The organism is Paenibacillus sp. FSL H8-0048 (assembly GCF_038002825.1).
Taxonomy (GTDB): Bacteria; Bacillota; Bacilli; order Paenibacillales; family Paenibacillaceae; genus Paenibacillus_AQ.
In genome coordinates this window covers 1,441,450-1,497,732 of the sequence record NZ_JBBODF010000001.1, presented here as the reverse complement: position 1 = coordinate 1,497,732, position 56,283 = coordinate 1,441,450, and the positions used below count along the sequence as shown (strand labels likewise).

Annotated in this window: 66 protein-coding genes and 1 tRNA gene (2 of these 67 cut by a window edge); 56 read left to right on the top strand and 11 right to left on the bottom strand. The window is 47.6% G+C overall.

Translation table 11 applies throughout. The features are described 5' to 3' along the window. On the top strand, nt 1–194 hold the final stretch of the coding sequence (locus tag NSU18_RS06675; RefSeq protein WP_341148587.1) for a helix-turn-helix domain-containing protein. 388 nt of this gene lie to the left of the window's left edge; only the last 194 of its 582 coding nucleotides appear in the window; the start codon falls outside the window, past its left edge; it ends in the stop codon at nt 192–194. Nucleotides 195–328: 134 nt separating this feature from the next. Further along, a complete protein-coding gene (locus NSU18_RS06670; RefSeq protein WP_341148586.1) occupies nt 329–1,234 on the top strand; it encodes a hypothetical protein in 906 nt (301 codons plus the stop codon). Between the two features lie 251 nt (nt 1,235–1,485). Here the strand turns inward: NSU18_RS06670 and NSU18_RS06665 are convergent, their stop codons facing one another. Continuing rightward, nucleotides 1,486–1,695 (bottom strand): helix-turn-helix domain-containing protein, encoded by a 210-nt coding sequence (locus tag NSU18_RS06665; RefSeq protein ID WP_341148585.1) that lies wholly within the window; start codon nt 1,693–1,695, stop codon nt 1,486–1,488. 157 nt (nt 1,696–1,852) lie between these two features. Between NSU18_RS06665 and NSU18_RS06660 the strand changes: the two genes are divergently transcribed. The 20 genes from NSU18_RS06660 to NSU18_RS06565 all read left to right on the top strand — a co-directional run bounded on the left by NSU18_RS06660 (nt 1,853) and on the right by NSU18_RS06565 (nt 18,145). Then, on the top strand, nt 1,853–2,650 hold the full coding sequence (locus tag NSU18_RS06660) for a recombinase family protein (RefSeq protein ID WP_341148584.1): 798 nt from the start codon (nt 1,853–1,855) through the stop codon (nt 2,648–2,650). Beyond that, complete coding sequence (locus tag NSU18_RS06655) at nt 2,647–2,904, top strand: hypothetical protein (protein WP_341148583.1); 258 nt, start codon at nt 2,647–2,649, stop codon at nt 2,902–2,904. The genes NSU18_RS06660 and NSU18_RS06655 overlap by 4 nt, the downstream gene beginning before the upstream one ends. A gap of 218 nt (nt 2,905–3,122) precedes the next feature. Then, complete coding sequence (locus tag NSU18_RS06650) at nt 3,123–4,358, top strand: IS110 family transposase (protein WP_341148582.1); 1,236 nt, start codon at nt 3,123–3,125, stop codon at nt 4,356–4,358. Between the two features lie 115 nt (nt 4,359–4,473). Then, nucleotides 4,474–5,187 carry a hypothetical protein gene (locus NSU18_RS06645; protein ID WP_341148581.1) on the top strand — a complete coding sequence of 238 codons (714 nt, stop codon included), beginning with the start codon at nt 4,474–4,476 and terminating at the stop codon, nt 5,185–5,187. Then, nucleotides 5,184–5,486, top strand: a complete 303-nt coding sequence (locus NSU18_RS06640; protein WP_341148580.1) for a hypothetical protein — start codon at nt 5,184–5,186, stop codon at nt 5,484–5,486. The genes NSU18_RS06645 and NSU18_RS06640 overlap by 4 nt, the downstream gene beginning before the upstream one ends. Nucleotides 5,487–5,938: 452 nt before the next feature. Continuing rightward, nucleotides 5,939–7,549 (top strand): hypothetical protein, encoded by a 1,611-nt coding sequence (locus NSU18_RS06635; protein ID WP_341148579.1) that lies wholly within the window; start codon nt 5,939–5,941, stop codon nt 7,547–7,549. Between the two features lie 101 nt (nt 7,550–7,650). Continuing rightward, on the top strand, nt 7,651–7,956 hold the full coding sequence (locus tag NSU18_RS06630; protein WP_341148578.1) for a hypothetical protein: 306 nt from the start codon (nt 7,651–7,653) through the stop codon (nt 7,954–7,956). 569 nt (nt 7,957–8,525) lie between these two features. After that, nucleotides 8,526–8,738, top strand: a complete 213-nt coding sequence (locus NSU18_RS06625; protein ID WP_341148577.1) for a hypothetical protein — start codon at nt 8,526–8,528, stop codon at nt 8,736–8,738. A 166-nt stretch (nt 8,739–8,904) separates the two neighbouring features. Continuing rightward, nucleotides 8,905–9,261, top strand: a complete 357-nt coding sequence (locus tag NSU18_RS06620) for a hypothetical protein (protein ID WP_341148576.1) — start codon at nt 8,905–8,907, stop codon at nt 9,259–9,261. Continuing rightward, nucleotides 9,255–9,452, top strand: coding sequence for an Imm7 family immunity protein (locus NSU18_RS06615; RefSeq protein WP_341148575.1), 198 nt, complete (start codon nt 9,255–9,257; stop codon nt 9,450–9,452). Before NSU18_RS06620 ends, NSU18_RS06615 begins: the two co-directional genes overlap by 7 nt. Before the next feature lie 163 nt (nt 9,453–9,615). Further along, nucleotides 9,616–9,921: a hypothetical protein gene (locus tag NSU18_RS06610; protein ID WP_341148574.1), complete on the top strand. Its 306-nt coding sequence runs from the start codon at nt 9,616–9,618 to the stop codon at nt 9,919–9,921. Nucleotides 9,922–10,079: 158 nt separating this feature from the next. Next, complete coding sequence (locus NSU18_RS06605) at nt 10,080–10,313, top strand: hypothetical protein (protein WP_341148573.1); 234 nt, start codon at nt 10,080–10,082, stop codon at nt 10,311–10,313. A gap of 36 nt (nt 10,314–10,349) precedes the next feature. After that, nucleotides 10,350–10,559, top strand: coding sequence for a hypothetical protein (locus NSU18_RS06600; protein ID WP_341148572.1), 210 nt, complete (start codon nt 10,350–10,352; stop codon nt 10,557–10,559). Nucleotides 10,560–10,679: 120 nt separating this feature from the next. Beyond that, a complete protein-coding gene (locus tag NSU18_RS06595; RefSeq protein WP_341148571.1) occupies nt 10,680–10,946 on the top strand; it encodes a hypothetical protein in 267 nt (88 codons plus the stop codon). 356 nt (nt 10,947–11,302) lie between these two features. Further along, nucleotides 11,303–11,650 (top strand): hypothetical protein, encoded by a 348-nt coding sequence (locus NSU18_RS06590; RefSeq protein ID WP_341148570.1) that lies wholly within the window; start codon nt 11,303–11,305, stop codon nt 11,648–11,650. 547 nt (nt 11,651–12,197) lie between these two features. Next, on the top strand, nt 12,198–12,341 hold the full coding sequence (locus NSU18_RS06585) for a hypothetical protein (RefSeq protein ID WP_341148569.1): 144 nt from the start codon (nt 12,198–12,200) through the stop codon (nt 12,339–12,341). Next, nucleotides 12,338–12,880 carry a hypothetical protein gene (locus NSU18_RS06580; RefSeq protein WP_341148568.1) on the top strand — a complete coding sequence of 181 codons (543 nt, stop codon included), beginning with the start codon at nt 12,338–12,340 and terminating at the stop codon, nt 12,878–12,880. The genes NSU18_RS06585 and NSU18_RS06580 overlap by 4 nt, the downstream gene beginning before the upstream one ends. 15 nt (nt 12,881–12,895) lie before the next feature. Beyond that, complete coding sequence (locus NSU18_RS06575; RefSeq protein WP_341148567.1) at nt 12,896–13,123, top strand: hypothetical protein; 228 nt, start codon at nt 12,896–12,898, stop codon at nt 13,121–13,123. A gap of 365 nt (nt 13,124–13,488) precedes the next feature. Next, on the top strand, nt 13,489–16,866 hold the full coding sequence (locus NSU18_RS06570) for a X2-like carbohydrate binding domain-containing protein (protein ID WP_341148566.1): 3,378 nt from the start codon (nt 13,489–13,491) through the stop codon (nt 16,864–16,866). A gap of 589 nt (nt 16,867–17,455) precedes the next feature. After that, nucleotides 17,456–18,145 (top strand): hypothetical protein, encoded by a 690-nt coding sequence (locus tag NSU18_RS06565; RefSeq protein WP_341021035.1) that lies wholly within the window; start codon nt 17,456–17,458, stop codon nt 18,143–18,145. Between the two features lie 73 nt (nt 18,146–18,218). Here NSU18_RS06565 and NSU18_RS06560 read toward each other — a convergent pair whose 3' ends face one another. Beyond that, entirely contained in the window at nt 18,219–18,836 is a 618-nt protein-coding gene (locus tag NSU18_RS06560) for a nitroreductase family protein (protein WP_341148565.1), read from the bottom strand. A gap of 323 nt (nt 18,837–19,159) precedes the next feature. On the opposite strand from NSU18_RS06560, the gene NSU18_RS06555 reads away from it, so the two are divergent. From NSU18_RS06555 to NSU18_RS06510, 10 genes are all read left to right on the top strand, one after another. Next, on the top strand, nt 19,160–19,597 hold the full coding sequence (locus NSU18_RS06555) for a DUF1641 domain-containing protein (RefSeq protein WP_341148564.1): 438 nt from the start codon (nt 19,160–19,162) through the stop codon (nt 19,595–19,597). Nucleotides 19,598–19,628: 31 nt separating this feature from the next. Further along, entirely contained in the window at nt 19,629–20,807 is a 1,179-nt protein-coding gene (locus NSU18_RS06550) for an NAD(P)/FAD-dependent oxidoreductase (protein ID WP_341148563.1), read from the top strand. Between the two features lie 164 nt (nt 20,808–20,971). Continuing rightward, on the top strand, nt 20,972–21,601 hold the full coding sequence (locus NSU18_RS06545) for an SGNH/GDSL hydrolase family protein (protein WP_341021042.1): 630 nt from the start codon (nt 20,972–20,974) through the stop codon (nt 21,599–21,601). 96 nt (nt 21,602–21,697) lie between these two features. Beyond that, nucleotides 21,698–22,444, top strand: coding sequence for a type I methionyl aminopeptidase (map, locus tag NSU18_RS06540; protein WP_341021043.1), 747 nt, complete (start codon nt 21,698–21,700; stop codon nt 22,442–22,444). Between the two features lie 292 nt (nt 22,445–22,736). Next, nucleotides 22,737–23,024 carry a carboxymuconolactone decarboxylase family protein gene (locus tag NSU18_RS06535; RefSeq protein ID WP_036695137.1) on the top strand — a complete coding sequence of 96 codons (288 nt, stop codon included), beginning with the start codon at nt 22,737–22,739 and terminating at the stop codon, nt 23,022–23,024. A 107-nt stretch (nt 23,025–23,131) separates the two neighbouring features. After that, nucleotides 23,132–23,554 carry an Rrf2 family transcriptional regulator gene (locus tag NSU18_RS06530; RefSeq protein WP_341021047.1) on the top strand — a complete coding sequence of 141 codons (423 nt, stop codon included), beginning with the start codon at nt 23,132–23,134 and terminating at the stop codon, nt 23,552–23,554. A 383-nt stretch (nt 23,555–23,937) separates the two neighbouring features. Continuing rightward, nucleotides 23,938–24,333 carry a hypothetical protein gene (locus NSU18_RS06525; RefSeq protein ID WP_341148562.1) on the top strand — a complete coding sequence of 132 codons (396 nt, stop codon included), beginning with the start codon at nt 23,938–23,940 and terminating at the stop codon, nt 24,331–24,333. Between the two features lie 30 nt (nt 24,334–24,363). Then, nucleotides 24,364–25,038, top strand: a complete 675-nt coding sequence (locus NSU18_RS06520) for a DUF4085 family protein (RefSeq protein WP_341021050.1) — start codon at nt 24,364–24,366, stop codon at nt 25,036–25,038. A gap of 742 nt (nt 25,039–25,780) precedes the next feature. Next, nucleotides 25,781–26,647 carry a VOC family protein gene (locus tag NSU18_RS06515; protein WP_341148561.1) on the top strand — a complete coding sequence of 289 codons (867 nt, stop codon included), beginning with the start codon at nt 25,781–25,783 and terminating at the stop codon, nt 26,645–26,647. Nucleotides 26,648–26,828: 181 nt separating this feature from the next. After that, entirely contained in the window at nt 26,829–28,859 is a 2,031-nt protein-coding gene (locus NSU18_RS06510) for a Na+/H+ antiporter (RefSeq protein ID WP_341021053.1), read from the top strand. A 115-nt stretch (nt 28,860–28,974) separates the two neighbouring features. Here the strand turns inward: NSU18_RS06510 and NSU18_RS06505 are convergent, their stop codons facing one another. The 3 genes from NSU18_RS06505 to NSU18_RS06495 form a co-directional block, all read right to left on the bottom strand. Further along, complete coding sequence (locus NSU18_RS06505; protein ID WP_341021054.1) at nt 28,975–29,412, bottom strand: threonine/serine exporter family protein; 438 nt, start codon at nt 29,410–29,412, stop codon at nt 28,975–28,977. Between the two features lie 27 nt (nt 29,413–29,439). Beyond that, nucleotides 29,440–30,207: a threonine/serine exporter family protein gene (locus NSU18_RS06500; protein ID WP_340754133.1), complete on the bottom strand. Its 768-nt coding sequence runs from the start codon at nt 30,205–30,207 to the stop codon at nt 29,440–29,442. A gap of 150 nt (nt 30,208–30,357) precedes the next feature. Next, nucleotides 30,358–30,939 carry a YitT family protein gene (locus NSU18_RS06495; RefSeq protein WP_341148560.1) on the bottom strand — a complete coding sequence of 194 codons (582 nt, stop codon included), beginning with the start codon at nt 30,937–30,939 and terminating at the stop codon, nt 30,358–30,360. Between the two features lie 89 nt (nt 30,940–31,028). On the opposite strand from NSU18_RS06495, the gene NSU18_RS06490 reads away from it, so the two are divergent. Continuing rightward, the gene (locus NSU18_RS06490; RefSeq protein WP_341021057.1) at nt 31,029–31,277 is read left to right on the top strand and encodes a hypothetical protein; all 249 of its coding nucleotides are present in this window, start codon (nt 31,029–31,031) and stop codon (nt 31,275–31,277) included. 70 nt (nt 31,278–31,347) lie between these two features. Here NSU18_RS06490 and NSU18_RS06485 read toward each other — a convergent pair whose 3' ends face one another. The 3 genes from NSU18_RS06485 to NSU18_RS06475 form a co-directional block, all read right to left on the bottom strand. Beyond that, nucleotides 31,348–33,783: a GH36-type glycosyl hydrolase domain-containing protein gene (locus NSU18_RS06485; protein ID WP_341148559.1), complete on the bottom strand. Its 2,436-nt coding sequence runs from the start codon at nt 33,781–33,783 to the stop codon at nt 31,348–31,350. 111 nt (nt 33,784–33,894) lie between these two features. Continuing rightward, a complete protein-coding gene (locus NSU18_RS06480) occupies nt 33,895–34,953 on the bottom strand; it encodes a LacI family DNA-binding transcriptional regulator (protein WP_341021060.1) in 1,059 nt (352 codons plus the stop codon). A 181-nt stretch (nt 34,954–35,134) separates the two neighbouring features. Further along, the gene (locus NSU18_RS06475) at nt 35,135–35,956 is read right to left on the bottom strand and encodes a hypothetical protein (protein WP_341148558.1); all 822 of its coding nucleotides are present in this window, start codon (nt 35,954–35,956) and stop codon (nt 35,135–35,137) included. 338 nt (nt 35,957–36,294) lie between these two features. Here NSU18_RS06475 and NSU18_RS06470 point away from each other — a divergent pair, with 338 nt between their 5' ends. The 7 genes from NSU18_RS06470 to NSU18_RS06445 all read left to right on the top strand — a co-directional run bounded on the left by NSU18_RS06470 (nt 36,295) and on the right by NSU18_RS06445 (nt 39,869). Continuing rightward, nucleotides 36,295–36,504 (top strand): hypothetical protein, encoded by a 210-nt coding sequence (locus NSU18_RS06470; RefSeq protein WP_341023274.1) that lies wholly within the window; start codon nt 36,295–36,297, stop codon nt 36,502–36,504. A gap of 85 nt (nt 36,505–36,589) precedes the next feature. Continuing rightward, the gene (locus tag NSU18_RS06465; RefSeq protein WP_341021065.1) at nt 36,590–37,261 is read left to right on the top strand and encodes a stalk domain-containing protein; all 672 of its coding nucleotides are present in this window, start codon (nt 36,590–36,592) and stop codon (nt 37,259–37,261) included. 164 nt (nt 37,262–37,425) lie between these two features. After that, nucleotides 37,426–37,992 (top strand): hypothetical protein, encoded by a 567-nt coding sequence (locus NSU18_RS06460; RefSeq protein WP_341148557.1) that lies wholly within the window; start codon nt 37,426–37,428, stop codon nt 37,990–37,992. Nucleotides 37,993–38,199: 207 nt separating this feature from the next. Beyond that, the gene (locus tag NSU18_RS06455) at nt 38,200–38,799 is read left to right on the top strand and encodes a hypothetical protein (RefSeq protein ID WP_341148556.1); all 600 of its coding nucleotides are present in this window, start codon (nt 38,200–38,202) and stop codon (nt 38,797–38,799) included. Further along, a complete protein-coding gene (locus NSU18_RS06450) occupies nt 38,792–39,319 on the top strand; it encodes an accessory gene regulator ArgB-like protein (protein WP_341148555.1) in 528 nt (175 codons plus the stop codon). Before NSU18_RS06455 ends, NSU18_RS06450 begins: the two co-directional genes overlap by 8 nt. Nucleotides 39,320–39,321: 2 nt before the next feature. Continuing rightward, nucleotides 39,322–39,456, top strand: coding sequence for a cyclic lactone autoinducer peptide (locus tag NSU18_RS32365; RefSeq protein WP_081751311.1), 135 nt, complete (start codon nt 39,322–39,324; stop codon nt 39,454–39,456). Nucleotides 39,457–39,473: 17 nt separating this feature from the next. After that, on the top strand, nt 39,474–39,869 hold the full coding sequence (locus NSU18_RS06445; RefSeq protein ID WP_209877684.1) for a LytTR family transcriptional regulator DNA-binding domain-containing protein: 396 nt from the start codon (nt 39,474–39,476) through the stop codon (nt 39,867–39,869). Between the two features lie 134 nt (nt 39,870–40,003). Here the strand turns inward: NSU18_RS06445 and NSU18_RS06440 are convergent, their stop codons facing one another. Next, nucleotides 40,004–40,534, bottom strand: coding sequence for a GNAT family N-acetyltransferase (locus tag NSU18_RS06440; protein WP_341148554.1), 531 nt, complete (start codon nt 40,532–40,534; stop codon nt 40,004–40,006). Nucleotides 40,535–40,810: 276 nt separating this feature from the next. Between NSU18_RS06440 and NSU18_RS06435 the strand changes: the two genes are divergently transcribed. The 7 genes from NSU18_RS06435 to NSU18_RS06405 all read left to right on the top strand — a co-directional run bounded on the left by NSU18_RS06435 (nt 40,811) and on the right by NSU18_RS06405 (nt 45,888). Continuing rightward, nucleotides 40,811–41,383: a hypothetical protein gene (locus NSU18_RS06435; RefSeq protein ID WP_341021079.1), complete on the top strand. Its 573-nt coding sequence runs from the start codon at nt 40,811–40,813 to the stop codon at nt 41,381–41,383. A gap of 145 nt (nt 41,384–41,528) precedes the next feature. Beyond that, on the top strand, nt 41,529–42,071 hold the full coding sequence (locus NSU18_RS06430; protein ID WP_341148553.1) for a hypothetical protein: 543 nt from the start codon (nt 41,529–41,531) through the stop codon (nt 42,069–42,071). Between the two features lie 148 nt (nt 42,072–42,219). Then, nucleotides 42,220–43,074, top strand: a complete 855-nt coding sequence (locus tag NSU18_RS06425) for an Rpn family recombination-promoting nuclease/putative transposase (protein ID WP_341023276.1) — start codon at nt 42,220–42,222, stop codon at nt 43,072–43,074. Nucleotides 43,075–43,173: 99 nt separating this feature from the next. Further along, a tRNA-Val gene (locus NSU18_RS06420) sits at nt 43,174–43,245 on the top strand. Nucleotides 43,246–43,485: 240 nt separating this feature from the next. Further along, nucleotides 43,486–43,908: an NUDIX hydrolase gene (locus NSU18_RS06415; RefSeq protein WP_341021083.1), complete on the top strand. Its 423-nt coding sequence runs from the start codon at nt 43,486–43,488 to the stop codon at nt 43,906–43,908. A 62-nt stretch (nt 43,909–43,970) separates the two neighbouring features. Further along, on the top strand, nt 43,971–44,780 hold the full coding sequence (locus tag NSU18_RS06410; RefSeq protein WP_341021085.1) for a helix-turn-helix transcriptional regulator: 810 nt from the start codon (nt 43,971–43,973) through the stop codon (nt 44,778–44,780). Nucleotides 44,781–44,934: 154 nt separating this feature from the next. Beyond that, nucleotides 44,935–45,888, top strand: coding sequence for an aldo/keto reductase (locus tag NSU18_RS06405; protein WP_341021087.1), 954 nt, complete (start codon nt 44,935–44,937; stop codon nt 45,886–45,888). Nucleotides 45,889–45,997: 109 nt separating this feature from the next. On the opposite strand, the gene metG is transcribed toward NSU18_RS06405, so the two are convergent. After that, nucleotides 45,998–47,653, bottom strand: a complete 1,656-nt coding sequence (gene metG / locus NSU18_RS06400; RefSeq protein ID WP_341148552.1) for a methionine--tRNA ligase — start codon at nt 47,651–47,653, stop codon at nt 45,998–46,000. Nucleotides 47,654–48,103: 450 nt separating this feature from the next. Between metG and NSU18_RS06395 the strand changes: the two genes are divergently transcribed. From NSU18_RS06395 to NSU18_RS06370, 6 genes are all read left to right on the top strand, one after another. After that, entirely contained in the window at nt 48,104–49,180 is a 1,077-nt protein-coding gene (locus tag NSU18_RS06395) for a site-2 protease family protein (RefSeq protein WP_341021090.1), read from the top strand. A 69-nt stretch (nt 49,181–49,249) separates the two neighbouring features. Beyond that, nucleotides 49,250–49,465, top strand: a complete 216-nt coding sequence (locus NSU18_RS06390) for a hypothetical protein (RefSeq protein WP_341021092.1) — start codon at nt 49,250–49,252, stop codon at nt 49,463–49,465. Nucleotides 49,466–49,578: 113 nt separating this feature from the next. Continuing rightward, complete coding sequence (locus tag NSU18_RS06385; RefSeq protein WP_341021094.1) at nt 49,579–50,022, top strand: GNAT family N-acetyltransferase; 444 nt, start codon at nt 49,579–49,581, stop codon at nt 50,020–50,022. A 90-nt stretch (nt 50,023–50,112) separates the two neighbouring features. After that, nucleotides 50,113–50,349 (top strand): DUF3892 domain-containing protein, encoded by a 237-nt coding sequence (locus tag NSU18_RS06380; protein ID WP_036695032.1) that lies wholly within the window; start codon nt 50,113–50,115, stop codon nt 50,347–50,349. Between the two features lie 256 nt (nt 50,350–50,605). Beyond that, nucleotides 50,606–51,160: a copper amine oxidase gene (locus NSU18_RS06375; RefSeq protein ID WP_341021096.1), complete on the top strand. Its 555-nt coding sequence runs from the start codon at nt 50,606–50,608 to the stop codon at nt 51,158–51,160. An 83-nt stretch (nt 51,161–51,243) separates the two neighbouring features. Beyond that, on the top strand, nt 51,244–51,567 hold the full coding sequence (locus NSU18_RS06370) for a DUF1292 domain-containing protein (RefSeq protein ID WP_019911532.1): 324 nt from the start codon (nt 51,244–51,246) through the stop codon (nt 51,565–51,567). A 77-nt stretch (nt 51,568–51,644) separates the two neighbouring features. Here the strand turns inward: NSU18_RS06370 and NSU18_RS06365 are convergent, their stop codons facing one another. After that, nucleotides 51,645–53,120, bottom strand: a complete 1,476-nt coding sequence (locus tag NSU18_RS06365; protein ID WP_341021098.1) for an aminotransferase class I/II-fold pyridoxal phosphate-dependent enzyme — start codon at nt 53,118–53,120, stop codon at nt 51,645–51,647. A gap of 169 nt (nt 53,121–53,289) precedes the next feature. Between NSU18_RS06365 and NSU18_RS06360 the strand changes: the two genes are divergently transcribed. The 3 genes from NSU18_RS06360 to gndA all read left to right on the top strand — a co-directional run. Then, the gene (locus tag NSU18_RS06360) at nt 53,290–54,555 is read left to right on the top strand and encodes an MFS transporter (protein WP_341148551.1); all 1,266 of its coding nucleotides are present in this window, start codon (nt 53,290–53,292) and stop codon (nt 54,553–54,555) included. 327 nt (nt 54,556–54,882) lie between these two features. Then, a complete protein-coding gene (locus NSU18_RS06355) occupies nt 54,883–55,479 on the top strand; it encodes a hypothetical protein (protein ID WP_341021101.1) in 597 nt (198 codons plus the stop codon). A 265-nt stretch (nt 55,480–55,744) separates the two neighbouring features. Further along, a protein-coding gene (gene gndA, locus NSU18_RS06350; RefSeq protein WP_341021103.1) for an NADP-dependent phosphogluconate dehydrogenase crosses the window boundary here: on the top strand, nt 55,745–56,283 show its 5' end (the start). It continues 874 nt past the right edge of the window; the window shows 539 of its 1,413 coding nt (coding positions 1–539); it begins with the start codon at nt 55,745–55,747; the stop codon falls past the right edge of the window.

The window sequence follows — 56,283 nt, the reverse complement described above, 5'->3', positions numbered from 1 at the left end:
ATCTTTTAGAAGATGCAGTTGCGGTAATCCAAGAACAGAATCGTAATAAAAAGACAGCATTTGAACTGGTCTTATATTATCTCGTTCACCGGGATAACGAATGGGGAGTACATCCCGATTATGCAAAATACGAACAGAAACAGTTCTTTGAAAAGCTTGACAAGTTGTTTGAAGAAACAGGAATTAAACCTTAATGAGGTGGTGAGCACGATGAAAAAGATAGACACAAGTTGAACAATAGCCCGACCCCGGATGAGGGTTCTCGTTCTTATAACATCTCCAATCACATCCAATATTTTAGACTACTAGAAGTGAAAGAAGGTTTCATATGTTTGACACTATCATACTGAAAGCAAAACCTATTCCTATTGATCCAACTATATTGAATCAATATAATGTTAAGTCAACTACATTCTTAAGCAAAGAAACAGGTGCATTGAACACAAGCTATACGTTAAAGGGTGAAAAGTTACCATACATGAAGTATATGGAGAGTAGCCAAACACTCACAGTACAAGTATCCATGCCGAAGTTTCTATATGGAGACAACGTTACGATGCTCACAGAAGCAGATATCCCCTTGTTCTTTGAACAATTGCAAGACAGGCTGCTCCAACTCTTTGATGTGTATATTCCACACTCTGAATGGATAATAAGCCGATGTGATGTCTGTTGCAATTTTCAAGTAGGTAAAAAGGTCAGTGAATATGTGCGGATGCTAAGTGGGCAGCAGCTTGCTTATAAGAATACAATAGCATACAACCAAGAACAGACCGTTGAATACCGGAACAAGAGCAGCAGAATTATGTTTTATGATAAGTATAAGCAAACTCGAAAGGAAGAAGAATCAAACGAGATTATTGAACGTTCTAAAGGTATCCTTCGACTAGAAGTTCGACCTAGCGACAATGATCTGAGAAGGTTCTCGCCAACGAGGAAGGCTGTAGAATTATTCCAAAAACCATTCTTTGACTACACGATGGAGAGGGCACTTGCGCAGATTGAGTATCCAGAGGAAGTCAGCGATATGGATTTGTCTTGGCTAATGGAGAACAGAGAAAACATATCCAAGATCGAAACTGTTCTTGGTTTCCGACTGCTGCAAAGCATGTTTGATGAATCCGTATTAAGGCAGCTTTATACATCGTCTACGTATGCCAATCGCAAAAACTTGGCAAAAAAAATAGCAATCCCCCAAGGGAACTGCCTAGATCGTCTTGCTATAAATAGCTAGAAGACACATCCTCACCGACGGACACGTTATTTTGCCGATAACGATAAAAAGTCCAACATGCTGGATGAAATAAAAATAACATAGTCTCTATTGTACTTGAAAATAAAGAGATTTCAACCCCTACCTTCCGGAAAATGTTCACCATTACGATAGGAAAACACCCGGGGGTGGTTTACATCAAAAAGCATGATTCTTATTGAGGAATAGGGCGTAGCACATCCAGCGTCCGACCCGACTTGTATTTAGAAACCTTAAGCTTCAGCATCTTCAACAATCAGTTCATGGATGGAGATGTCTAGGGCTTCACATATCGCTTCCAGCGTTCGGATATAGACTCTGTCTACTGAATCGGAACAGAGATGATTGATCGTACTTGGACGTAGGTTCATTTGTCGGGCAAGTTGTCTTTGTGACATTCCACGCTGATCTAATATATCTTTTAATCGAATCTTTATCTTCATGTCTTCCTCCATCATTCCAGCAGCTAAATATAGAAAGATTATATCATGAAGTTGTCTGGAAAATCATTGAATGTAACTCTTAAAGGTTATATAATCATAATGTGGAACTGTTAAGAGTTACACTGATTACAATTTCCGTAACGATGTAGGATTATACATGAATGTCATAGGCTATGCACGGGTCAGTACGCAAGGTCAGGTGAAGGATGGCTACAGCTTGTCCTACCAGCAAGACGAGATTCGGTCGTACTGTGAGCAGCAGAGATGGCACCTGGTTCAGGTTTTTACAGACGAGGGCATCAGTGGGGCGAAAGTGGACGAGGAAGCCTTAGAAGTCGAACGAGAGGGCTTCCAAGACATGCTGACCTATATATCGGGTCACAAGGTGGATTACGTTGTTGTTCTGAACACAAGCAGATTATGGAGAAGTGATATTGTCAAAGTCCTTGTCCATCGGGAGCTGAAAAAGCGCAATATCGACATTCGGAGTATTGAACAACCAACCTATAGTATTTTTAAGAAAGATCCATCTGACTTCTTGATTAACGGTTTGATGGAATTGCTGGATGCTTATCAGCGGCTAGAGATTGCTATAAAGCTGGGACGTGGACGTAATAAAAAGGCTTCCGAAGGCAAGTTTGCAGGTGGAGGTATTCCTTTTGGTTACAAAGGGAAGCGGGGATCAAAGCAAATGTTCATTGACGAACAGAAGGCATCCACGGTTCAGCGGCTATTTGAATTGAAAGATAAACATCCTGAATGGTCATTGTCGGCTTTAGCTGAGAAGTTAAATGAAGAAGGATTCACAACAGAACAAGGGAAGAGGTTTACCAAAGTACAGGTCAAACGAATTCTAGATCGTAAAGCATTTTACCAAGGAACGTATCGTTATGGGCAGATCGAAGCAGATGGTAAACATCAAGCGATCTTACAGTCTGGGGGAATGTGCTTGTGACGATATTACAAGACAATTATGAGTTGCTGGTGGAGCAAGAAAATCAGCTTCTAACAAGTCTCCGAACCACTGCCGCTTACGAAAATGCCATTTTTCAAATTACACATGAACAAGCTGCGGAAATTGACTTACCGACAGCGGAGAGAATTATAGATAAGATTCACGAATACACAGAAGAACTGCGGCTAGACCTGCTTTATGTACGTCTGGAGAAGTCACATGTTGCTGGGATGTTAAAACTTACAGCTTTCTAAGCATTATCGAAAACAAGAGATTGCTAACGTATCTTTGCGGCATCGACCGCTCGAACTGAGGATGCAAACTTGTTTATCCCTAATGTTTTCGCCACTCGTTTGAGTGGTTACTAATGGGCTGGATACATACAGATCAAGCGATAAGGACAGCAAAGATTCTTGAATGTAACGAATCGAATCCATTAATAACCATTCAAATACAGAGGGAGCAAAAGAAAATGATTGAACAGCAGAATCTAATCTATGTAGGAGTTGACCTGCATAAACAACATCATACAGCCGTCATTATTGACTGCTGGAGCAAGAAACTAGGGGAACTAAAATTCGATAACAAGCCGTCTGCCTTTCCCTTGCTGCTTAAAGAATTAAAAAAGTACATCAAGAAGGGCTTGTCCGTTGTCTATGGACTGGAGGATGTTGGAGGTTACGGCAGAGGGCTTGCCGTGTATCTGAAAGACAATCGTTGCTGGGTGAAGGAAGTGAATGCAAAACTCGCTAACGCCAGACGAAAGAGCCATGTGACTGTTCAGAAGTCGGATAGCTGGGATGCGGAATGTGTTGCCAAGGTGCTCAGAGACGAGTTGGAGCGTCTGCCGGATGCCCAGCCCGTTGATCTGTTCTGGGCAATTAGCCAGCTTGTGACACAGCGCAAATGGTTGTCTAAGATTTTAACGGAAGCGGTAAAAAAGATGCATCAGCAGATTAGCTATTCCTATCCCAGTTACAAAAAGTTCTTCTCTGAAGTAGAGGGGAAAACGGCGCTTGCCTTCTGGGAAACCTACCCTTCACCCTATACTTTGAAGGACATGTCTGAGGAAGCCCTTGCTGCCTTCTTGCGAAAGCACAGCAACAATGGATTGTCTCATAAGAAGGCTAATCAAATTCTTACTCTGATCGACGCAGATGGAGAAACGTATCGGGATTTTCAGGATTCAAGAGATTCAGTTGTGGTGAGTCAGGTGGAATCCACTCGGTTTTTCCAAGAACAATTGGTCAGTATCGAGGGTAAGATTGAGCATTTGATGCAGCAGCTTGGTTTCCAGCTTGAATCCATGACAGGGATCAATGTGGTGACAGCAGCACAGCTTGTGGCAGAGATTGGCGATATTCACCGGTTCTCTTCCTCCGATAAACTTGCCCGATTCGCTGGCATTGCACCAGTCATCGTAGGTTCAGGTAATAAGTTTCGAAATTGTAAGAGTAAGCAGGGCAATCGGGTATTACATGAGATTATTAAGAGCCTTGCGATTCGTCAGATTGGTGTCACCCGTACCAAGAGGGAGCCAAAGAATGCCTATTTTCATGCTTATTATGAGCGAAAGATAGCAGAGGGGAAGACGAAACAGCAAGCGATTGTGTGCTTAATGAGGAAGCTGGTAAATATCATCTACGTCATGATGAAGAAAAAGTCAGCCTACGTGATGCCAGATACACCTGCACAGCAGGCGGGATGATAGAATGGGTGGTAGTTGGGATTGTATTCTCAGTTGCCACCTTCTTTATTCAAAGCTCCGCTTTATAAACTAGGATACGGTTGAGGGGCAGATTGATAATCCGCTGAGTCAGAATTTGTATACGTATGTGCATAATAATCCTTTATTTTATACAGATCCAACGGGACATGAGGCATTACCCAAAACGGTTGAGGAAATAATAAGAGATTTTAAAGTTATCACTGGTGGAGCAGCTTCTGGAGCAAAAAAAAGTTCAAGAACAGGACTAGTAGGTACAGTAATTTCGGTATTTATGAGTGCATTGCTAGCAGCAACGCCTGCAGGTGAAGATCAGCAATATATCAACACAAAAGTTGCGGAAAGTTTAAATATGTCCATACTTAGTGTACAACAGGCAGAAAAATTAAAAGAAGATGGTAGTAAAAATATTGTATTCAGGGCACTTAGTCAATATGATGTTGGTAATTTAGTTGCTGGAAGAGGAATTGTTTCCAAGCATACTCCACCGCATAGAGAATGGTCATTACTTGAACATATACTTGATGGTGGTAAGAAGATGGATGGAAAGGATATTTCTATGGGATTTGATCCTTGGATTGCAACAACTAGAGATATTCAGATAGCACTTAAACGGTTTAATAGTGGTCATGGAATAGTTGTCATTGACTTAAATAAAGTTCAATCTATAAAAAAATCTGCACAATATGAATTTATGGGTGTTTACGAACCATTTGGGGCTGAGTATGCAGCGGAAATGGCAGCAAATGATAGTGAGGTTTCAGTATATAAGTATATTCCAATAAATGCGATAGTGGGGTTGATACCATGAAAAATGAAATTGAACTAATCAATGATATTTTAATGAGTATTCATAAAATTGTAGTTTTTATGAGGAAAGAAAGGATTATACCTAAAGATCAATTATTAATTTTACTGAGTGATTTAGAAGATTATAGTATGATATCAAGTGAGAAAGAGTTTATATCAAAAAAATTAGCTTATGATTTATTTTATTTATACAACTGTGTAATTAGTCAACTGTCATTTCAAGAAGACAAAGAAACAAGTTTAGTCACTGAACTATACATGAAAATTTCTTCGGTTTTCAATAAGGGACTTTATCAATGAATTTTTCACCGTCTGTATTGTTTTTTATAAATAGTTTTAGAACATGAATCTTGTTAAGGATCAAAATAATTGAAGAAATTTAATGCAATTTTTAAAAATTCTAGCTTTGTTCTGAACAACATGTGAGTATCCCCTCCACGTGGTTTTTTGTGAAAGAGAGTTTCACATTCACAGTGCCCGGGCGGTTAGCGGCTAAATAAACCTCAGCGGGAGCTGCTTTTGTATACGCGCATGACAAAACGGGACAGCCTATTAAGAGGACCATCAAGAGAAAATCTAAAACATCCAGCAGACACTCGAAAGACTAATAATAGTTCGAAAAATGAAAATACTGATAAAAATGATATTAAATAATCTTAAAAAATAAATGTAAGTTATGAATATGATGCCAACGGGAATCTGATCTGGAAGATTAGACAGTTATTAATATAAAAACAGAGGAGAATTCAATAATGGTAAAAAATAAAATAATTATTTCTGTGTTCTTTATATTCATTTTAGTAATATTAAGTCCTTACACAAATCATACATATGCCAATACTTCCTCTATTCAATACTTTTATGACTCATCTGGTAGATTAGATAAGAAATGCGAGACCTCTATAACCTGTCAGTTGTTTAAATATGATCACAATGGAAATTTGTTAAGTAGAGGAAAATCTCGTTCCATGCCTTTTTCTAATTCGGATTTTGAGAATGGGATGGAGGGGTGGTTCATAAACAATGCAGTAGGAGGAGATTCAGCAATTGACAATACAATCTATTATTCTGGAAATCATTCGCTAAAGGTTAAAGTAGCATCTTCGGGAGATCAGTATCAGTTTAAAGGCGTGAGCTATGGTAGTGATATAAGTGGGAGACAGTTCTCTATTTCTGCATATCTCAAAACCTCAGGAATGAATGTAGGCGGTGTGAAGATTCTAACTTATTGGTCGGATGCAAATAACAGCTTGATATGGGCAAATATCCGACCCTCGAATTCTGTTAAGGGTACGACCGAATGGACTCGTGTGGAGACAACCGCAATAGTCCCTTATGGTGCTCAAAGCCTAATCATACTTGTTCAGCCAACAGTGGGGAGTCAAGGTTATTATTGGTTGGATAAAGTTGAAGTGAATGAGCTTGTTTCACCTGCAATCATGTTACCAAACCCTAGCTTTGAAGAGGAAGCAGACAACTGGATTATTAATGATGGTAATGCTGGATCTTCTGCGATCGTCAGTACAGAGAAGCACACCGGTAGCCATTCACTAAAAGTTAAGGTAGCATCTTCAGGAGATCAACATCAATATATCAGTAAGGATTTTAATACGGATATAACGGGCCGGCAATTTACAATCTCGGCTTTTATCAAAACTGAAGCTTTATCGGGCGATGGAGTGAAAATATTAACATACTGGCAGGATGAGAATGGCTGGATCTGGAGTAATATTCTCTCCTCCAATATGATCTCAGGTACAACGGATTGGAGTAAAGTAGAAGTAACTTCAATTGCACCATATGGAGCAAAACAACTGACGCTATTAGTTTTGCCTACCACTAATGGACAAGGGTCGTATTGGGTGGATAGTATCGAAATGTCAGAGTCTAAGTCACCAGCCTTAAAATTACTGAATCCCAGCTTTGAAGAAGGGAAGACGGGATGGGTAATTAATGATGCCAATGGAGGGTTCTCAGTTATTGATTCAACATCAAAAATTACCGGGACCCAGTCTCTAAAAGTAAAGCTGGCTTCTTCTGGAGATCAATTTCAGTATAACACTTATGATTTTGGTAGAGATATTAGCGGTAAACACTTTACCATCTCAGCTTATGTAAAGACGGAAGGCGTTTCAGGAAATGGGGTCATGATTCTTACTTATTGGCAAGATGGGAATGGTTGGATCTGGAGTAATATCTCTTCTTCTAACTTGATCACTGGAACTTCAGATTGGAGCAAGCTAGAAGCAACGGGGGTTGCACCATTAGGGGCAAGAAAATTATCAGTACTTGTTCTACCTACGATCAATGGACAAGGTTACTATTGGGTGGATAATGTACAAGTGAAACAGGTGATGAATTGAATGCATATAACTGGGAGAAAAGAAACCATTTCAGCTAACTTCCGCAACGATGGTGGAGATGAGTGGTCACCACATGATGATGCGTTTAAGGGGGAGTGACTGTGGAGAAGTTTGATTTTAAAACAGGAGAGGTGATTTTGAACGACTTTGATTTTGAGGACAATAAATCATATGCTGAACAAATTTGGTCATTCAAAGAGGATATTCTCCAAGTTCGGTATAAAAAAAATAATGTTATAGACTTGGGTTGGTATCCTGAATTCGATTTGGAAGAAGGATACTTTAAGTTAATAATTGTAAAAAAAGATGATTGGTTAAATCCAATATTCTGCAAAACAACAAAGTCAATCAAGGAAGTTCGTGACTTTATAGCTGAGGCTGTTGATATTGCTGAATCTCTTGAATGAGAGATCTTTCTTCTTCATGTTAATTCATAAAACTAGAATTGTGTGAGTACATAAGGGATTTTGGATGAATCTAGAGAATTATAAAATTGAAGAGCCTAATGAATTTATGTGTTATTTTCTAAATACATAAGAGAAGAGGATAGAAGGGATTTTGAAGTTGGAATTAAATCAGTATCAATAAATTATAGTAACAGCTATCCTAATTGTGACTATAATCATGTTATTGTTACAATCCCTATTAGATATAAAGGGAAAGAAGTTGGATACTCTCAATTGCTTTTAAATTTTGATGGTACACCTGATGATGATTTTTTTGTAGTACACTAATATAGTTAGATTTATCAGTAGCTGTTTTACTGCTTTCATGATAAGCGAATCTAAATTAAGAATATTTAAAGGCCGCTTGGCTATATTTCGAAATTGAACAGTAGATGGAGTGTAATGTTTATGCATCATTATCTTTACAAAAGAATATGGTTTTAGTCAAATTAAGCTCATCATAGACGACAAGTTCAAGCAAGGATATCAGCAATGCGTTAGGTGTTAAGTATGAGAGTTCAACCGATTTAATGAGCGGACTTATATTTGAGTTAGAAAACAAAATTGTTTATGAAGAGCTGATTCCATATCAAGCAGAGCAGCCTACTAATCTACAAATTATTGTAGACAAAAAGGTTTATAAGACTAACAACGTAGTCCTAAGCTTTGATGATGCTATATTGAAAGGAAGTAAGGAATGGGTTGATAATACAACTTATTATTCTATTAGTATTAATAACTAACGACACGGTCGGAGGTTTAGTATGGATGTTTGAGTTAGATAATTAGCGAAATGCAAATAAAATTAACTCAGGGATTTTAGATGTTTTCCCTAAACAACTAACTGAACTAGAGGCGCAGGAAATTGATTTTTCAATATTATATTTAGAACATGAGGATCAAGTATTGATGTTTTTTCAGAAAATATTTCAATTAAATAAAAGTTCTATTTATGTTAAGTCAATTCGAATTATTAATACTAGTGATAGCTATATAATTCAAAAAGGTTTCACTAAAGATGATATTGAATTTATTGAAAAATTCCTTTGTTACGAAAATAGATTGCTACAAGTGACCCACTTTGAAGAACTGGTAAGAATTATAAAACTATCTACACGTGAAGTTGTGTTTTCAAATTTTTATACAGAAGATGCAGCCATTGAAGGGAACTTTGATCTCTCATTCCCAATGTATTGTCGTTCAGAACAATCAAAAAAACTTTTAAATGAGTATGCATCAGAAGTTAATTTGTATATAAGATGGTAAATCACAATAAGGCTTTAACTCCGTATAAGGCTGTTGGAAATTCACCATCTGTTTCGTTTCTGGTTGGAGGTTTTGGGCAAGATCGTTGGCCTGTGGCACCTGGATCATATGGACTGTTATACATGAGAGATGATGAAGATATTGAAGGTTTCAATAATGAGTTTAAGGTTTTTATATTAAAGCTAGGGTAAATTCAACAACAGAAAGATCAATTTTTGTCCCCATTTACTACAAAAGTTGAAGATGTTTTTTGAACTAATGATTATGTGGCGGTACAGTTAAGAAGCTGGAGAAAAGAGTGCATAACTAGTTAAAGCGAAATCATAAAATTATGTAGTAAGGAGTGCTTTTATATTGGTGTTTGAAGAAATAAGTTTTTATCCTGGCAAAGTTACATACGAAGACTTTAATATCGATCTCAATAAACCGCTTGATTATGAAAATGACGGACTAAAGGAAGATATGTTTAAAGTACAATACCCTGACAAGTTTATTTTGGATATTGGATGGTATGATGGGGTTAATAATTTCATTGTTTATGTTATTAAAGATTTTGATTGGGATAATCCAGTAATAAGAACAGAATGTGATTTAGTGCACCTCCGTTGCCACACTGAAATTTGTGCGCTTTTTATTAGAGAGTTGTTATCAAAGAATTAATAATTTTCATTTCGATTTATAGTCAGATTGCTGGTGGTTCTTCACATCAAATTTATATAATAGATGGAGATATGAATGTGGTTACCCCAGTACTTAAAGGTATAGAGTTGAATTATACTGAATGTTTGAGAATATACATTATATAGGAGGGCGGTTTCATGGAACAGCAAGAAATTTTTATGAAGGGGTATTTAAATGGAGGAATAAAAATTACATTCTTGGATAATTTGTTTGTAATAGGTACATATATTAATTACGATTATAATAATAATGTAATTGTTATATTACCAATGGGAGGACCTGTTGATAGGCAGCTTTTCATACCATTAAGTGCAATAAAAACTATAGGACCCTGTTCTGTCAATACATATGATTGTTTGGAAGAAGATTAATTTGAGTCAGAAATGAAAAAAGTATAGGAGGCCATTATGGAACAAGAAGTGATTTTTATGAATCAGTATTTATATAAAGGTATTAAGATAACATTTCTTGATAATTTACATGTAATAGGAATGTATATGAATTATTACTCTTTCAACAACACTATAGTCATAATGCCTGAGGAAGATCATGATGATACCCGCCTGTTGATTCCGTTAAGTGCCGTAAAAACCATTGAGCCATGGCCGATTGATTAGGTATATCTAGGATGATCAATAATGATTAGGAGAACAATATGGGAAACCTCAAAGAGCTTTACGCCAGTGGTTTAGGGTTAGGTAGATTTGAAGAAAAAAACGATATTATAGGAGATATTAATGAAAAAATTTAGGTTAGCAACAACAAAAGAAGCACAAGAATTTTGTGAAGGCATTGTGACAGAGATGATTCAATTATTTAATATAATTGAGGAAGAAGCATGGGGGAGAGTGAATGATTTCTGGAAGAGACCTTTTAAAGAAGACTACGACATTAGGTACCATGAGACATCTGACTTCTGGGCAAATACCATATATTTTGGTCCAGAAACAAACTGGTGGAAGAGAGAAGGTGATCCAACATTAAAGCCAGTACCTTATCCATAAAAGTATTAATATTAAATTGCAGTGCCTTATATAGTATTTAAGGCACTTTTTGCAATTCTACTATTATTACAGGTTGTTCATGTTCAGTTTTTACTTTAGGAGGGACATTCTTGAAAAAGCATGAGATGTTCATGCAGGATTATTTAGATAAATATATTAAGATATCATTCTTATTCATTCAACAATACTATTGTGATAATGCCTAAAGAGGATCATGATGACACACGCCTGTTAATTCCGTTAACTGCAGTGAAAACCATTGAGCCATGGCCCATTGACATATTTGAACAAACCATATAAAGTCTATCGCTGATGAGAGTATTTATAATCATTGCTGAGTAAGGAGATTACCTACATTGGACAAATATGATGATAGGATAAATCATTTTTATGAATCGCAGAGAGGTTACAATTTTTTATCATCTTTTCATTTCACCCGGGATACTGAGTTACAAGGGTTTGAGGTTTCGTTGCAAATAGCTCTTGCTGAATCAACATTTGATCATGATAAAAAGCTAATAATTACTTTTACTGGTGTGCAAGATTTAAAATTGGGGGATTTCTCAGGAATGCATGCCTTATATTTCGATATCACGAACATTTCCACATCCCAGTTAGAGGGAAGTAAATATAAAGTTGAAGAAATTGGAGAGAATGTATTTAGTTTTCATTGTAGATACTTTACATTCGAACTCATAGGGTAGGTTAAAAAATAAGAACAATAGTGAGAATATTATTTATCATTATGTTTACTATACTTATCGCTACAATAGTCTTAAAGTATAGTTCGTTTGAGCGAAGGATCTTATTGTTTGAAATGTCTCGTGAGATAGCATTTTTGTATGCACTAATTGTAGAAGTTCCTTTGGCATTGGTTCGAAATCGTAATCAGTTAGATAAGTTATGGAAAAGAGTAGTGGTACTACCTCTTCTCTTATTTGCAGTCTTTAATATTTGTGTTGCTGGGATAAATACATATAATCTGACCAAAGATGTCTTCACAGGATATCTCTAAAAAGTGGTATACATTATTGAACGAGAACATGAGTATAGAAGAAGTGACCGTATTTGGGTTAGTGAAAATTCTAAGCGTTTAAAGCTATACCTGGCCCCTGGATACGTTAATGTAGACGTGGGAAAAGCTTATACTTTCCGGGTTTTTGAGAATTCTCATATAGCAATTCCTATTAATAAAGAGGAGTAGCCTAATCATGTTAGCAAGATAAATAGGACAATTAATATTTTTTTGATATGCTAAATGATTATTGCAGTGACGAGATTGTACAAGTGGGAGAGAATATTGATTTTTATTTCTCTAACAAAATGCTGTCTGGAATTAAGCTGCAGTTAACCGATCATGATAATCTGCTACTCCAGCAGGCCCATTTAATTTGACTAATACAGATTTATTGAGCGAGGTGATCCACATAGCTGCTAACTTCAACATAGTCATCTATTCCCGGGAAACCATGGACCCGGATAAGTTGTTGAGAATTGTGCGAGACAAGGGTTTTGCACCTGCTATCAATCATATCGAATCAATAAGAAACTGGGAATATGAAGATGCGAGAACCCACACGATTCAGGGACTGCTGGCTGCCCCTTTAACTGACCTTCTTGAGGAAGGGAGGATTATTCTAATCCAGGGAGAGGCCAAGCTGAACAGGTTTGTAGTGCTTTTGAGCATGTCGGAGGAAGTGTATGAAACAAGCATTTCAATCGATACCCGCCATATAGATTACCTGGATGATACACTGAATGAACGTAACCAGCCCTTCTATGATGCACTATCAAACCTTTTGTTATCTTCCGAACTGTCGAATGATTTCCTTGTTGCCGCATTAGGTGTGGAAGTGGTGGTAGACTACCATACCGACCCAAATAAGATGATGCGCAATAGTCACAACGTGGTCAAATGGATATTTAACACATAAAAGGAGGCCCCCATAATGTCCTTATCCCGACAACAACTGATCTCACTCGTAACCAAGATCGTGAACGCCGAAGGAACAGAAGCGGAGCTGGACGAGTGGATGGAGGTCGTAGCGAGCAATGTGCCTCATCCCGGCGTGAGTAATCTGATCTTCTGGAATGAGCCAGAGCTGACGCCGGAGGAGATTGTGGATGCTGCGTTAAGTTATCAGCCGATTGTGCTGCCGCCTCCAATAGAGAACTAGCCTGCTGCGTTGGAGAAGGTGTGTTGGACCAAATGCATGTGAAAAACAGCATACGTTGTGCTCGCAAGCAGGCACACGGCCTGAATGTATGTGAAAAACAGTATACAATGTGCTCACAAGCAGGCACACGGCCTGAATGATGTGAAAAACAACATACATTGTGTTCGCGCAAGGTGATTTTTTTCATCCGTTAGTATAATTTTGTCCATTACACAGTATCCCAACCCCCAATTTCGTCAAGTGTGAAAATGGTGCGCTAATTGCTGACAAAATTCACGCAGAATCAACCATTTTCTCTCACGGCAGCGGCGGAATCTGCTCTATGATGGAAGCGTTACCAAAGTATGCTTGGGGAGGTAAGGATCATGAGTCGAAAACGTATCCGAAGACTAGGAATACTCGTCCTGCTGACAGCGATGTCAGGCTCTTTGTTTACCGTTGCTCCCGCAGTAACCGATGCCGCAGCCAGTGAAGACTATAGCTGGAACAGTGTGGCTACCGGTGCGGGCGGGGGTTTTGTGCCGGGGATTATTTTCAACCAGACGGAACCGAATCTGATCTATGCACGGACGGATATTGGCGGAGCTTACCGCTGGAATGAGGCGAACGGGAGCTGGATTCCGCTGACTGACTCGGTCGGCTGGGCGGACTGGAACAAGAACGGCGTAGACGCGCTGGCTACTGATCCGGTTGATCCGGACAAGGTGTATATGGCAACCGGGACGTACACGAATTCCTGGGACGGCAATGGTCAAATTATGCGTTCCAGCGACCGTGGGGATACCTGGCAATCTTCGCCGCTACCGTTCAAGGTTGGAGGCAATATGCCTGGACGTTCAGCCGGAGAGAGGCTGGTGATTGACCCGAATAAGAACAGCATTCTGTTCTTCGGGGCGCGGAGCGGGAATGGTCTGTGGAAGAGTGCGGACTCCGGCGTGACCTGGTCCAAGGTTACCTCTTTCACGAATGTAGGGACGTATGTTCAGAATCCGGCGAATGAGTATCAGAGTGATATCGTGGGCTTGTCCTGGATTACTTTTGATAAAAGCACGGGCTCTGCCGGACAAGCTACCCAGAGCATCTATGTCGGTGTGGCGGATACCGCTAAAAGTGTGTTCCGCAGCACAGATGGAGGTGCAACCTGGTCAGCGCTGCCGGGTCAGCCGGTAGGCCTGCTTCCGCATCATGGGGAGCTGTCGGCAACAGGCGATCTGTACATCACCTACAGTGACGGGGTCGGGCCGTATGACGGACGCAAGGGTGAGGTCTGGAAATATAACACAACCAGCGGCGTCTGGAAAAATATCAGCCCTACAACAGGGAACGACAACTTCTATGGCTTCGGCGGGCTTGCGCTGGATGCCCAGCATCCGAATACGCTGATGGTAGCCAGCCTCAATGCCTGGTGGCCGGACGAGGTGATTTTCCGCAGTAAGGACGGCGGAGAGACCTGGAGCCGGATCTGGGATTGGGGCTTCTATCCGGAGCGCAATTACAAGTTCGAGATGGATATTACTGCGGCTCCGTGGCTTAATCTTGGGCTGACCTCGAGCTCGCTTGATCCTGCACCGAAGATGGGCTGGATGATAGGGGACCTTGAGATCGATCCGTTCAACTCGGACAGGATGATGTATGGCACCGGCGCAACGATCTACGGTACGAATAACCTCGGGGACTGGGATACCGGCGGTAAGGTCAACATATCCGTGATGGCCAAAGGGGTGGAAGAGACCGCAGTGCTGGGGCTGATCAGCCCGCCTTCGGGCGCTCATCTGATTACCGCGCTGGGGGATGTGTCCGGCTTCCGGTATGACGATGTAACGGCTGTGCCGGTGAAGTTCCAGACGAGTCCCATCTGGGCGAGCACGAACAGCATAGATTATGCAGAGCTGGACCCGGCCTATGTCGTTCGTGTCGGCGGTGCGGACAAAGAGAAGTATCCGAACAGTAAGTCAATCGGGATCTCCAATGACAACGGTAAGAACTGGTATATGCCGAATGCGGAACCCTCCAAAGGCGGCAGCACCACGGTAGGCCAGGGCCAGATTGCTGCATCAGCGAACGGCAATGCGCTGCTGTGGAGCACCTCAGATATCGGGGTCTTTTATTCCAAGACCGGCGGCAATGCCTGGACCGCAAGCAGCGGCGTGCCTGCCGGAGCGAAGATTGCGTCAGACCGGGTGAATCCGAATAAATTCTATGGCTTCTATGAGGGCAAGCTCTATGTCAGTACGGATAGCGGAGCCACCTTCACGGCTACGGGGGCGACAGGCTTGCCTGCCAATAATGTGAACGGTCTGCAGCCTAACCAGGCTCAGGTCAGTCTGAAGGCTATGCCGGGAATCGAAGGCGATCTCTGGTTTGCCGGCGGACATCCGCTCGATAAGTATGGCATATGGCACTCAACCAATTCAGGTGCCAGCTTCACGAAGCTGAGCAATGTGGAAGAAGCAGACCTGATCGGGTTCGGTAAGGCCGCACCGGGTGAGAATTATATGGCACTCTATACTGTAGCCCAGATCGACGGGGTGAGAGGAGTGTTCCGTTCGGATGACGCCGGAGCCAGCTGGGTACGGATCAACGATGACGCCCACCAGTATGCCAGAATTAATATGGCGATTACAGGAGATCCGCGCATCTATGGCCGTGTCTATCTTGGAACCAATGGCCGCGGGACCTTATATGCAGATCCGGTGAACCCTCCGGCAGCAGGCTCCGTCATTACGCCGGTCACGGCCAGCTTTGATAAGAAGACGGCGAATCAGAGCGATATTCCAGTGACGATGACCTTGAACGGAAATACTCTGGATTCCATAACCAATGGAGCGGCTACACTTACTGCTGGCACGGATTATACATTGAGCGGTTCAACAGTGACGATTCATAAAGCTTATCTGGCAGCACAGGCTGTGGGAACTACCACCTTAAGCTTCCATTTCAGTGCCGGAGCAGCGAAGACCTTAACGGTTACGGTGGCAGATACGACAACAACGGCCAACGATTCTGCGATAACACCGGTCACTGCCAGCTTCGACAAGAAGACGGGTAATCAGAGCGACATCGAAGTAACGATGACCTTGAACGGGAATACTTTAGCTTCTATTAAAAACGGCCCGGCCGTATTAACCGCCGGAACGGATTATACAGTGAGCGGATCGGTTGTAACAATCCACAAGGCTTATCTGGCAGCACAGGCTGCGGGAACTACTACGCTGAGCTTCCAGTTCAGTGCCGGCGCACCGCAGAGCCTGGCGGTCACGGTGACTGATACAACAGCGCCGGTGGACGGCGGTCTGAAGGTCCAGATGTTCAATAGCAGCACGGCTAATGCTGTCAATGCCCTCAGCCCGCGGATCAAGCTGGTGAATACCGGCACGGCTGCGGTCTCCCTCGCTGATGTGAAGCTCAGATATTACTACACCAGTGACGGCGAACAGGCCCAGAATTTCTTCTGTGACTGGTCTCAGGTTGGTAGCGCCAATGTGACGGGGACGTTTGTGAAGCTGCCAGCAGCCTTGAGCGGCGCGGACCATTATCTGGAGCTGGGCTTCACCGCAGCAGCAGGCTCGCTTCCTCCGGGAGCCAGCATCGATATTCAGATGCGGGCCTCCAAGGTGGACTGGACCAATTATAACCAGTCCGATGACTATTCCTTCAATCCTGCGGGCACAGCTCCTGCGGATTGGGCCAAGCTTCCGGCTTACATCTCCGGCAGTCTGGTATGGGGGATTGAGCCTTTATAAATAAAAAGGCAGCCTATGCACAATTGCATGGGCTGCCGGTTTTTAGTATAGGCCACTAAACACATATAAACCTCTATTGTTGATCAGTACATCAACAATAGAGGTTTATATTGTTACCACTATACCCATGTTAGTCTCAGACTCCTTATCCTATCCTTTGTACTCAGCCGGGTAGAAATGGTCCGAGGCGGCAGTATATTTGCCTATCCTGCACATTCAAACTGCTCTCAACTGATCCGCTTACCACGATAGGATTGGGGTTATAAAGCCAGTGAGCTTTAAGAAGCTCATACCGTTTCGTGCAGGGACTCACTTAAGGCGGGAATGTCAGGATCAAAGATATAGTCTCAGTCACAAGGAGGAGCGCTGCTTAAGATTAGCTGCCGGAGATTCTGCCCTGGCTTACTTTCTTCCTGCAGTGTCTGTGTCCTTGAGCTGATACCTGAATTATACCGTCCGTGCGGAGAATAGTAAAAAGCCGAAATTTTTAAGTTTGCACTTCCTGTTTGGAAAAAGGTCTTGTAAGCGCTGTTATCCTGCGTTTTCCTTAGAATCTGCTGAATTCAAATCCCGCTGCCTTTACTGTATAATGAAAAGAATGGTTTCGATGCTGCGCAGTCTCCGGCAGCTTTGCCTGGAGGGAAAGGATACGGAAATGAGCTTGTATGTGGTGAAGCTTGAGGAACTTGGCAGCGGACTGCTGAAGTCCTTTTTGGAGGATAATTATATATGTGCGGGTTATTCCGGTACGGGTGATCTGGAGCAGCATAGCAGAGAAGAGATCAGCCGCAAGCTGGCTGCCGCCGGCTATCACGGGCAGGAGCTGGAGGGTGCAACCGATACCCTGGATATCTTCGTCAATGCGATGCAGGATGGAGATTATGTGCTGATTGCCGATGAAGAGTGGGTATATCTCGGGGATCTTGGCGATTACTTCTATGATACCCGGCACAGCGGTACTGAGGATAGTACAGCCCACCGGCGCGGTGTCACCTGGCTGAAGAGTCTGCCTCTCGCTGCGGTCAATCCGGCTGCAGCAGAGCTGCTTGCCTCTGACAGCAGAATAACTGCTTATTCAGGAGTGCTGCCCGCAGCCCGGATCGATCTCTGGCTGGGGAATCAGGCAGAGGATGGCGGGAGTACTGCCGGTGCCTGTCCGGTTAAGGTGGATGAAGCTACAGTAGCGCAGGCGCTGGCTGTCCTGAAGGCAGCCTTGAACAGCACGGATGTGGAGCGGCAGGAGCGTGCGGCTGTGGCGATTCTGCAGTATGCGCGGTGAGAATGGATTGATAATACGGCAGGATTATATATGAAAAGGGTCTTCCGGTGGTTTAACCGGAAGACCCTTTTTATTAAATAAATTCAACAAACTCATTAACCGGCTTGCGGTAGCCGCGCGGTCTGATCTTGTGCTGGTTATCCTTGCCGATCGTAATCAGCATCACCGGAACCATATGCTCTCCGAGACCAAGGGTAGCCTTCACAGCCTCCGGATCGAAGCCGATCATCGGGCAGGTATCCCAGCCCTTATCCTTGGCAATCAGCATGAACTGCATCGCCGACAGCGAGGCATTGCGGATCGCTTCATCCCGCTGGAACGCATCGTTCCCGGTATAAGCATCGTTGATGGATTGAATGGTCTGCTCGTAAGCATCCTCGCTCATCGCTCCCAGCAGCTTAAGCCCGCTATAGATTTCAGGAGCCTGCAGATAGGCATTCTTGTCACCCAGCACCACAATAACAGCAGAAGCAGTGTGGATCTTGTATTGGCCGTACGCATCCTTGCGGATGGCTTCCTTCACACTGTCATTGCTGATCACCTTGTAATGGGCGTGCTGAAGATTATAAGCCGAGGGTGCCAGCCGGGCCAGAGAAAACATTTCTTCAAGCTCACTCTGCGGGATGGTAACACCTTCCACGAAATTATTAGCTGATCTGCGGGATTGCACCAATTCGGAAAAAGTACTCATAAATCATTACCTCCATCTAATTATGTATGCTGCTTAGTTATAATCAATTGCTGTTATTAATTAATGAACTTACAATAAGTTACTTACTTAAGATATCACGACTATCCGTATACGTCAATGAGTAAAAACATAATCATTTGTAAATTTAACCTTATTAATCAACCTGGCTTGATGAAATTGATGAGGAAGTGATAATAATCACAAAAATAGGTTGAAAAGGCAAAAAGATTGTGACAATAATAACAAATAGAGTGTTATAATAGTCACATAGTTTCATAGGAGTTCATTATGCAAGAATACGATATGTAAAAGGAGACTTCGAAATGTCAGAAACCGTTACCCAAAATCTTCCTGAACAAGAAATACCAGAAGCAGCCCTTCCCAAAGAGGATGTGCTGAAAGAGCTCCTGAAGCCGGAGGTTCAGCAATCTCTGATGGTACTGGTTGAGCAGCTGCCGCAGATCACACAAATGGTTAGTGTATTGTCCAAATCACTAGAATTTGTGCAGTCTGTTGCCACGGACGAAGTGCTTAAGAATGATACAGTTGGCGCGATTAAGGAAATGGCGGGTCCTGTGGTGGGCACGGCCAAGAATCTGGCGGCCACTGTCATTGAAGCGAAGGACCGCGCGGAGGCAAGCAGCGAAACCATCAGCCTGTTCGGCATGATGAAGATGATCAAGGACCCGCAGGTACAGAAGGCGCTCCGGTTCATGAATGCCTATCTGCAGGTCAGCGGTGAGCGTCAATCGGGCAAATAAGCCCGTAATACTTAATGATGGAGGAATTATGATGTCAAAACATATAGTGATTCTGGGTGCAGGGTACGGCGGTCTGCTCAGTGCCTTAACCGTTCGTAAATATATGAGCAAAGAGGAAGCCAAAATTACGGTAGTCAATCAATATCCGACACATCAGATTATTACGGAATTGCACCGGCTTGCAGCGGGCAGCGCGTCTGAACAGGCGGTTGCCATGCCGCTGGCGAAGCTGTTCGCCGGTAAGGATATTGATCTGAAAATCGCCAAGGTCAACTCGTTCTCTGCAGAGAACAAACAGGTTATTCTCTCGGACGGCGTTATGCTGACTTATGATGCGCTCGTTGTCGGTCTGGGCAGCACCACTGCATACTTTGGTATTCCGGGACTTGAAGAGTACAGCATGGTGCTGAAATCAGCAGCAGATGCGCTGCGGATTCGCCGTCATATTGAAGACCGGATTCGTGACTATTCCAAAACCCGCAACGCAGCAGATGCTACGATTCTGATCGGCGGCGGCGGACTGACCGGCGTTGAGCTGGTAGGCGAAATTGCCGATATTCTGCCTAAGCTGACGAAGCAATATGGAGTGAATCCTGCTGAGATCAAGCTTCTGCTCGTTGAAGCGGGTCCGAAGATTCTCCCTGTCCTGCCGGATCATCTGATTGAGCGCGCTACGGCCAGCCTGGAGAAGCGCGGGGTGCAGTTCCTGACGGGTCTTCCGGTTACGAAGGTGGTTGACAATACGATTGATCTGAAGGATGGGCAGCAGATTGTGGCGAACACCTTCGTCTGGACCGGCGGGGTACAGGGCAATCCGCTGGTTGGCGAATCCGGTCTTGAAGTCAACCGCGGCCGGGCCACGGTAAATGAGTTCCTGCAGTCCACTTCACACCCAAATGTATTTGTAGCCGGAGACAGCGCTGTTGTCTTTGCACCGGATGGCCGTCCTTATCCGCCAACGGCACAGATCGCCTGGCAGATGGGTGAGCTGATTGGCTACAATCTGTTCGCTTATCTTAATGATAAGCCGCAGGAAGCCTTCAGCCCGGTCAATTCCGGCACACTTGCCAGCCTCGGACGCAAAGACGGGGTAGCGATTGTCGGCGGTAACTCCACTCCGCTGAAGGGGCTGCCGGCCACGCTGATGAAGGAAGCCAGCAATATCCGTTATTTGACTCATATCCATGGCTTGTTCAGCCTGGCCTATTAGTTTTTGATCCTAAGAGCCCCCTGAGGCTGTCAATATGGCAGTCTTAGGGGGTTTTCTTGTTTGCTATAAGGAATAATTTTCAATGAAAACGTGTCCGCAGGAAAGTCAATTTGCTATAATGATCATGTTTATATAATAGATGTTTTCATAGGAGGATTTCAGGTATGCCATTTCAAAAGAACGATATCATCCTGTTCCAGGGGGATAGTATCACAGATTGTGGACGCAATTACGCCGATGCCTCATCGCTGGGTGTAGGTTACGCGCTGATGGCGGGCGCCCGGCTGGGCCTTCAGTATGCGGAGCAGAAGCTTACATTCCTGAACCGCGGAATCAGCGGCAACCGGGCGGTAGACCTGCAGGAGCGCTGGGAGAGGGATTGTCTTGCGCTGAAGCCAACCTGGGTGTCTATTTATATTGGAATAAATGATACCTGGCGCTGGTATGATTCCGGGCAGGAGACTACGGCGGCAGAATTCGAGTCGTCCTACCGTGATCTGATTGAGCGGACCAAGCAGCATCTGGATGCCAAGCTGGTGCTGGTGGAGCCGTTCGTATTGCCGGTGCCGGAAGACCGCAAGGGCTGGCGTCAGGACCTGGACCCCAAAATTCACATAGTCCGTGAGCTGGCCCGTGAATACGGCGCTGTACTCGTGCCGCTGGACGGTCTGTTCGCAGCGGCATCGGTCAAGGCTGAACCTGGCTACTGGGCGGCGGATGGCGTTCACCCTTCGCCTGCGGGACATGCCCTAATCGCCGATGCCTGGATGAAGGCTGTAGGTGCAATAAGCTAAGAGGTACGTTCATTTCACTCTGCGTAACAAGGCTGTTATACTTGTAGGATACATACTCAAGGTGAAGCTTTGATAACGAGAGGAATGTGAGCAGGGATGACGAGCGAGACGCTCCAGGATATGCAAGGACTGAAAGCGGCGGGTGCAGTGGTGGGCCATACCATTGCGGAGATGAAGAAAAGTGTAGTTCCCGGAATGACGACTGCAGAGCTGGATGAAGTGGGAGCGAAGATTCTAAACCATTTTGGCGCAAAATCTGCTCCAAAGGTAACCTACAACTTCCCCGGAACGACCTGTATTAGTGTGAATGAAGAGGTGGCGCACGGAATTCCGGGACAACGTGTCATTCAGCCGGGAGATCTGATCAATATTGATGTCTCTGCCGAGCTGAACGGTTATTTTGGCGATGCCGGGGTATCGTTTCAACTGCCTCCATATAATGAGAAACTGATCCACCTCTGCCGGAGTACAGAAGAGACCATGATGAGCGTGATTAATCATCTCCGGGCGGGTATGAAGGTTAACGAAATCGGCCGGGTTATGGAGTCGGAAGCACGGAAGCGCGGCTATAAAGTCGTGCGTAACCTGTGCAGCCACGGCATCGGCAAAGCGTTGCATGAGAAGCCGTTTGAGATTCTGCCCTTTTATAATCCGCGTGTGACGACAGTGCTGAAAGAAGGCCAGGTCATTACCATCGAGCCGTTTCTGTCCACGGGCACTGATTTTGTAGAGCAGCAGTCAGATGGCTGGACACTCAGCGTTGCCGACAACAGCCGCGTGGCCCAGTTTGAGCATACCATTGTGGTCACCAAAGGCAAGCCGATTATTCTGACCAGTGCGTGAGGATATATAAGACGCAAACTAAAGCTATTAACAAAAAGCAAAAAGAAGCGGAGGGGAAATTTAGAACTGGAGGAGCGATAGCGTCCGCCTTTGTATTTGGATTTCTACCGCGAGGAGCAGTTTCTAATACTTAAGTGCGACTTATATAGGAATATTTAACAGCTGTAATGTATGCATTACGCAAGAAACCCTCATACTAAAGATGATGTTATGATATGGAATGCAAGAATATGTTTCCAGAATCGGAGGGTTAATTTAAGTGGATAATGTACCGCAAGTCAGTCATGCCTTCATGACATTTATGAAGGAAGCGCCGGAGCAGCAGAAGGCCCTTGGTGAAATTGTGAAGAAGCTGGATGCCGCAAGCAGCCTGGATGCCAAAACCGAGGAGATTGCCTATATTTCCGTACTCGCGGCGGTTAGGCTGGAGAGCGGGCTTCCCTTTCACGTCAAGCATGCCAAAGCGCTCGGCGCAACCCGTGACGAGATCATCAGCGCAGTGCTGCTGCCCCTTCCAGCGGTGGGTAATGTGGTGATTCAAGCCCTGCCGGTGGCATTGCAGGCGTATGACAGTGAATAGTGTTCTATTGTCTGCAAACCCCCTGCGGGATTGACAATTGCTCTAAATGTAACTATTATAGTTGCATCTGGCGGAAGCTTTCCGGCCAGTGTGAAGGAGTGATTGACATGAACATCAGCACGCGGTTTGCGGTGGCTATTCATATTCTAACCTTAATTGACAGCAACAAAGACGGCAAAAGCACCTCCGAGTGGATCGCCGGCAGCGTGAATACGAACCCCGTAGTAATTCGCCGCCTTACGGGTATGCTCAATAAGGCGGGACTTGTGGAGGTTCGTCCCGGTGTCGCCGGAGCGAAGCTTGCCCGCAGTGCAGCTGATATTACGCTGCTGCAGATTTATAAGGCAGTGAATGCAGTGGAAGAGGACTCTCTGTTCTCTGTCCATGAGCATCCGAACCCGGAATGTCCGGTGGGCAAGAACATTGCAGGAGCTATTGTTCCTGTGTTCTCTCTTGCCCAGAAGGCGATGGAGAATGTGCTGCAGGAGGTCACCCTGGATCAGATCGTACATCAGATTCCTGTAGGATAAGCCAGGATTTGATGGAAGTGAATTTTAAGGAAACCTTCAGCCCCGCTTTATGTTTTTTTAAGGTTCGGGGAGTATAGTGAAGTTCTCCACCCCCCAGTGGAACCATTTGTGGAAGACCCCGCCGTGCCTCGGCAGGGTCTTTCTTTTCATCCACTGAGATATTCAATCATTTTCATTAAACCTTTATGTGTTTTTCATCTGGTCTTAAGCTTCGCTCAGTATAGTAGAGCCATGACCCCCTTACAATAGACTTTGGCCCTGCCGGTTACCGGCGGGGCCACTTTTTTTGATGCATAGCTGCCCTGGCGTTAACTTTACACTGCGATTTCTTTCGTTTAGACTGACACATATGGATCTAACATACATATAAGGAGATGCTGTAGATGAAGAATCAATATACCATTCTTGGAGCTGCTCTGATTCTGGGCCTGTGTCTGGTTGCCGGCAGCTTCGTAATTGGCGACCGACTTAGGGCGGGTTATGAGAAGCAGCTGCCGGCACCTGCCGGATCGCAGGCGGTGAGCCAAGCAGAGGACCATCCGTTAATGACACTTGCAGAGACTGCACAGTTCCTGCGGCTGAGTAAAGATCAGATGAAGAACATTATGAAGGCGGAGAATGCAATGTTGCGCAATGACGGACCCTTCGAGGGGACGAAGCTCCCATATCTCAAGGTAGATAATGAGTTCCTGTTCAATAAGCAGCAGTTAACCGTCTGGGTTCTGGCTGCTTCGCAGGAGCACAGGGTATATGTAGGGGAGAAGCTGGCCGGGAATTAAGGATCGCAACAAAACGGAGGGAACGGCAGAATGAAATTTTTCACTATACCCTGGTATGAAGAAATGCAGGTGCGCGGGTTCATGGTCTTCCCGGAGACGGAGCAGGATTGGGTGGAGGATGTGGCCTGGCATGTGGCGGAGGGGATCAGCTATGAGGAGCGGGCTAAGGATTATCTGGAGTATATGAAAAAAGATCTCCTAAAATATCTTCCAGGGTACTTCCACGCCTCGATACATGACGGAACCATAAATTCCACTCATCCTGCGCCTGAGTTTAAGGAACGGGCCTTGCAGTGGGGCAGGGAATATGATGAACGGATGCAGGTGCTTTTCAGGGGATACCGCAAAGGGTACGAATCGATTAAGCATGAACTCCCGGAGGGCGCGGTACAGCTAGTCGAGAAGAGTCTGCACGATGCCAGAGTCATCTCTTATACTATGCCTGCAGAAGACGTGCTGGAGATGATTCTGGACTGCGGCGGGGCGATGCATTACCAGTGTGAGGTGAAGCTAACGTTCAGCAGTGTGAGCGGACTGCGCTTGCCGGAGCCGCTTGAGAAGAAATATTGGCTGTATGACGAGATCTATGCCGTGGAGCAGGGGTTCGAGCTAAGGGTTCTGATGGATTCTCCACCGAGTGAACTAAAAATTACTGCGCAGGATGTATCGATAGAGATCCTTGGGGAACCTAAGTATATGGAATGACTGCTTCGAAGTCTGGCCTGTTGGCTGGGCTTTTTTATTATATTAGGAAACTATAGTTTCCTTTTGCTGTGTGGATATGCTTTAAACCGAATTGGTTTGTACAGCGGAATGTGGCTCGAATGTATGTGGAAAACAGCATACATTATGTTCGCAAGCAGGCACCCGGCCTAAATGTATGTGAAAAACAGCATACATTGTGATCGCAAGCAGGCACCTGGCCCGAATGTATGTGAAAAACAGCATACATTGTGATCGCAAGCGAGCACCCGGCCTGAATGTATGTGAAAAACAGCATACGTTGTGTTAGCGCAAAGGTAATCTTATTTATCCAATAGTATAAATTTGTTATTGGACAAGATACATTTTGCAAAAGTAATTGACAAACATATAGATTGCAACTATACTTAAGTAAGTTAGTATGTAATGGAAATCGAAATTACCTTTGCATGGACAGGATAGGAACAGTTAACACTAATCCTTATTATGCGTGGTTTGGCACCGGAGACATAATTTTAATGATTTAAGAAGTACTAAAGAAATAAACGAAAAGCAAAAAGAGCGGAGGGGAAATTTGGAACTGTAGGAGCGATAGCGACCGCCTTTGTCACCGGATTTCTACCGCGAAGAGCGGTTAAAATCAAGAAATCTGGGGACAACAGCGGCCGGAAGTCCAAATGTTCACTGCAGTGACGACCAAGCTTTGAGTTCAAACCTTTAGCATATATTTTCAGGAGGGATTCCTATGACAGCAACAGCTATTTTACCGCAAGCACTGGAAATTGGACTTGTACAGATTCGTGTAAGTAATTTGGAGCGCTCGCTGAGCTTTTATCAGAATGTGATCGGACTGAAGATCCTGCGGCAGCAAGGGCGCAGCGCAGAGCTGACGGCGGACGGCCAGCAGGTGCTGCTGGTGCTGCGGGAGATTGAACAGGCTCAGGTACTGCGCCGGAACTCGGTGGCCGGACTGTACCATTTTGCAATTCTGCTGCCGGACCGGCCTTCTCTGGGAATGGTGCTGCGCAATCTGATTGACTCCGGGATATCGGTGGGCCAGGGGGATCATCTGGTCAGCGAAGCCCTATACATTGAAGACCCTGATCACAACGGAATCGAGCTGTACCGCGACCGTCCCCGTGACACCTGGAAGTATGAGGCAACAGGCAATGTGGTCATGACTACAGATCCGGTGGATGTGGACGGTCTGCTGGCTGACTCGGAAGGACTGAGCTGGACCGGGCTGCCGGCCGGCACTGTAATGGGTCATGTTCACTTCCATGTCGGCGATCTGGCAGAGGCCAAGAAATTCTACGTGGATGCGCTTGGATTCACGGTGACCGCCCATTACGGAGATGCGGCCATGTTCATTTCGGCTGGAGGGTATCATCATCATATGGGGCTGAATACTTGGGCTGGCAAGGGTGCTCCGGCGGCTCCGGCGAATGCGGCGGGCATCGATTATTTTACTCTGCTGCTCCCGGACATTGTGGCTGTGCATGAAGTCGCTGATCGTGTGAAGCGTGCCGGGTACCGTGTGGAAGAAGAAGGCGGTATCGTCACTCTAAGGGACCCGTGGAATATAGGCATACAGCTGCTAGTGAAAAGATAAAATAACAAGGCGGGCAGCATCGCGTCAATATTTATGGCTAGACCAGCGGCGGAAGCCGTGAATGTTAAGGTAACGGAAGGTACGGACGGAGAATTTTAATTTCCGTGGTGCCTTCCGTTTGTTGACGTTAGCCGGATCACTGCAATATTATAATTGATTATCAGACGGGGAGATGATGGACTTGGAGACTTTTCTGGCTGTGCTGCTGATGCTTGGATTAATTGCTGTATCAAATATCTTGAACCGCTTCATTCCGTTTGTCCCGGTCCCCCTGATTCAGATAGGACTTGGAATCATTGCTGCACTCATTCCGACAGGAATACATATGCACTTCGAGCCTGAGCTGTTTTTTGTATTATTCATCGCTCCGCTGCTCTTCAATGACGGGCGGCGGACACCGCGCGGTGAGCTGTGGAATCTTAGGGCACCCATCCTGCTGCTGGCGCTTGGACTTGTGTTTGTCACGGTATTTGTGGCGGGCTATGCGATTAACTGGATGATTCCCTCGATTCCGCTGGCAGCCTCCTTCGCACTGGCGGCTATTCTGTCTCCTACCGATGCGGTAGCGGTGAGTGCGCTGGCTGGACGGGTTCATCTTCCCAAAAGTATCCACCGGATTCTCGAGGGAGAATCGCTGATGAACGATGCCTCCGGCCTGGTTGCCTTTAAATTTGCGATTGCAGCCATGGTTACCGGCGTGTTCTCTCTGCCTAAGGCCTCGCTCAGCTTTGTGCTGATTGCCGCAGGAGGACTGCTGCTTGGTGCGGTGCTGTCGTTCCTGCTGATCCGGCTCAGCGTGTTCATCCGCAGGTTCGGCATGGAGGATGTGACCATTCATGTCCTGCTGCAGATCCTTACCCCGTTCATTATTTATCTGATCAGCGAGGAGATCGGAGTCTCGGGTATCCTGGCCGTGGTGGCAGGGGGTGTCATGTACGCCATCGAGAAGGACCGGGCAGTTTCCCCGCAATATAAACTTCAGCTGGTATCCGCCAGTACCTGGTCAGTGCTGCTGCTGGTGCTGAACGGGCTGGTCTTCCTGATTCTCGGCGTGTCTGTTCCGGATGTGATCAAGGTTATTTATCAGGATCACACGCTGAATAACTTCATGGTTGCCGGCTATGTTCTGGCGATCACGGCGCTGCTGATTGTGCTGCGGTTTCTGTGGGTCTATGGTTACTCCTTGTGGGAGAGCAAGCGGTTGAAGGCAGAGAAGGCTCCGCTGAAGTCGCAGATTATTACATCAATCTCTGGGGTGCGGGGAGCTGTTACCCTTGCGGGTGCCTTCTCGATTCCGCTGGTGCTCGGGGACGGGGTGACACCTTTTCCAGAGCGGGATCTCATTATCGCGCTGGCGGCAGGTGTGATTCTGATGTCACTGGTCATCGCCAGCATCTTCCTTCCGCTGCTTGCGGACAGTGAAGAGACGGTAGTTCAGAACGCGGGAGTTGTACACGGGAATGCGGAGCTGACGGCCAGAAATGTGGTCATTGACGCCGGGATGTCGATGCTGCGCAGCCTGGTCTCCGAGAGCCCGGAACGCTCAACACAGCCTGTGCTGCTGGAATTCACCGATAAGGTTGACAGATTGTGTGCTGCAAGACCGGATCGTGACCCGGCCCATGAGCAGTTCCTTCGTCTTGGAGTCGAGGCACGCAAGAGTGCACTCGAAGCCGAACGCACAGAGCTGCGGCGGATTATGGAGAACGGGGCATTGCCGGAGCCTGTTGCCTTGAAGATGGAGGAGCTGCTGGACCATACGGAGTCTCTGCTGTGCAAACGGCTGAATACGCAGATTAAATTCTCTTTGACAGAAATTCAGAGGCTGTTCTCTGGTCTGTTCTCAGGTAAGCTCGGCGGGGAAGGTGGACAGCTCGCTCTGCAGAATGCCGAAAGTGCGCGGACGGCGAAGATTGCGATGTGCAAGGCGGCAGTATCCGCCGTTAGTGCAGGAATAAGTGACGAGAACCGGCTAGCCTCACAGAAGGTCATCGACAAGTACGAACGGCTGGAATCCAAGCTGGTGCAGGGCGAAGGCTGGAGTAATGACGGTGTACTGGACGATGACAAGCTGGAGCTGAAGCTGCAGGCGATTCAGGAGCAGCGGAATACCGTGCAGGAGATGTACCAGAACGGGGCGATTAATCTTAAGATTGCCGGCAGGCTGCGGCGGTTCGTCGATCAGCTCGAAACCTCAATCTGGGAGGATTAAGTTCAGATTCTTATATTTGTACAAAGCCCGCTTGCGCAGGGACCCGGAGTCCTTGCTGCAAGCGGGCTTGTCTGTGCTGCCTGAAGGCTCAGGCTGCTATCTGCGGAATGAAGCGTTACGGTTGTTTGGGCAATTTCCTGAGGCGCATAAAGACTTGGCCCAGCACCTCGCTCAGCACCAGCCCGGTAGCAATGGCTCCGGACAGCAGGAGCGCCTGAACCCCATACTGGATGCCGAGGTTATTATCATTCTCCACGAATCTGCGCATGGCATCATACGCAAGACCGCCCGGCACAAGCGGGATGATGCCGCCGACACTGAAGATAATGACCGGCATCTTGAAGGAACGCGCAAAAAACTGGCTGATCAGTCCAACCACAACGGTAGCACCAAAGGTTGCGACGACAGTATCGGAGCTGGAATCCAGCAGCAGGTACAGCATCCATCCGATCATTCCGGCGAAGCCGCATTGCAGCAGCGCGCGCACCGGTGCATTGAATAGAATGCAGAAGGTTGAGGCAGCGATAAAGCTGGTGATCAATTGCAAAATCATGGCAGGAAGACCTCTTTCAAGTGGGTGTTAAAAAATCGACAGGACCAGCCCGATGCCGGTCCCGATGGCGAACGCAGTCAGAAAGGCGTCGGCTCCTTTGGAGATGCCGGATACCAGATGCCCGGCCATCAGGTCACGGACCGCATTGGTGATGAGCAGCCCTGGTACCAGCGGCATTACACAGCCAATAATAATCTTGTCCATCTCCCGTCCCACGCCGAGCTTCACGGAGAAGAAGGCCAGCAGGCCGATAATGAAGGAAGCAATGAATTCCGCGAAGAAGCGGATCTGTACCAGACGGTGTAGATAAGTGGCTGCTGCGAAGCCTGTACCGGAGATCAGCAGCGACGGCAGAGCATCCTGCAGGCTGCCCTTGAACATAACCGTGAAGCAGGCTCCCGTCAAGGCTGCCGCTGCGATCTGTACCCATACCGGGTAGGCATGGGCTGCGTCATCGACCACGCCAAGGCGTTCGCGGGCTTCAGCCGCTGTGAGCTGACGTTCGGTCAGCCGCCGGGAGATGTCATTCACCTCGGATACCTTTTGCAGGTCTGTTGTCCGTTCGGCGATCCGGAACAGCTTCACCGGCTCGGTCCGGCTGGTGGTGAACATAATGACTGTCGGCGTGACGTAGCTATGCGCTCCGGGGAAGCCGAGTGCCGCCGCCATCCGGCTCATGGTATCCTCCACACGGTAGGTCTCTGCACCGCTCTGCAGCATGATCTTGCCTGCCAGCAGGCACAGATCGATAATGTCATGTGTGGAAGTGTTGCTATTAGTGCTTGTACTATCCAACTTCGTTAATCCTCCCCGGGAATGTTATCTATTCGATTGTCGCCTGAAAGTCTGAAAATTTCAACCTTTATTCCATAGCATCCGGCAAATCCCGGGATTTTATCAGAAATAGTGCAGAAATCATGCTCCAGGCGGGATTATGTATACCGTCTATTCTTCCAATGTGCATAATCCTGTAGCCACCCCTCCTGCAATAATCGTCAGAATCGAATGGAAAAAGGTCTCCTTAGAGATCAGAATACCGCCTGCACCGATAATCAGGAAGTCCGTCAGGAAGATAATCAGGCCGACATTCAGCGGAAGATAGCGTTGGATGAATCTGGCGAGGAGGTCGGTTCCGCCTGTACTGGCTTTGAAGCGCAGCATCAGCCCTAGTCCCGTGCCCATTAGGAAGCCGCCGATAATGGCGCTTGAAATGGAGCCCAGCTCAATATAGTACAGGAAATAATACTGGAGCGGAAAAAGCAGCTCGATCAGCAGGGAGGAAGCCAGCAGACCCAGGATACTGTTGTAAAAGATTTCCCGCTCACGGAACCAGGCCAGCAGGAAGATAGGCAGACTGCATAGCATAATGCACAGTCCGATTTTGGCGCCGGAGATATAATTAATAATGAGGGCAATGCCGATAATTCCTCCATCGAGGATTTTATAGGGGACCAGGAAGAAATTCGTTCCTGTTGCAATCAGCAGGCTGGCCAGCAGAATAATCACATAGCTTGGGAAGGATCGCATAGTCAACATCTCCGGAATTAAGGCATGTCTTAATCTTTATGCACCCATCTGGAAAAAAATAGCTAAAATCTCTGCTCTGCCCGAATCATTTGACAATAAAGCAGGTGAAGTCTGAAATGGGGTATTTCTATAAAATACTGGAGACCGATATGGAGCTGCTGGCTGCTGCGCTATCGGAGGTACCGGTGGCAGTGTTGCTGAAGAGCGGGACGGAGGAGCAGCTGGAGGCGGGCCCGATCAGAGCCTACACGCCGCAATCCGTGAGGATTCGCGGGTTATCCTACTGCCGTGAGCTGCATCAGTTCCGTGTCCATGCTCCGGGTTCCGCCTGTCCATGAACAAACAACCCGGCTGTACCGCCTTGGCGGACAACCGGGTTGATATGCTTTTATTAGGAGTAATAGATAATTAGCCGAGAGTGACTACAACCTGGTGAACAGCACCGTCGCCCACAGGAGCGATAATGTTGCCTTCCACGGCAGCGCCGTCGAGGGTCAGGCTGGCTACGCCTTTGGACACATGGTTCGGATTCTGGATCGAGATCACATAGGTGTCGCCGCGGAAGACGCGGGTAATCTCGAAGCCGTCCCATTCTGCAGGGATACAAGGGTCAACCTTGAGCCCGGCGAAGTCTGCCTGAATCCCCAGGATAGATTGCGTGATCGCAACATAGTTCCATGCGGCTGTACCTGTGAGCCAGGAGTTTTTTGCTTCCCCGTGACGTACGGCATCTTTACCGGCAATCATCTGGGAGTACACGTAAGGCTCCATCCGATGCACTTCGCTGATGTCCTCCAGGTAGGCCGGAGCGATTTTGCGGTAGATGTCAAAAGCTCTGTCGCCATGTCCAAGGACCGTCTCGGCAATCATGATCCACGGGTTGTTATGACAGAAGATCCCGGCATTCTCTTTGTAGCCCGGAGGGTACGTGGAGATTTCACCCAGGTTCAGATAATACTTGGAATACGGAGGCTGCTGCAAAACGATACCATAGTCCGTATCCAGACGTTCCTGCACGGAAGTCAGGGCGCGGGCTGCTTCCCCGTTCTCTACACCGATTCCGGCCATAACGCACATGCCTTGCGGCTCAATGAAGATCTGGCCTTCTTCGTTCTCCTTGCTGCCGATTTTGTCGCCATAGTGGTCATAGGCACGCAGGAACCAGTCGCCGTCGAAGCCGTGGGACAGGGTGATGGCACTCATGTTCTCGATCTTGGCAACAGCGTCAGCGGCTACATCATCCAGACCGCGCATCCGGCAGAGCTCGGCATAGTCCGGTCCTACGAAGACGAATAGACCTGCAATAAACACGGATTCGGCTACACCGCCTGCAATATTCTCTGTAGTCTGGAACGATTCGCCCGGCTCGGTGGAGAAGCAGTTCAGGTTCAGGCAGTCATTCCAGTCTGCGCGTCCGATCAGCGGCAGGCCGTGAGGCCCGAGGTTGTTCGTGACATGCTCGAAGCTTAGCTTCAGATGCTCAAACAGAGTAGCGGTGTGATCGGGATTGCTGTCAAAAGGAACCTGCTCATCAAGAATCGAATAATCGCCGGTCTCTTTAATATAGGCTGCTGTACCCGAGATCAGCCAGAGCGGATCATCGTTGAAGCCGGAGCCGACTTCATTGTTGCCCTTCTTGGTCAGCGGCTGGTACTGGTGATACGCGCTGCCGTCAGGGAACTGGGTAGCGGCGATATCGAGAATCCGTTCTCTGGCGCGCTCAGGAATCTGGTGGACGAAGCCGAGCAAGTCCTGATTGGAGTCGCGGAAGCCCATGCCGCGGCCAATCCCGGATTCGAAGTACGAAGCGGAACGGGACATGTTGAAGGTCACCATACACTGGTACGGATTCCAGATGTTCACCATCCGGTTCAGCTTGTCGTCACCGCTCTTAATCTGGTATTTGGACAGCAGATTATCCCAGTGTGCAGCCAGAACCTCCAGAGCAGCATCCACTTGGGCATCTGTAGCGAACTGATCGATGACAGCCTGGGCCGGCTTTTTGTTGATCACGTTCAGGGCTTCCCATTTCTCATCCTCCGGGTTCTCGATGTAGCCGAGCACGAAGATGAAGCTCTGGGCTTCGCCCGGCTCCAGCGTGATGTCAAGTGCGTGGGAGCCGATTGGCGACCAGCCGCTGGCAACAGAGTTAGTAGCCTCACCGGCAGCAACTGCCTGCGGAGCATCCAGTCCATTGTACATGCCCACGAACGATTCGCGGTCGGTATCGAAGCCGGCAATTTCCTTATTTACAGAATAGAAGGCGTAGTGGTTTCTGCGCTCGCGGTATTCTGTTTTGTGATAAATAACGGAATCCTTCACTTCGACTTCGCCGGTGCTGAGGTTACGCTGGAAGTTGGTCATATCATCGTTGGCATTCCAGAGACAGAACTCGGCAAAAGAGAAGAGCTTCACAGTCTTCTTTACATCGCCTGTGTTCTTAACGACCAGACGGTGGACTTCCGCATTATGGCCCATCGGTACAAAAGCAAGCTGGTTCACAGAAATACCGTTACGCTCACCTGTAATAGAAGTGTAGCCAAGGCCGTGGCGGCATTCGTAGAAATCGAGATCCCGCTTCACCGGCATCCAGCCCGGAGTCCAGAAGTCCCCGCCATCGTACAGGTAATAATAGCGGCCGCCGGTATCCAGCGGAATATTGTTATACCGGTAACGGGTAAGTCTTCTCATCCGTGCATCGCGGTAGAAGGTATAGCCCCCGGCAGTATTAGAGATGAGGCCGAAAAACTGCTCGTTGCCGAGGTAGTTAATCCAAGGATAAGGTGTTTTGGGGGTGTTGATTACATACTCTTTGCGGGTGTCGTCAAAAGTTCCGAATTTCATGAGAGACAAGTCTCCTTTCGATTGTGAACGCGCGTTTACAAAGCGGAGAAAAAATTCCCTTGGAGCAAGGGATTTTTCTGTAACCGGATAAGTGCAATATGCTGTGAAACTTTACGACTTCTTCGGCGGCTGACAGGAATCGCGGGTAATCAGACGCGCCGGGAAACTGATAGTGCTAAAGGTCGGCGCTTGCGAATCACATAGCTCAATGACCTTCTCGACAGCGGCTTTGGACATTTCATAAATCGGCAGACGGACGGAGGTCAGCTTGGGATGAATCCGGGCAGCAAGCTGCACATCGTCGAACCCCGCAATGGAGATATCCTCCGGCACGGAAATGCCATGCTCCGAGAACGCTTCCATCGCCGAGATCGCCATATCATCGTTGGAGGAGAAGAAGGCGGTGGGCAGCGGGCCGCCGGAATGGAGCAGCTTCTTTACTTCCTGATATGCGGTCTCCTTGAGAAAATCACCCTGAAGGACGAAGTCCTGCTGCAGGGCAAGTCCATGGCGCTTCAGCGTATTCTCGTAAGCCATATAGCGCTCCCGCCCGGAATAAGTATTCATCCGTCCGCAGATCATGCCGATCTCCGTATGGCCGAGACCGATTAAGTACTCAATGGCTTCTACCGTGCCTTCATAATCCTTGGAATTCACAATGGCGAGATGATTGCGATCCAGATGCTCTGACATAATCTCCGAAATGTCATAATCGATCAGCACAAGCGGGGAGCCGAGACCCACCATCTCCCGTACAATCTCGATATCCTTCTGGGTGCCGACAATGATGCCTCCGTCAATCCGTTTCTGGAGGAAGGCCTGCTTGACCTTCAGGAAGTCGTCGGGAGAATAGACGGTGTGAATCAGAACATAACAGCCGCGGGCATTCGACGTATCTACCACAGCATCGACGAACGGGGCAAAATAATTATTCTGATAAATCCGCGTCGTATTCTCCTTCTCGTTCATACTGATGGCAAACAGCCCGATCGTGTCGGTCTTCTTGCCGGCCAGAGCCCGGGCAAAGCTGTTCGGCTCATACTGGTGCTGTTCAATTACCTTCAGCACCTTGGCCCGGGTCTCTTCAGGGACATTGGAATAATTGTTGATCACACGGGATACGGTGCTTCGCGAAACCCCGGCTAGCTTGGCAATATCTTCGCTTCGCATATTGTACCCCCTCTATTGTAAACGCGCGTTTATGAGCTTATTGTAGAATAATCCGGCTCGGAGGTCAATCATTTGTGCGGATATATTTTAGACTTGATGTTACTTCATGACACAGGCTTATAAAGCAAAAACGATTGCCGGTCCATTACGGATCAGCAATCGTTTCAATTCGGTGCGAAGCTTATTCGATATCAATGCTCCATTGTCCGTCCGCTTCCACTGAAAAGACATAAATCCCGTCAGATTCGATTTTTTCGGCTGTGGAGCCGGAGTAGTTACCGATTTCATTCACCAGCAAGAGGCTATCATTCAACTTGACGGCAAAATTGGATTCTCCTGTATGCTTGGAGGTGAACCGGGTCAGCTTGCTTTGCAGTTTTGCAAATACAACATCGTTACCCTTACCGGATAACTTGATCGGTGCGCTCTTAATGTTGTCAGGGATGCTCTGTTTGATGTCCACCTTCCAAGAGCCATCCGACTCAACCTTCAGCATAAATTTTCCTTCTTCGGGTAGCACGACTAAAGACTTTCCTTTGTAAGGTCCAATTTCGTTCACAATCAATTTTTTGTAATCTCCTGTTTCATCGTACAAATAGATTACAAAATTAGAATCTCCGTTATCTGTTGCCTCCAATATAGCGATCCCGCTGTTAAGATGGAAGAACTCTGTGGCCTGGTCTTTTTTTCCTTTGAGATGGATGGCTTCGTCTTTTGCTGGCGCTGGCGTAGCGGGTGCAGCCGTTTCATCGGGTGTAGGAGTGGGATCTGGATAGCGGGCGGCAACGGAAGCAGGCAGAACTCCACCAATTTTCGTGAAAAGTTTCTTTACATTTTGCACATCATTTTTCTCAATAGAGTCAGCAATCTCCAGATAAGTGAAGGTATTCTCTTTATCCTCTCTGGCCTTAATCCGGATGTTCTCGGCAATTTCTTTGGAAGACTCATCATTCCAAGCACTGGTGCCGAAGTTCTCCAGGTATTCCTGCGTCTTATCCTTCACAGAGAAGTTCTTCAGCTCCGGCGCTGGAGTAGGAGAAGCAGTCGGAGCAGCAGAAGGAGTCGTGGTTACAGCTTGCGTAACCTCAGCGGACCCGCCACATCCGCTTAATATCACCGGTGAAGCTAAAAGAGCAAAAGCTAAAGTCATTTTGGATAATTTTCCGTACATCAGTAATTTCCCCCAAATGTTTAATCATACTTAGCCAGTATATCAAAATTGGATTATTTCTACAGTGAAATTTAATAGAACTTTGCATTCCTGACACAAACATGCCAAACTAGATAGGATTAGGTTATCGACTTATATCATGATGAATTAGGGGGATATAAACTGTGTATATGACAGGTTTTGGGTCCTTGCTTGCCGGAGGATTCAGTATTTTTGCTCTTTTGCTCTGGTTATTTTGTCTGGGGATGGGGATTTATCTATTTGTGCTGGTGGTGAAGCTTGCCCGCAGGGGAATCATTGCGCTGGACCTGTACAATCACTCCAAAAATCTGGAGATCCGTGAGCGTTATGAGGCGGCTCACCGCAGAGATGATTTCTGAATGATTGCATCTGATGGCAGGATTTATTATACTCCAAATATGTAATTTTCAAATTTGTCATATCTGGAGAGGAGTTTGAGAGCGAATGAAGAAGAAGATGACTGCTGCACTGACTGCATTTGCCGTACTTGGAGGAATGGGCACAGGTGTGTACGCCGGAGCCAACCTGCAGGAGATCAAGGCTTTTCTGAATCCAAGCATCAAATTCAAGATGAACGGCCAGCCCGTACAGCTTAAGAATGCCAGCGGTGCGGTGGTTGCCCCAATTTCCTATAAGGACACAACCTATCTGCCGGTTCGTTCCGTATCCGATCTGCTGGGAGTTACTGTTAAGTTCGATGCTGCAACTAACACTATTTCCTTGGGAGAGCAGACGGCAGGTGTACCGATTGCTACAGGCTTTGATAATATGTATCATACCAAAGACCCGGGCAAGACCGTGTACAAAGATAAGGATTACAAGGATGTATTCTTCGATGACGCCAGCAGTGACCGCGGCAGCTCCTTCATGCTGCAACCGGACAAAAAGTATCAGAAGCTCTATCTTCAGATAGCCGCGATCGGCGGGGAGATCAAAGACCTCTCGATTCAAGACGCCGACACTAACACTGTGCTGAAAAAGCAGACCATTGACCCGGCCAGCGGGCTTACGACCATCGAGGTGGATATTGCCGGAGTCAGCAGCTTGTATATCACTGGCGACGTGAAGAAGGGAACCTCGGTCTTCGTCCCGCTAACGACATCGTATTATAAATAATTTCTGAACTTATATATTATTCGATTCTCCCGGGAGCCTTGGTTTCCGGGCTTCTTTTTGTCTACATTTGTTGTTTGGAAGAAGAAGAAAATGGGTATTATCCGGTAAGCCGGTGAATCTGACTGGCGATGTTAAAGTTCAATGAATTCATGAGGAGTGAGAAGATGTCCACAAAAAAACTAATAATGGGCTTATCCTTGACGTTGTCCCTTCTGGTCCTGAGTGCGTGCAGCAATTCAGCAAACGCGCCATCCGCCGAGCCGTCCCAGGAATCCACACCGGCAGCCGAAGCAGTGCAGACCCCTGCGGCCTCAACAGAGCCGGAGCAGACACCGGCAGCAACGGATGAACCGGAGCAAACGCCTGAGCCAACAGCCGGAAGCAACGAGACGGCTTCCGGATCTGCGGATCTGCCGAAATTCCTGCCGGAGGATTTCCCGATGCCTAACAATGTAACAGAGACCATCCTTTCGAATGCGGAGGAGAATGAGGGCAAGAAGTCGGCATTGCTGATTTTTAGAACAACAGACAGTATGGAATCGGTAACAAAGCTCTATGATGATTATCTGTCTTCTAAGCTGGGTGATCAGTCTGTGAAGACTATTGACCCCAAGAACCTGATCATTCAAGGGAAGACCAAGGATGGTAAGCAGAGCTGGTCAATCATTGGCGGTCCGCTTGCGTCCAAGGAGGGAACCGTTGAGCTTAACGTAATTTGGTCTGAAATATAAGACGTACAGCCAAGCTGCTTTACACAGAGGAACATCCGTTGAGCTCGATTTAGAGCAGCCAACGGATGTTTTTTTGTGATCGGACAAAAAGTGTCGAATTTTGTAATTAAAGAGTATACGCCAGGTGTGACGGGGATATATAATTAATTCTGTGAACGAAAATTAGTCAGGCGGTGTTATGGTTTGTCTTGGGAACCTGTAGGATTTATGTTTTTCTCAACAATAGAGACGCTTGCGCTCTATTATCTGATTATGTCTCTCTATAGATTCAAATGGAGATGGTACATCTGGCAGGCTTTATTTGTCATCTTGCTTAACAATCTGCAAAGCTATCTGTTACGTAATGAACTGGGCATGTCGAATGTTGCACCACTTGTTTTAATTCTGATTTTCATCTTCTTTTTTGCTGCGGTGGTGAGGATGCCGCTGATTCTATCTATCATTGCAACGATATCAGGATTTGCTATTTTTGCAGGGATTCAGACGCTGCTCACCTTGCTCATGTTCGGATCGATATCGAATATTGGCAGTACCGCGAACGGATATTTTCTACAGGTTGCGACCGCTGCCGTGGTGTTTGGTATCTTTGGGTTACTGTACCGCAAAGGCAAGGGCTTCACGTTCGATCTGGATAAACTACGCTTCAAGATAGAGGATATCCTGTTGTCTCTGCTGATTTTCGGCTTCGTGATAGGAATTTCAGTGCTACTCTACTATAATGAAATTCTGCTCAATGCCTTGATTTTCCTGGTGATGTCTGTATTCCTTCTATATTATTCCACCCGGAGGGAACGGGAAGATGCTTGAATTCATGTCCGGCAAGCTGGCATTTACGATTAAAAATATTGTACCTGAGCACCCGGCATCCTACGCTGTCCTGAAATTTGCGATTAGCGTAGTGCTTAATGTGGTCTTTATAATTGGGCTGACGCTGGTAGTATCCCTTTTTACGGGCAGGACAAGTGAAGCTCTGCAGATTCTGATCTCCTTTGCCTTATTACGTCAGGTGTCCGGCGGAGCCCATCTCAAATCCGGTATAGCCTGTGTCTTGTTTACGGTATGCTTGTTCACAGTCCTGTCCTACGTGGAAGTTAGCCCTCTGTACGTTATGCTAATGAATGCAGCTAGTCTGTTAGTGGTTCTATGGCTGGCACCCACTGGTATTGAACGACAAACCCGGATTCCCAAGCGACACTGGCCTAAGCTGAGAATCGTGGCGTTACTGCTAGTAGCTGCCAATATCATTGTAGGATCACCTGTCATCGCAGCCAGTTTTTTGGCACAATCCATCAGTCTGATTATAGCTAGAAGGGAGGTGAAAATCTGACAATGAGAGCTTTGCAGCGCAAAGTAGTGTATAAGCTTGCTTCTGGTTTGTCCGCCTTGGCTGCCCTTATCGTGTTGGTTACAGCAAGTGTATTATACATTAACCAACCCGAGGTTCCGGAAGAGTTACTTAAATAACATTGGAGTTGATCCCTTTGAGCACGATATCTGTTACTAGAGACACAGAGGGAAACACTGGTGTATTCTCACTCGATATTGAAAAAATAACTTTTATGGAATTTGAACGGACTATCTATCGGATCATTGTCCATACGTACGATCAGACCTTTTATACAGTAGGTACGCTGAAATATTGGCTTAATACCCTGGCCAGTTCAGGATATAATTTCGTTCTAGCAGATAGAAACACGTTAATTCAGGTTTCTAATATTATCCAGTTGGATAAGACTTTTCATATTGCTTATTTTGGGGAAGACCATAGAGGAGTCGAGCAAAAGTGTTTTCTGTCAGAGAAGGGCTATAAAGAAATTCTCAAATACGTAAAGACATCCGCATCGGATATTCAATTAGTGGAGCTGCCCCAGTGGTAGCTTATTTTTTTAGGGAGGTTGGCGATTTTTCCAGACTGAGAAGCGAAGAGTAGATCGGAAGTGGTATATATAATAAGGCTGACCCTGCGCTATTCATTCTCAAGCGCCTAGGGACAGCCTTTGTTTAGATTATCCTAATCTGCAGCTAATTTAGAATACATACACAGATCAATGAAGGTTCCGTTGGAGCGCTCACTCTGCCTCAATATTCCTTCCAGCGAGAAATTTAATTTCTGCAGCACCTTAATCGAATTGATATTAGCAGGTTCAACCTTTGCTTCTATTCTATTGAAGCCCAGTGTATCAAACGCATAATCTATCAGTGCGCGAAGGGCTTCAGGCGCATATCCTTTTCCCCAGTACTCGCGGCTAAGGTCATAACCAATCTCAGTCTTCGCATTGTCATAGTCCAGCATATTGTAACCGCATGAGCCGATAATCCGGCCGGATTCTGCCTCCGTGATGGAATAGCGGATCGCCTGATTCTCGCCCGCTAATTTATCAAGCAGCTCAATCATCTCTACGGCCTGACACTCATCCGTGAAATTGCTGATATTCATGAACCGGGTGACTTCAGGATCGGACCAGATCGCGAAGAGACTGGCTGAATCGGTGGTACTCATTTGTCTTAATACTAATCGCTCGGTACGTAATTCAGTAATCATCAAAGTGTTACCTCCATTAAATATTATGGTGTCGGTGAGGCACAACTATTGATATCTGTGCATAGTTCAGTCCTTTCCGAGTGTAAGCTGCCTCTATTATATAGAAAGCAAGAGAGAAAGTTAACAGCCATCCAGGATCGATTCAACAAATCTTCACAAAGAAGGGTACTTTGCTTGGTGGCGTCTCCTAATCTATCAACATATCCTATGTATTGTGAGGACGAAGGTAGCATAGCGATTTCGATCCTCTCAAATATATTTTAGGAGGTATAGTTTATGCCGCATAAACTATCATCTACCCATCTGATCAACCAGGGGGATACTTCAATTTACAATCCAGGTACCTCTACTCCGGCTTTTACAGATGCGAATTTTTTTAAGAATTGTGGAAAAACAGGAGCGACAGGGACTATTCAAAAATTTGGTTGCCCTATTTGTGATCTTGCCATGTTTATTTTATATAAAGGCGGGCTCTCTAATGCAACGAAATCCAATGTGTATTACGCCGTTTGGGAAGCAACTAAAAAGGGAACGGACAACGCTGCTGATTTCACAGCAAAGGGATTCACTGCAAAAATCGGAAGTCAGAGTATCACTGTAAGCATTACTCCGATTGCGGACGTATCCGTGGAAGCCGAAAAAGGGAACATCTGCATGATGAGACTTGAGGAAGGTTCCAACTCTCATTATGTCATTGTGGACGGGCATGACTCCTCCGCTTCCGGTTTTGATAAATACCTGGTATGTGATCCGGATGGCGGTGTTCAGAAGACCTTGACAAAGACCATGCAAAAAAGAGGGTTCACGGTAAGTGCATCTGTAATTACTGAGAGATATAAGCTTAGTTAAGGAAGTCATGGGAGCAGCTTGATCGCTGTAGATTCATACTGTCATTAATAGAGGCTGTGTGGGCATGTGCTCATGCAGTCTTTTTTTTGTTTCTTACTCCGCCTAACATGGTAAAGTTTAGGTAAAAAGCATCTGGGAGGGCATGATGAGAAAAACGATAATGGTAATGTTGTTCTTGTTCATATTGACAGCTTGTGCGGATTCCAAAGACGGGTTAACCACCAAAGATTTAGCCGTCCAAAAGGTGAACGATTCTAAAGCCATTGTTGGGTATGGAATGAGCCGTGCGGAAGCGGAAGAGGTACTTGGTGAAGGGGATGATAAGAGTATTGCGAATTCCGTCATGTACAGCTCTGGTGTAAGGGTTATGTACCGTGAGGATAAAGTGGCAGGTATTACTCTGTCAGAGGAATCGAAAGATACGTATGAAACCACTGGCGGTTTTAAAATTGGCATGTCCAAAGATGACTTCAAAAAAATATACGGCGATCAATATCTGATGGATATGGAGCGCAATCTGGATTATGCTTACGATTCCATCAACAAGCGTTACTTGCATGATAAAGAATGGGCAGCAAAGGCTGAAGATGATTCGAAAATATATGTAATTTCAGGTCTGTTCAACGGTAAAGGTGTAGCAGACGGCATTGCATTAGTGGATAAGCGAATGGCGATAACTTACAGGTAAATGGGAGGGCTGAAGATAAAAAATGGGCTTGCATGTTTCATAGATATTTAAGGGGACAGAATAGCAATATATGGGGCACAAAAGGCTGGCTTCGTTTACAATGAGTGGTTCTGCCATGATATAATCAATGTATATGATTGGAGTGATAATCGTGGAATTACTCGACGCACGGAATGACTTTATCTTCAAGAAAATCTTCGGCAGTGAGAATAACAAGGATGTTCTGCTGGCCTTCCTCAATAGTACCTTCATGGAAGCCGGCGAACCCCCGCTTACAGAAATTATATTAATGAATCCGTACACAGATAAGGATGCTCCAGCTGAGAAACAGTCAATCCTTGATATCAAGGCCAAGACGGCAGAGGGCAAACGGATTAACATCGAAATGCAGCTGTTCAATCCATACAATATGGAGAAGCGGACACTTTTCTACTGGAGCGAGATGTATTACCACCAAATTCAAAAAGGTGACGATTACAGCCAATTGAAGAAGTGTGTGACGATCAATATTCTGAACTATTCCTGCCTGCCGAATGACCGTCATCATAATGTGTTTCACCTTCGGGAAGACCACACTGGGATTCAGTTGAATAACGATCTGGAAATTCATGTAATGGAATTAACAAAGCTCGAGGAGCAGGCCGTCCCATTAACTGGTGGTCTGATCAACTGGTTATTATTCCTGAAGGGTGTTGAACAACCAAACTGGGAGGTGCTGACCATGAATGAACCGATGTTGAAAAAAGCAATGGATACGCTGGAGTTCCTGAGTCAGGATGCCGCTACAAGGATGGAGTATGAAGCCCGGATGAAGTATTTGCGGGATGAGGCGTCGCGGATGAATGGTGCTAGGGCTGAGGGGCGAGCTGAAGGACGAGCAGAGGGTGAACGAAAAAAGGCAGAGGCAATGGTGCGTGAACTTCTTGCACTTGGAGTAGAAACCTCCATTATTGTTAGAGCCTCAGGCCTCCCTGAGGAAGAAGTTTTAATCTTGAAATCATAAACGGGTAGACACTGACCATGAAGTAACCGATGCTGCAAAAGCAAATATAAAAATAGCTTGCCATTCCCTCACGTCCTGTGTTATTATAAATTTCGTTGCAGGACGGTAGCTCAGCGGGAGAGCACTATCTTGACAGGGTAGGGGTCATGGGTTCGAACCCCATCCGTCCTATATGCAGAAGGCCTTGATATTCAAGGCCTTCTTTCTTTTTAGAAACACGAAAAACAAACAGAGAAGCTATTGACGTTTGGCAGCAGATGACTTTATGTGTCTAATGCAATGTTATAGTTTCTTTTTTTATGGATATTTAAAGAGTGACAAAAACCCACGACACCCCATCCGTAGTATATTACAATAATAGCGCTTGTCTGGAAGTTCCTTAACCAACAACATAAAAGGTGAAATTCTATCATGATCGTAACGTTACATGAAGCGGAGCGCCCTGGGGTGAGTCTAAAATATGTGGTGATTTTTATGAAGCAAGGCGAAGATTGGGTGCTTGTGCGGCAGCGTGAGCGGTCCACCTGGGAATTTGCCGGGGGGCATATTGAGGCGGGGGAGAGCCCCGGGGAAGCTGCGGTAAGAGAGCTCTATGAAGAGACAGGCGCCGAAGATTATGAGCTGCATCCGCTATGCATCTATTCGGTCAGCAGTGATGAGCTGGGAGAGAGCTACGGAATGTTGTATTATGCAGATGTCAAAAGGTTCGGAGCTATGCCCCCGTTCGAAATGGCGGAGCTTCGAAGCTTCAGCGAGCTGCCGCAGGCGGTGACCTACCCGGGGATCTACCCCACGCTATATGCGAGAGTATGTGAATATGTGAAGCATCTGTGAATCAATCTTAATCGTATTTCTGGTAGAATAGACACACGATTGGCTGAAAGGAGGCCCAGCTCATGAGTAATGAGATTACGAGGTTTAAGCGTCTTGGCGACTACCTGAGATCACGGCGGGACCGTCTGCAGCCAGCAGCTGCAGGCATCAAGGAAACGAACAGTCAGCGCAGAACGCCAGGTCTGCGGCGGGAGGAGGTTGCGGTTCTGGCCGGCCTCAGCAGCACTTATTATACATGGCTGGAGCAGGGCAGGGAGGTTACCGCTTCCAGAGAGGTCATGGAGAGTCTCAGTCAGGCGCTGCGGTTGTCGGCAGATGAGCGCAAGCACCTGTTTGAGCTTTGGAATCCTGGCTTGCCGGATACACTTGCTTCTATAGATACGGTCAATCCGGAGCTGAACCCGCAGTGGCGGGATATTATCCGCCAATTGACTTATCCGTCTTTTATAACGAATGAGCGGTCTGAGGTGCTGGCCTGGAATGATAAAGCGAGTGAAGTGCTAAGTGATTTCGGAGGTCTGTCTGCTTCAGAGCGCATTATGATGCGTCTTCTGTTCCTGGATCTGGAGCTGCGCCGCCGGATGCTGAACTGGGAGGAGTTCGCCCTACATTCAGTAGGTGTGTACAGAACCTATTATGACTTGAACCTGCATGATCCCTGGCACAAGGAGATGGTCGATCAGCTCTTGGAGGACAGTGCAGATTTCGCCGGGATGTGGAAGCAGCACAATATTCAGGGCAAAAGGGTCAACCGTGTGGTCATAGAGAGCCTTGGTACAAGTCAGCCTGTCGTATACGATATCAATTCGATGGCAAATCTGGCGGATCACCCGGGCCTGCATATTTGTATCTATACCCCTGTTATGACGTAGCAGACGATTCTGTGAGGGACATACCCCATACGTTTTCCGCTGCTCCCTGGTAATGATCTTACTAGTATGAACGTACTGTGGCTGCTCCATGGCAGGACGGTTAGAATAAGACATGTTCGAAAGATCTATTACAGGGACAGAGGGAGGCAACCATATGCATACAAGAATACTCGGTAACGAAGGGCTGAGCGTATCAGCTCTGGGACTCGGAACGATGATGATGCCTGATAATGAAGAGTCTGTAAGAACCATTCATGGTGCGCTTGATCTGGGCGTAACTCTGCTGGACACAGCGGATATCTATGGAGCCTTCGAGCAGCAGCGCTTCGGCGGCAATGAACGGCTTCTCGGACGGGCGCTTAAGGGCCGGAGAGATCAGGCGGTGATTGCGACCAAATTCGGCATTACGCATACTCAGGGAACCAAGGGAGATCCGGCCTATATCAAAAAATCCGTAGATGCCAGCCTCTATCAACTCGGCACAGATTATATCGATCTGTACTATCAGCACCGTCCTGATCCGAACACCCCAATTGAGGAAACCGCCGGTACCCTGGCTGACCTCGTCAAGGAAGGGAAGATCCGCTTTATCGGCTTATCCGAGGCCTCGCCTGAATTGATCCGCCGGGCACACGCGGTGCATCCGTTGACCGCCCTGCAGACAGAGTATTCACTCTGGAGCAGGGAGGTGGAGGATGAGATTCTGCCGCTGGTCAAGGAGCTGGGCATCGGCTTCGTTCCTTATAGCCCGCTGGGCCGCGGTTTTCTGACTGGACAGATCAAGAGCTTCGATGATCTGCCGGAGGATGATTACCGCCGCCATTACCCGCGGTTCCAGGGAGAGAACTTCACCCGGAACCTGGAGGTCGTCTCGTTGATCGGGCAGATGGCAGCCGAGAAGGGCTGCGCCCCGGCACAGCTTGCTCTGGCCTGGCTTCTAGCACAAGGAGAGCGGATTGTACCGATCCCCGGCACGAAGCGGCTGGAGCGGTTACAAGAGAACCTCGGAGCGCTTCAGGTTACATTGACGGCAGAGGATCTCGCACGGATTGAGCGGATATCCCCGCAAGGAATTGCAGCCGGAGCACGTTACCCCGGCCAGAACTAAGTTATCACACAGAGCGGACAGCTGCTGTGCATCCATTCCTATTTTTTTCCCGGAGCGTTTTTGCCTGCGCCGCTTGCTTTAGTGAGCGGTATGCGGGAAGAACGCTTTTTTAATCCATCCCCATCCGCTCCAGCTCCTCTTCGATCCGCTGCACCTCTATCCGCTCAAACAGTAATTTAAGCTCCAATATAGGCTGCCCTGCAAGGATGGATACCGGGTGCCATACAGGCTGTTCTATGGATAGGAAGCCTCTAATCTTCTCGCAGGAGAAAGGAATGAACGGGTTCAGCAGGTTTGCCAGGTTGGCAATAATCTGAACACAGGTGTACAGCGTGTTGCCCCCGGCAGCAGGATCATGCTTGATTTGGAGCCAAGGCTGCTGTTCATCGAAATATTTGTTGGCCTGGCGGATATGCGAGAAGATGAATTCCAGAGCTTCCTTGAAATGTCCGGCCTCAATCAGACTTCCTGCTTCCTTATACAGCTGCTCCAGACTGCCAACCCATACTTCGTCCAAAACTCCGTCTGGAACTCTGCCATTCCAGGACTTATTCAGGAACACGAGGCTGCGGTTGACGAAATTGCCGAACGCGCCCAGCAGCTCGCTGTTATGGCTATAGACGAACTCTCTCCAGGAGAAGTTGGCATCCCGCTTCTCGGGACCGTTCGCCGTCAGGAAATAACGGACCGAGTCCGGGTCATACCTGCTGAGAATATCCGGCACCCAGACCGCCCAATTGCGGCTGGTGGAGAATTTCTGCCCTTCCAGGGTCAGATATTCAGAAGAGAAGATCCGGTCCGGCAGATGCAGTTCCTCAGCTCCGAGCAGGAGAGCCGGCCAGATCAGGCTGTGAAAAGGAATATTGTCCTTCCCATGCACATAGTAAGCGGTTATTGGCGGCTGCCCATCGTTATTTTGTGCGGATGTTATAGACCAGAAATCCTCCCACCGGTTGCCTGTCTCCGCCGCCCACTGCTTGCTGGCGGACAGATAGCCGCTGACCGCTTCGATCCAGACATAGATTTTCTTGTCTGCGAAGCCGGGAGTGGGCACATCCACGCCCCAGTCCAGATCGCGTGTTGCTGCACGGTCCTGCAGACCTTCCTGCAGATATCTGCGGGTTAGCCGGACGGCATTATCTCTCCAGCCCTGCGCGGAATCAGCATATTCTGTGAGTGCTTGCTGGAAGCTGGACAGCGACAGATAGTAATGCTGAGTAGAGCGCAGCACAGGCGCAGTGCCGCAGAGGGCACATGTGCGTTCCAGCAGATCCGCCGGATCGAGAATTGTTGAACAGTAATCGCATTGATCTCCCCGGGCATGCTGTCCGCAGACCGGGCAGAGGCCATGGACATAACGGTCCGGCAAGAAGCGCTGGTCCTGCTCACAATAGCACTGGAGACTGGATTTCTGGTACAGATACCCGTGATCCAGCAACTTAAGAAACAGCTCCTGTACCGTGCTGTGGTGATGTGCCTGATCGGTCCGGGTATACAAGTCATAAGTGAAGCCTAAGGTGCGGAAGCAATCGGCGAACTCCTCATGATACCGGCTGGCGAATTCGCCCGGCGTTACACCCTCCTGCGCCGCCTGTACAGCAACGGGGGTGCCGTGACAGTCACTGCCGGATACATAGAGTACAGCGTCACCTTTGGCACGGTGGTAGCGGGCCAGAATATCTCCCGGAAGAATGCTGGCGAGTCTGCCCAGATGCAGGGAGCCGTTGGCATAAGGCCAAGCCCCTCCGATAAAAATGTTAGTCATATCTCTCTCTCCTCCTCAAATTCATTGGACGCAAAAAAGGCACTCATCCCCCAAAGGGACGAGAGCCTGTGCTCACGTGTTACCACCCAAATTCATCAATGCCTCGCGGCATTCACCTCTTCAGGTACGACCGCATAAAAATGCGGGTATACCCTAGCATGGTAACGGATGCGGGTTCCGGCGCAGCCTACGACCCGTTAATGCCAGGTTTCGGTGCGCAGCTCTGAGACCATATTCCCAAGGGTTTTCTTTGCTCCTTTTCACCGGCCGGAGCTCTCTGTGGAAGAATTGCCGAGGGACTCTTTCTCTTCGCAGCTATTGTGGTATCCTAATTACTGGATATCATATATGCAGCCCGGGAGATTTGTCAACATCATAAGTCTATTTGCAATCCACCGCACTCCTGTGCGACAGTAGAGAGTAAGAGAGATCAAAAGGAGATTGAGACTATTGCAGGAAAACAAACAGGAGAAAAAAAGCTCAGGCGCATGGGGATGGCTGGGCAGTGGGGCGGTATTGCTGCTGCTTAAGGGAAAAGCCATCATCTCTCTGCTCAAGCTGGGCAAAATCGCAGGTCCGCTGATCTCCATGATGGTATCGATCTGGGCCTATGCACTAATTTCGCCATGGCAATTCGCTGTGGGCTTCGTTGCGTTATTATTCGTTCATGAGATCGGCCATGTGATCGCTGCCAAGCGGATCGGACTGCCGGTAAGCGCTCCGTTGTTCATTCCTTTTATGGGCGCACTGATTACGATGAAGAAGCAGCCGCTGGATGCCAGGGAGGAAGCTTATGTCGCTTTTGGCGGTCCTATATTGGGGAGTATCGGTGCACTGATTGTGTTCGGAGCAGCCTATTATTATCATAGCCCCTTGTTATATTCACTGGCCTACATCGGCTTCTTCCTGAATTTGATTAATCTGCTGCCGATCCATCCGCTGGACGGGGGGAGAATTGCCACGGCAGTTACCCGCTGGTTATGGCTGGTAGGGCTCATTGGAGGCTTAGCTGTAATCATCTATTTGAAATCTATCCTGTTCGGCATCATCTGGGTAATGTTCGCCTATGATATGTATAAGAAGTACATCAGCCGGCGTACGAAGAATCAGATGCATACGGTGCTTAAAAGCTTCCTGATCCCCATAGAGGATCTGCAGGAGCAAGGGTACCTGATCCCCGGCCCCGAGCATAAACGGGAGCTGCCGTTCACCACCTACAGTGATTTGAACCGCCAGCAGTTCGTCGGGGTACGCTGGGATAACCTGGATTACTATGGAACGACGACCCTGCCGGTACAGTCGCTGATCGGAAAAGTCAAAGTCGTGCAGCTCGACCAGCTGTATGTGGACGCCAGCCTTCACTTGAAGATGACCTGTGAGATCAGCTTCACTGTTTATGACAATGATAAGTACTATGATGTGCCGGCTGCTTCCCGCTGGAGATATGGGGCGGCGTATTTTGTCCTTGCTGGAGTTCTCGGGGGTATGATGTATCTTGTCCATGTGGTTGGCAATGTAAATCTGTAGAGCTTCGTTTATGAACCTCCCGTTTCGTCAAAGCTGTAAAGAGCCGAGAAGGATAAGGGGGTAACAACAATGCGTATGGCAAGAGTATGTCTATTATGGATTGGAGCGTGTCTCCTTCTGGGAATCGCCGGATGTGCGTCAGGCAAGGAGATTCCTGAATATACGGATGTGCACAACATGACCGGACTAGACGGAAGTCTGAATTCACGGGATAGCCTGACCTCGCCGGTTCTGCGGGATGTGTATGACCGCCCGATTCCCGAGGAGGTCTATGACACTCCCTGAGTACAGTCTCCCTGCCCGCTGGCCTTGCCCCGAAACGCTCAGGCTCTATACAGAATATTAATAATTCTGTATAATGCTCCATATTGATTGGACCTACAGAGAGGAGCCAGGGGATGGCAGTGGAAATCGTACATGTTACTACAGAGGAGCAGCTTCAAATGGCGCTGGAGATCCGCAAGAAGGTATTTGTGGAAGAACAGAAGGTGCCGGTAGAAGAGGAAATCGACGAATATGATGCTATCAGTGAGCATGTGCATCATTTTCTGCTCATGGAGGGCGGGCAGCCGGCAGCAACCGGCCGGATGATCTATTATAAAGCGGACACCGCCAAGATGCAGCGGATTGCCGTTCACGGGGCCTTCCGTGCCAAGGGATGCGGACGTATCCTGCTGCTGGCTATGGAAGAACGCGCACGTGAGCTGGGGCTGCAGGCATCCATTCTGGATGCCCAGTGTCAAGCAGAACCCTTTTACCGCAAGCTTGGCTATGAAGTGATTTCCAAGGAACCCTTCTATGATGCCGGAATTCTGCATGTCAGAATGAGTAAGGCCCTATAAACTTCCTGGTACATACTCTTTCGCTGCGATGGACAAGCTAGAATCGGCCAGAGCAGCTGGCTAATTCTAGTGCGAAGGAGACGATCCTAAGTGATGAATCAAGAACGGGAACGCTTTATTGCCGCCAAACGTAACGGTGACGGGGACCTGACCGGGTTCCAGACCTCCTCCGGACGTGTGCTGGATTATCAGCAGGCACTTCAGGAGGTGCAGTCCGGCAGCATAGCTGGCGTTAATGTTTTTAAAGGTAAAGATGGCGAAATGTATATCCGCGGCGATGCAGACGGAGATCCTACGAATAATCTGGATCAGCTTCCGCAATTTTAGCCGGGCATAGATAACAGGAGGAACGGCCGGACAGGCGTCTTACAGGCGCTGAAGTCCGGCCGTTTCTATGTCCAGAGGAGACAGCAGCTTCTCCAATAATGCTGCGTTAACGTCTGCTGCACATGCCGAAACCGGTTGCTGAAGGGCTTGATTTTCTTTTCTTCTGCAAAAAGAAATAATTCCCTGAATTCTGCGCAACTTGTCGTTGGCTTAGCAGTATACATTAACAGCATGAATTATTTGGAGGGGCTTTACAATGAGATGGAGAAAAATTGCTCTTTGCACGGTTGTGTTTTTCATGATGGGAAGCTCCTATTTGTTCGCGGACGCTGTGAACCAGAGGATCAAAGTATGGAGCAATGGAAAGGAAATAGCCGATGGCGGCTATTTGATTGACGGCAAGACCTATATTCCCGCCAGAGAGGCCGGAGGTATCGTCAGCTGGGACGGCTCGGGCAGAGTGACGATCCTTAAGCCGAACGTTCATATCGTACTGTTCAAAGGCGATACGGTATTCGGCAATGTCAACACAGGCAAGCTGAAGATGAAGATTCTGACACAGGTGGACAGCCTGAAGGACAGCATTGCTGCCGTGAAGGTGGCGATTACCGATCCTGCCGGGAATGTGAAGGATATTCTGGAGGATGCTGCCGGCTCCAAGAATGAGGATTTTTGGTTCTCCACACCGGAATTCACCTATGATTTCAAGGAACCGGGCAAATATAGTGTTGGCTTCTTCATGAAGGCGTCCAAGAACGGAGAGTACATTCTTGTGTCCGAGAAGGTAGTTACGGCTTCATCCAAGAATTAAGTCCCTCCTGCAAATTGACCTGTCCTTATCTTACGTGTTACGATACCAAATGTAGGATAATTCAATTAAAGTGAGGTATTACAATGAGCGATCACAAACATGAGCATGGCCATGAACATGGTGAAGCATGCGGTTGCGGACATGATCACGACCATGAGCACGAGGAGTTTGTGCTGACCTTGACGAACGAGCAGGGCGAAGATGTAGAAATGGTACTGGTGGAAACGTTCGACGTAGGCGAGAAGTTGTACGCCCTGCTGCTTGAGCGCGAGAACCCGGAAGCAGACGGAATCATCCTTCGTATGGAAGAAGAAGACGAGGAAATGGTTCTGTACAACATTGAAGATGAAGCTGAATGGAAAGCTGTTGAAGAAGCTTATAACGAGCTGCTTGCCCAGCAAGAATAGATTTCAGGCATTCATGCAAAACCCCGATACTCTATACGTATCGGGGTTTTGCATGTCGCACTGCTATGGGAAAAGCCTTAGGAGATCGGCTCTGCTTCGACAATAACTTTTATATTGGTAATGCTGCGGTCCTCAGGTCCTTTGACAGGCAATCCGATTTCTACATGGTCGATGATATAGTCGATATTATCCTGGGTAATAACTTCTCCAGGGAGAAGAATAGGAATACCCGGCGGATAGACGTAGATGAACTCTGCAATGATGTAACCGGCAGACTCCCGGAAGGGAATCAGCTGTGTATCCGCGTAGAAGGCATCTCTCGGGATTAGGGCCAGCTGCGGGATATTCGGCACTTGTACCTTAAGCTCATAGATCTCACCCTTGCTGTAATGGATCGCTGAGAGCACCTGCAGCGCCGCAAGCAGCTTATCTACAGATTCTTTAGTATCTCCAGGGGTAATCAGGCAAAGAATATTATACATGTCGCTGAGTTCAACTTCGATGTTATACTTCTGCCGGAGCCAGTTCTCGGTCTCGTAACCGGTAATGCCCAGGTGGCGTACATGAATGTTCAGCTTCGTCGGATCATGATCGAAGGTGGCTTCTGTTCCGAGAATTTCTTTGCCGAAGCTGTACAGCCCCTCAATCTCATTAATTGAATTACGGGCATAGGTCGACAGGGCAATCGTTCTCGCCGCCATCTCATGTCCGTTCAGGGCAAGGTTGCGTCTACTGGTATCCAGAGAGGCAAGCAGAATATATGAGGTTGAAGTGGTGGTCAGCATGCTGAGAATGGTCTGTACCCGTTGTGGGTTGACAAGACCCGTCTTGGCATTGAGGTTCAGTACCGAGCTCTGTGTCATGGAGCCGCCCAGCTTATGCACGCTGGTTGCTGCCAGGTCTGCACCGGCCTGCATGGCCGATACCGGTAAGTCCTCATGAAAATGAATCAGTACTCCATGTGCCTCGTCCACAAGTACGGGAACCCCGTAACTATGGGCCAGGTCGACAATCGAACGGAGGTCGGCGCATACGCCGAAATACGTCGGATTGATAACGAGGACACCCTTGGCATCCGGATGGCGCCTTAAAGCCCGTTCCAGCGAGCTGGTGGTTATGCCGTGGTCTATCCCAAGATTCTCATCCTGTACAGGAGAGACGAAAATAGGCTTGGCTCCGGAGAAAATAATGGCCGACATCACCGATTTGTGAATATTGCGCGGCACAATAATTTTGTCTCCTTCTGAGCAGACAGAGAGGATCATAGTCATGATGGCATTGCTCGTGCCTTGTACACTGAAATACGTGTAATCGGCGCCGAAAGCCTCTGCAGCCAGCTTCTGAGCTTCAAGGATAACCCCGGTGGGCTGATGAAGATCATCAAGCGGTGCAATATTGATCAAATCTATGGATAGAGCGTTATCGCCGATAAACTCACGGAATTCGGCATCGGTCCCTAGCCCCTTCTTATGTCCCGGAATATGGAATTGAACTGGATTTCCGGCGGCATGCTTTTTGAGAGCAGTGAAGAGGGGAGTAGCTTGTTGATTCATTTAATGCTGTCACAACCTTTCGCGAAGAGTGGTTTTTTTGATTTCGCTGAAGCAAAAGGTGTCCCCGGAGGGACGGAATACCCATTTCTACTTGAGCAAGCATCAGTATAACAAATCAATCAACATAATACTAGGATGTGATGAAATGTCTGGCAAAGCAGCGGAACGTATGCATATCAGTTTAGCCTCACCGTTCATATTAGAAATGTGGATCATTATTTTCCTGGTCGAATTCGTCAAAGGCTCGCTGCTGGTAGCTCTGCTGCCAGTCTACATGGAGAATATTCTGGGTCTCTCCGTAACAGTGGTCGGATTCGCCTTCGCGCTGCAGTATCTCGGGGATAACCTGTTCCGCAGCCCGTTCGGCTGGGTGATGGAGCGGATCGGCTACCGCTGGACGATGACAGGAGCGCTGCTGCTGCTGGTCGTGGCTGTCGGGCTGATTATCTATGCCAAAGATGCCGTAAGCTTGTCCATCGCCTGTCTGATTCTGGGGATTGGTACCTCGCCGCTGTGGCCTTGCACGATGACAGGCATCACCGAGCTGGCGGGCTCAACCAAGAGCGGCAGCAGCGGCGCAGCTATGGGGGCGGTGGAGATGGCCTCCCTGGCCGGAACCGGAGTCGGGCCGATTATCGTCAACTTCATGATGGATCATGGCGGACAGGGCTACCGGACAGTCTTCCTGGTGCTGATGGGCTTCGCTGCCGCCGTTGTAGCCGTGGCGCTGTTCCTGCCTTCGAAGATCGGCGGGCATGCGCCGCGTGTGGTGCGTGAGATATCGGCAGAGGGACCGCCGGTACCGCGTAAGCCGGTAAGGCCCTTGGAGAGTCTGAAGCGGACCTGGCAGCAGGTCACCTCCTCACTGAAGGTAAGCCGTCTGCTGTTCCCGGCGCTGTTCCTGCAGGCTTTTGCGATTGGGCTTATGACCCCGGTGGTCACCTTGTTTGCACGCTCGGAGCTGCATGTCACCCCGAACCAGTTCAGCCTGCTGCTGATTGCCGGGGGAGGAATTACCGTACTGACACTTATACCCGCCGGGAAGCTGGTCGATAAGGTCGGTACTTCCATCTTCCTTAATATCGGTTTCCTGCTGGCAGCCTGCTCCATGGCCTTCTTCTCACAGGTCCGCTGGCTGCCGCTGGCCTTCGTGGCGGTGGCGCTGGTCGGGATCAGCTATGCGCTGATTCTTCCGGCGTGGAACGCTTTCCTGGCGAAGCAGGTGCCGGAAGGCGAACGCGGGACCGTCTGGGGGCTCTTCCTGACGCTGCAGGGCTCAGGGATGGTTGCCGGTCCGGTGGTGTCAGGCAAGCTGTGGGATACGGTCAGCCACGGCGCTCCTTTTCTGGCCAGCGCAGGAGTAATGGTTATATTATTCGGCCTGCATCTGCTGATCGTCCACCGGACGAAGCTGAAGCACGGCAGGGCGCACTGAGTCCAGCTGGCACAGGGAAGTGAACCCGGTGCAGAAATGCAATAAGCCGCAGACCGCCTGAAAAGGGGAGGAATGCGGCTTTATTGCTGTTTTTGCGTATAAAAGGGCTGGTCCATACCTCCTAAAGTGGGTACCAGCGTTTGGAAAAGGCCAAAAACGGGTAAAAATAGTCAATAAACCAAGTTACCGCTACATAATATGAAGTATAAAATAAGTGTAAGCTACGCAAAGATCCAAGGTGCAGGCGGAGGTCCGGCAGTCTGTTCTACTCTTAGGTTAGGCCATGAAGCTGACGATGCTTAAATCAAGCAGTTAGGGGGGAGTGCCGTGAACAAAAATGATGAAGTGGAGTACTGCAATCTGGAGCTGCGGTTCGACAGACAGCATATCCAGGATCTAATCAAGGACTTGATCAAGGAAGGTTATTCCCTGTACTGGAGTGAGAACGAGAGTGTTTTTCTTATTTCGGTGCGCACCGGCCGCAAGCTTGTGAAGCTGCGCTTCCAGCGGATTAAGGACGGCTTCAAGCTGGTGGGAGATTACATGATCCGTGATGCGCGCCTGTCAGAATGGATGGAGAAGCTGATTGGGGATATGAGAGGTCATGCCGTTGTCAAGCGCTTCCGTGACCGTCAGATCATTATAGAGAATATTTTATTCGGTGAAGTCATCCGCCTGGTGGAGATTTCCGGTTATCAACAGCGGGTGCTGTACCAGAAGGGGCCGCTTTTGTCCGATCAGGAGCTGACGAAGCTGTTCTACTCCATAGAGGGCGAAGAGCGAATCCGCGACCGCAGGCTTGCCGTGGATGAACAGCTCGACTTGCTGAATGAAGCTATGCGTGAACGCGATAAGGAAGCGGTAGCGGCCAGCACAGCGAGGCTTGAGCAATTGACCAGGGAGCTTGCAGCGCTGGAATGGTAGGGTGCGAAGTGAATACATGCGGTTAAGGGCATCCCATCGCGGGGTGTCCTTTTATTGAGCCTTTCTTGAGGACGGGGGTTCACTTCTGCGCACAAAACCGTTAAAATAGTCATTGTGAGCAATTTCCCTGATGGATCGAAGTTTGTCAATGAAATTGATCTCTCTTTCGCAGGCGGAACTTTGCTGTCTCTGACAAAGGGTGGTATTCTTATACTGCGAGAAATGGATTTCACAAAAATACAGGGTGCAAAGGGTGGAGAACCAGATGTCAAAACAACAAATCGGCGTTATTGGCTTGGCGGTAATGGGCAAGAATTTGGCTCTTAACATCGAGAGCAAAGGCTTCAGCGTATCCGTGTTTAACCGTTCCCCGGAGAAGACACATGATCTGGTCGCAGAAGCAGCGGGCAAGAACCTGGTGGGTACGTTCTCCGTTGAAGAGTTTGTACAATCACTCGAAGTACCGCGCAAGATTCTGATCATGGTTCAGGCAGGCCAGGCTACAGATGCCACCATTGAGCAGCTTCTGCCGTTCTTGGATCAAGGCGATATCATCATTGATGGCGGTAACGCTTATTTCCCTGACACGGTACGCCGCAGTAAATATCTTGAAGACAAAGGCTTCCGCTTCGTCGGCACCGGCGTGTCCGGCGGTGAAGAAGGCGCGCTCAAGGGTCCTTCCATTATGCCGGGCGGTCAGGAAAGCGCGTATAAGCTGGTTGAACCTATCCTTACGGCGATTTCAGCCCATGTGGGCGGAGAGCCTTGCTGTACATATATCGGGCCGGACGGTGCAGGACACTA

Bases quoted from the DNA above. Each gene is read 5' to 3' on its own strand.
- NSU18_RS06435 (WP_341021079.1), top strand. From the start codon at position 40,811: ATGCCGCATAAACTATCATCTACCCATCTGATCAACCAGGGGGATACT.
- NSU18_RS06530 (WP_341021047.1), top strand. From the start codon at position 23,132: ATGAACATCAGCACGCGGTTTGCGGTGGCTATTCATATTCTAACCTTA.
- NSU18_RS06595 (WP_341148571.1), top strand. From the start codon at position 10,680: ATGAAAAAATTTAGGTTAGCAACAACAAAAGAAGCACAAGAATTTTGT.
- NSU18_RS06615 (WP_341148575.1), top strand. From the start codon at position 9,255: ATGGTAAATCACAATAAGGCTTTAACTCCGTATAAGGCTGTTGGAAAT.
- NSU18_RS06465 (WP_341021065.1), top strand. From the start codon at position 36,590: ATGAAGAAGAAGATGACTGCTGCACTGACTGCATTTGCCGTACTTGGA.
- NSU18_RS06650 (WP_341148582.1), top strand. From the start codon at position 3,123: ATGATTGAACAGCAGAATCTAATCTATGTAGGAGTTGACCTGCATAAA.
- NSU18_RS06410 (WP_341021085.1), top strand. From the start codon at position 43,971: ATGAGTAATGAGATTACGAGGTTTAAGCGTCTTGGCGACTACCTGAGA.
- NSU18_RS06375 (WP_341021096.1), top strand. From the start codon at position 50,606: ATGAGATGGAGAAAAATTGCTCTTTGCACGGTTGTGTTTTTCATGATG.
- NSU18_RS06370 (WP_019911532.1), top strand. From the start codon at position 51,244: ATGAGCGATCACAAACATGAGCATGGCCATGAACATGGTGAAGCATGC.
- NSU18_RS06365 (WP_341021098.1), bottom strand. From the start codon at position 53,120: ATGAATCAACAAGCTACTCCCCTCTTCACTGCTCTCAAAAAGCATGCC.
- NSU18_RS06660 (WP_341148584.1), top strand. From the start codon at position 1,853: ATGAATGTCATAGGCTATGCACGGGTCAGTACGCAAGGTCAGGTGAAG.
- NSU18_RS06550 (WP_341148563.1), top strand. From the start codon at position 19,629: ATGTCAAAACATATAGTGATTCTGGGTGCAGGGTACGGCGGTCTGCTC.
- NSU18_RS06415 (WP_341021083.1), top strand. From the start codon at position 43,486: ATGATCGTAACGTTACATGAAGCGGAGCGCCCTGGGGTGAGTCTAAAA.
- NSU18_RS06585 (WP_341148569.1), top strand. From the start codon at position 12,198: ATGCTAAATGATTATTGCAGTGACGAGATTGTACAAGTGGGAGAGAAT.
- NSU18_RS06515 (WP_341148561.1), top strand. From the start codon at position 25,781: ATGACAGCAACAGCTATTTTACCGCAAGCACTGGAAATTGGACTTGTA.
- NSU18_RS06555 (WP_341148564.1), top strand. From the start codon at position 19,160: ATGTCAGAAACCGTTACCCAAAATCTTCCTGAACAAGAAATACCAGAA.
- NSU18_RS06640 (WP_341148580.1), top strand. From the start codon at position 5,184: ATGAAAAATGAAATTGAACTAATCAATGATATTTTAATGAGTATTCAT.
- NSU18_RS06575 (WP_341148567.1), top strand. From the start codon at position 12,896: ATGTCCTTATCCCGACAACAACTGATCTCACTCGTAACCAAGATCGTG.
- NSU18_RS06460 (WP_341148557.1), top strand. From the start codon at position 37,426: ATGTCCACAAAAAAACTAATAATGGGCTTATCCTTGACGTTGTCCCTT.
- NSU18_RS06360 (WP_341148551.1), top strand. From the start codon at position 53,290: ATGCATATCAGTTTAGCCTCACCGTTCATATTAGAAATGTGGATCATT.
- NSU18_RS06440 (WP_341148554.1), bottom strand. From the start codon at position 40,534: ATGATTACTGAATTACGTACCGAGCGATTAGTATTAAGACAAATGAGT.
- NSU18_RS06600 (WP_341148572.1), top strand. From the start codon at position 10,350: ATGGAACAAGAAGTGATTTTTATGAATCAGTATTTATATAAAGGTATT.
- NSU18_RS06635 (WP_341148579.1), top strand. From the start codon at position 5,939: ATGGTAAAAAATAAAATAATTATTTCTGTGTTCTTTATATTCATTTTA.
- NSU18_RS06670 (WP_341148586.1), top strand. From the start codon at position 329: ATGTTTGACACTATCATACTGAAAGCAAAACCTATTCCTATTGATCCA.
- NSU18_RS06570 (WP_341148566.1), top strand. From the start codon at position 13,489: ATGAGTCGAAAACGTATCCGAAGACTAGGAATACTCGTCCTGCTGACA.
- NSU18_RS06535 (WP_036695137.1), top strand. From the start codon at position 22,737: ATGACATTTATGAAGGAAGCGCCGGAGCAGCAGAAGGCCCTTGGTGAA.
- NSU18_RS06455 (WP_341148556.1), top strand. From the start codon at position 38,200: ATGTTTTTCTCAACAATAGAGACGCTTGCGCTCTATTATCTGATTATG.
- metG (WP_341148552.1), bottom strand. From the start codon at position 47,653: ATGACTAACATTTTTATCGGAGGGGCTTGGCCTTATGCCAACGGCTCC.
- NSU18_RS06625 (WP_341148577.1), top strand. From the start codon at position 8,526: ATGAGCGGACTTATATTTGAGTTAGAAAACAAAATTGTTTATGAAGAG.
- NSU18_RS06605 (WP_341148573.1), top strand. From the start codon at position 10,080: ATGGAACAGCAAGAAATTTTTATGAAGGGGTATTTAAATGGAGGAATA.
- NSU18_RS06385 (WP_341021094.1), top strand. From the start codon at position 49,579: ATGGCAGTGGAAATCGTACATGTTACTACAGAGGAGCAGCTTCAAATG.
- NSU18_RS06525 (WP_341148562.1), top strand. From the start codon at position 23,938: ATGAAGAATCAATATACCATTCTTGGAGCTGCTCTGATTCTGGGCCTG.
- NSU18_RS06665 (WP_341148585.1), bottom strand. From the start codon at position 1,695: ATGAAGATAAAGATTCGATTAAAAGATATATTAGATCAGCGTGGAATG.
- NSU18_RS06560 (WP_341148565.1), bottom strand. From the start codon at position 18,836: ATGAGTACTTTTTCCGAATTGGTGCAATCCCGCAGATCAGCTAATAAT.
- NSU18_RS06545 (WP_341021042.1), top strand. From the start codon at position 20,972: ATGCCATTTCAAAAGAACGATATCATCCTGTTCCAGGGGGATAGTATC.
- NSU18_RS06430 (WP_341148553.1), top strand. From the start codon at position 41,529: ATGAGAAAAACGATAATGGTAATGTTGTTCTTGTTCATATTGACAGCT.
- NSU18_RS32365 (WP_081751311.1), top strand. From the start codon at position 39,322: ATGAGAGCTTTGCAGCGCAAAGTAGTGTATAAGCTTGCTTCTGGTTTG.
- NSU18_RS06620 (WP_341148576.1), top strand. From the start codon at position 8,905: ATGTTTTTTCAGAAAATATTTCAATTAAATAAAAGTTCTATTTATGTT.
- NSU18_RS06390 (WP_341021092.1), top strand. From the start codon at position 49,250: ATGCGTATGGCAAGAGTATGTCTATTATGGATTGGAGCGTGTCTCCTT.
- NSU18_RS06565 (WP_341021035.1), top strand. From the start codon at position 17,456: ATGAAAAGAATGGTTTCGATGCTGCGCAGTCTCCGGCAGCTTTGCCTG.
- NSU18_RS06405 (WP_341021087.1), top strand. From the start codon at position 44,935: ATGCATACAAGAATACTCGGTAACGAAGGGCTGAGCGTATCAGCTCTG.
- NSU18_RS06450 (WP_341148555.1), top strand. From the start codon at position 38,792: ATGCTTGAATTCATGTCCGGCAAGCTGGCATTTACGATTAAAAATATT.
- map (WP_341021043.1), top strand. From the start codon at position 21,698: ATGACGAGCGAGACGCTCCAGGATATGCAAGGACTGAAAGCGGCGGGT.
- NSU18_RS06495 (WP_341148560.1), bottom strand. From the start codon at position 30,939: ATGCGATCCTTCCCAAGCTATGTGATTATTCTGCTGGCCAGCCTGCTG.
- NSU18_RS06520 (WP_341021050.1), top strand. From the start codon at position 24,364: ATGAAATTTTTCACTATACCCTGGTATGAAGAAATGCAGGTGCGCGGG.
- NSU18_RS06505 (WP_341021054.1), bottom strand. From the start codon at position 29,412: ATGATTTTGCAATTGATCACCAGCTTTATCGCTGCCTCAACCTTCTGC.
- NSU18_RS06480 (WP_341021060.1), bottom strand. From the start codon at position 34,953: ATGCGAAGCGAAGATATTGCCAAGCTAGCCGGGGTTTCGCGAAGCACC.
- NSU18_RS06485 (WP_341148559.1), bottom strand. From the start codon at position 33,783: ATGAAATTCGGAACTTTTGACGACACCCGCAAAGAGTATGTAATCAAC.
- NSU18_RS06470 (WP_341023274.1), top strand. From the start codon at position 36,295: ATGACAGGTTTTGGGTCCTTGCTTGCCGGAGGATTCAGTATTTTTGCT.